Raw genomic sequence first — 55,552 nt, 5'->3', positions numbered from 1 at the left:
GGTGATGAGTTCGACGTAGCGCTCGAACACCGGCAGCCTGGGCACCACGCCGAAACCGATGGTCCAGCTCAGCGCCGTGCCCCACAGCACGTCGGCAGCGGTCATGCGGCTGCCCAACAGGAAGGGTCCGCTTTCCAGCTGCTCGGCGAGGGTGCGCATCACGCTGTCGTAGTCGCCGTAGGGGCTCATGGCCGGCGGCGGGGGGTCGCGTTTGAGCGCGCGATCGAGAATGGCCGGCTCGAAACTGGAGCCGTAGAACACCAGCCAGCGCAGGTAGGGGCCGCGCAGCGGGTCGTCCAGGGCGGGCGCCAAGCCCGCGCGGGGGAAGAGATCGGCGAGGTAGAGGAAGACCGCGCCCTGCTCGGTCACCAGCGCCTCGCCGTGGCGGATCGCCGGGACCTTGCCCATCGGGTTGATTGCCAGGTAGGCCGGCTTGCGCTGCTCGCCGGCCTTCATGTTGATCAGTTCGATGTCGTAGTCGGCGCCCAGCTCCTCCAGCAGCACCAGGGTGCCGCTGGAGCGTGTCTGGGGCGAGTGATAAAGCGTGATGCGGGACATGGCGGGATCTCCTGTGGCACGCCACTGCATGGAGCCCCCAGCATAGCCCCGCTCGGCCGTCACGCCTCCTCGAAGCTCATCTCCGGCGGCTGTTCGCGGAAGCCGCCGGTGATTACCGCGAGGTAGATCACACCCAGTACCAGCCAGGTGGCGCCGAGCCAGATCGCCAGGTGGTCGAGGCTGACCATCAGCCACAGGTCGGCGACCAGGCCGATCAGCGGGAACAGCAGGAACAGCACCAGCTCGCGCGGGCCACGGCGCTCGGCGTTCAGGTAGTAGTGGAAGATCACCGAGAGGTTCACCAGGCTGAAGGCCAGGAAGGCACCGAAGTTGATGAACGAGGTGGAGGTGGTGACGTCCATGCGCAGCGCCAGCAGGGCCACCACGCCGCACAGCACGATGCTGTTCACCGGGGTTTCGAAGCGCTTGCTGATGCGGCCGAAGAACGGGCGCGGCAGCACGCCGTCGCGGCCCATGGCGAACAGCAGGCGCGAGGCGCTGGCCTGGGCCGACAGGCCGGAGGTGAACTGGCCGACGATCAGACCGATCAGGAAGAAGCTGACGAACAGGTCGCCGCCGATGTTGCGGGCAATTTCGTAGGCTGCGGAATCGGCGTTCTGGAACTCCACCGACGGATGCGCCAGTTGTACGAAATAGCTGGCGGCAATGAATATGCCACCGCCGATCAGGGTGATCAGCAGGATGGCGCGCGGAATGGTCTTGCGCGGCTCGTGGGTTTCTTCCGTCAGGGTACTGACCGCATCGAAGCCCAGGAAGGAGTAACAGGCGATGGCCGCACCGCCCATGATCAGCGGCAGCTGGGTGCCCTCCTTGAGGAAGGGTTCCAGGGTCCACAGCGGACGACTGGCGTCGCCCATCACGTAGTGGATCGCCAGGCCGACGAAGGCGATCAGCACCAGGAACTGCACCAGCATCAGCACGCCGTTGACGTTCTTCGCCAGGCGCAGGCCGACGACGTTGATCGCCGTGGTCACGCCGATGAAGGCCAGCACCCAGAGCGCCTGGGGCACCGCCGGGAAGGCCGAGTGCAGGTAGGCCGCGCCGATCAGCCAGATGGCCATGGGCAGGAACAGGTAGTCCAGCAGCACCGCCCAGCCGGCGAGGAAGCCCAGTTTCGGGCTGATCGACTTGCGCACATAGGTGTAGGCGGACCCGGCCACCGGGAAGGCAGCGGCCATGCGCCCATAGCTGAGCGCGGTGAAGAGCATTGCAACGGAGGCGACGAGGTACGCCGAGGGCACTACGCCACGGGTGACGTCGGCGAGGATGCCGAAGGTGCCCAGGACGATGATCGGGGTCATGTAGGCGATGCCGAACAGCACCACCGAACCCAGCGACAGGGTTCGTTTCAGTTGAGCCATTACTGCTTACTCCACATTGTGTTTGTTATGGGCAGTGCAAAGATTCCGGCTTCCGCTCACCCGAAAGCCGTGCGGGTGCTCGGGGCCCCCGTCGGTGTTGGAGAATCGCTGTGGTGGCGCGGCCCTGCGCCCCGGCCCGGAAAACACTCCGGGCCGGAAAGAAACGTCAGGCCGGAATGATCAGCTCGCGCAGGCCACCTTCGTGCTCGCGCATTTCGCCCGGCAGCACGAAGCGGCGCTCGGCCAGGTAGCTGTAGTCACGGCGCGCCTGTGCCAGGCGCTCGAAGTCCAGTTCGACGATCTGCCGACACTCTTCGCGGCCGGCTTCGCAGAGCAGTTGGCCGAAGGGATCGACCACCGCGCTGCCACCGGCGAACACCAGGCCGTCGTCACCCTCGCCGACGCGGTTGACCATCACTGCGTAGGCCTGGTTTTCCATGGCGCGGCCCATGATCGCGGTGCGGTGGGTCGGGCCGTAGGGGTCCATGTTGCCGTTGGTCACGATGATCAGTTCCGCGCCCAACTGACCAAGGGCGCGGACGCTTTCCGGAAACTCGATGTCGAAGCAGATCGCGATGCCCACGCGGATGCCATTCCACAGGCAGGTGGCGTAGCGATCGCCCGGGGTGAAGATGCCGCGATCCGACGCCCACAGGTGCGTCTTGCGGTACTGCATGGCGATGCCTTCGGGGGCGATCAGCAGCGTGGTGTTGTAGAAGCGGCCGTCGGCGGCGGCCTCGGCGAAGCCCACGGCAACGCTGATGTTCTTCTCCCGTGCGGCGCGCTGCACGGCCTGCACGCTGGGACCGTCGACCGGCTCGGCGATGGCAGCGATGTTCTGCTCGGTGGGGAAGCCGGTCAGCTGAGTCTCGGGGAACACCACCAGCTGGGTGTCCGCTGCGCAGGCGTGGATGGCCTCCAGGGTGCGGGCCAGGTTCCAGGCCACATCGCCATCACGGCCGGCCAGTTGCACGAGTTCGACTTTCATGGGCTTCCTCAGATTCTTGTCTTCCGGTGACCGCGCGCTGCAAAAGGGTCAAACTGCACCCCGCGCCGGCTCAAGGTATCGGTCGAGTATGCCGGCGGCGCCCTCACCGGGTAATTACGCCCGCGTGGTAACCCAACGGGGGTAGAGTCATGGGTCTTTCCCTTCAGGACATCGCCTGGCACCGCTCGGTCGGGCAGCTGATCGAGGCGTTGGACAAGCCGAACTTCTGGACCCTGCTGGTGCGTCTGCTGGGCCAGTATGTGCCCTTTGACAGCTGGGTCGTGCTGCTTTTCAGCAATGGCAGGCCACAGGTGTTCGCTGAATGCCCGGGCGAGGACGGCGGGCCGGACCCGCTGTTCCAGGACTACCTCAAGGGCCTCTACCTGCTCGACCCTTTCTACATCGCCAGCCGTGAAGCGCCCGGCAGCGGGCTGTTCCGCCTGGACGACGTGGCGCCGGAGATGTTCGAGCAGACCGACTACTACCAGCGCTACTTCAGCCTCAACGTGGTGGCTGACGAAGTGCAGATCAACGTGCAACTCGATGGCGAACGCACGCTGTGTTGCTCGATGGGCAGCAAGGGCCGCTTCAGCCCCGAGCAGATCGCCCTGCTGGGCCTGGTGCAGCCCTGGGTGGCCGGGCTGATGCGCCAGCGCATGACCTTCGAGTGCGAAGTCCAGGAAGCGCCCCCGCCGCCGCGCTGGCAGACCCGTCTGGAAGCCACCGCCCAGCAGGTGGAAACCCCGCTCACCGCCCGCGAGCTGGAAGTGGGCCGGCTGATGCTCAGCGGTTGCTCCAGCAAGGAAATCGCCCGCAAGCTGGCGATCTCCGCCGAAACCGTGAAGGTTCACCGCAAGCACATGTACGCGAAGCTGGGGATCAAGTCGCAGTCGGAGTTGTTTTCGCTGTTTCTGCAGGCGCAGGGGTAAGGCGTGGCAACGCCCCCGTAGGAGCGGACTCTGTCCGCGATTTTTTGGGGATTGGTGTTCTGCGCCGCTTCGGCGCGCGCTGAGAGATTTTGTTTCGCCCCCTCGGGCGACCTACTTTGCCAAACGACGGATGGCCGCCCCACGCAAAGTAGGCAAAAGTCTCTGCCCCATCATCCGGGTCCCGCTTCGCGGGACTGATTCGCTTCGCTCACCCTTCGGCTGTTACTTCGCTGCGCTTCGTTTCCCTCGTTCCATCGAAGTTTCAGGGGCACGCGTCGACGGGCCATCCATGGCCCAACGACGCTCTCGCGGCATCCATGCCGCTCAACCCCTGAAACTCCGATTCCACTCGGCCTCCTGAAGGGGCGGTCGGAGTGTGCGGATAGTTCTCTGGAAGTCCACAAGAGCAAAAGCAAACTGCCGTGCTCCGAGCTGCTTCTGCTCCCGTAGGAGAGGAGCTTCTCCGCGATCACCGCGATAGCGGTGCAATCCCCGACCACCAGCCTTCCGGCCGGATCGCGGACAAGGTCCGCTCCTACGAGAGCCGAGCCCTCACTGTAGGAGCGAGCTTGCTCGCGAACAGAATTTACCGGCACCTCCCCTGCCATGCGTTTCGCGAGCAGGCTCGCTCCTGCAAGAACGGCCAGCCGTCGAGCGGTCGGTGAGCATCGGCGCCATTGCGGGTCCATGCTTGAGGACAGGAGGAATTCCCCATGAGCCTCAGCGTTTTCGACATGTTCAAGCCCGGCGTCGGGCCCTCCAGCTCCCACACCGTGGGGCCGATGCGCGCCATCCGCGAGTTCGTCGACCGCCTGCGGGCGGACGGCCTGCTGGACCGGGTAGCGTCGGTCGAGGTGCATCTCTACGGTTCCCTCAGTGCCACAGGCAAGGGCCACGCCACTGACCGCGCCTGCCTGATCGGCCTGCTCGGCATCGACCCGGCGGAAGCCGACCCGGCCGCGCTGGCGCCACAGGTGGACGACATCCTGTTGCGCCATCGCCTGCGCCTGGGCGGCCTTCAGGAAATCGACTTCGACCCGGCGCAACATCTGGTCTTCCACGACGACAGCCTGCCCGCCCACCCCAACGGTCTGCACCTGCGGGCGCTGGCGGCCAATGGCGAGCTGCTGGCCGAGCGCATCTGCTATTCGGTGGGCGGTGGTTTCGTGGTCGACCAGGCCGACTTCAACACCGACCGCGCCCTGCCCGACAGCCCCATGCCCTACCCCTTCCACAGCGCCGAGGAACTGCTGCGCCTGTGCCACCAACAAGGCTTCACGCGCATCAGCGACCTGATGTGGGCCAATGAGCTCGCCGTGCGCAGCGCGGCGGAAATCCACGCCGGCCTTGCGCATATCTGGGAGGAAATGCAGGCCTGCGTGCGCCGCGGGCTGGAAACCGAAGGCACCCTGCCCGGCGGACTCAAGGTGCGCCGCCGTGCGCCCATGCTCTTCCGCCGGCTGAACGAAGCCGACAGCGGCAATCTGATCGCCAGCACTCTCGGTGCCATGGACTGGGTGGACCTCTGGGCGTTGGCAGTGAACGAGGAGAATGCCGCCGGTGGACGGGTGGTGACCGCCCCCACCAATGGCGCCGCCGGCATCGTCCCGGCGGTGCTGCACTACTACGCCCGCTACGACGGCCAGGCCAACGCGGACGCCATCGAACGCTACCTGCTCACCGCCGCTGCCATCGGCATCCTGTGCAAACTCAACGCCTCGATCTCCGGCGCTGAAGTGGGCTGCCAGGGCGAAGTGGGCTCGGCCTGCGCCATGGCCGCCGGCGGCCTGGCGGAAGTCCTCGGCGGCAGCCTGGAACAGGTGGAGAACGCCGCCGAGATCGGCCTGGAGCACAACCTCGGGCTGACCTGCGACCCGGTGGCCGGGCTGGTGCAGGTGCCCTGTATCGAGCGCAACGCCATGGCCTCGCTCAAGGCCATCAACGCCGCCCAACTGGCGCTGCGTGGCGACGGCCAGCACCTGGTCAGCCTGGACAAGGCCATCGACACCCTGCGCGACACGGGGCGCGACATGATGGACAAGTACAAGGAGACCTCGAAAGGCGGGCTGGCAGTGAATGTGATCGCCTGTTAGTTGGGTAGGGCGCGGTTCGCGAGCAAGCTCGCTCCTACGAAGAGCACGCACCCTGCCCCCATTTATTGCACCGCCCGAGACAACCTTTCTCACCCCCAGAGAAAATCGTTAGCTAGCTTTCTTTTTTCCCGCCTTCGGACTAACGTCGCTCCGCCAACACTAGAAATCTTCCGAAAGTACGCCGCATTGACCTTCGGCCAGGCGCATTCCTGCAACGAATGCCATGCTCTAGCGGTCCTTTCGACTCACCCTTACCGTGTTCAGCCCGACGACTGGAGATTCCATGAACCTGTCGCTCCTAAGCCGTTATGCCTTCTTTGCCGCGTGTGTCCTGTTCACCCTGTTCAGCCTGCCGTTTCTCGGCGATGTCTGGCCGCTGACCCTGCTCACCTTCGCCCTGAGCCTCCTTGGGGTACTCGACCTCACTCAGGAGCGCCACGCCGTGCGGCGCAACTACCCGATCCTGGGCAACATCCGCTACCTGGTGGAAGGCATCCGCCCGGAAATCCGCCAGTACCTGCTCGAAGGCGACAACGACGCCCTGCCCTTCTCCCGCGCCCAGCGTGCGCTGGTGTACTCGCGGGCGAAGAACGAGAGCGCCGACAAACCCTTCGGCACCCTGATCGACGTCTACCAGTCGGGCTTCGAATTCATCGCCCACTCCATCCGCCCGCTGCCGGTGTCCGACCCCCGCACCTTCCGCGTCGACGTCGGCGGGCCGGAGTGCAAGCAGCCCTACTCCATCTCGGTGTTCAACATCTCGGCGATGAGCTTCGGCTCCCTCAGCGCCAACGCCATCCGCGCGCTGAACAAGGGCGCGAAGATGGGCAACTTCATCCACGACACCGGCGAAGGCAGCATCAGCCCCTACCACCGCGAATACGGCGGCGACCTGACCTGGGAACTGGGCAGCGGCTACTTCGGCTGCCGCACCCCGGACGGCCATTTCGACCCGGAGCGCTTCGCCAGGCAGGCGGTCGACCCGCAGGTGAAGATGATCGAAATCAAGCTAAGCCAGGGCGCCAAGCCCGGCCACGGTGGCATCCTGCCCAAGCACAAGGTGACCCCGGAAATCGCCTCCACCCGTGGCGTGCCCATGGGCCAGGACTGCATTTCGCCCTCCTCCCACAGCGCCTTCAGCACACCCAAGGAACTGCTCGACTTCATCGTCAAACTGCGTGAGCTCTCCGGCGGAAAACCGGTGGGCTTCAAGCTGTGCATCGGCCATCCATGGGAGTTCATGGGCATCGCCAAGGCCATGCACGAGACCGGCATCCTCCCCGACTTCATCGTGGTCGACGGCAAGGAAGGCGGCACCGGCGCGGCACCGCTGGAGTTCACCGACCACATGGGCCTGCCGATGCGCGAAGGCCTGCTGTTCGTGCACAACACCCTGGTCGGCCTGGGCCTGCGCGACAAGATCCGCATCGGCGCCAGCGGCAAGATCGTCAGCGCCTTCGACATCGCCAGTGTACTGGCCATGGGCGCCGACTGGGCCAACTCGGCGCGCGGCTTCATGTTCGCCATCGGCTGCATCCAGTCGCAGAGCTGCCACACCAACAAGTGCCCGACTGGCGTGGCCACCCAAGACCCGCTGCGCCAGCGCGCCCTGGTGGTGCCGGACAAGGCCGAGCGAGTGCTCAACTTCCACCACAACACCCTCAAGGGCCTGGCCGAAATGATCGCCGCCGCCGGCCTGCAGCATCCCTCGCAGCTGGAAGCCAAGCACCTGGTGCGCCGCGTCTCGGCCACCGAGATCCGCCTGTTCTCGCACCTGCACTACTTCCTGAAACCCGGCGAACTGCTCTCGGGCAATATCGAGGGCGAGTTCTACGAGCGCATCTGGCGCATGGCGCGCAGCGACAGCTTCGAAGCGGCCGCCGGCTGACGCCACCCTGAAAAAAGCCCCGGCAACCTGTACCGGTTGCCGGGGCCCGTCCCGCTTCAGATGGTGCGCGAAAAGCGCTCCTGCTGCCCACCGCCCAGGTAGGCATCGAAGGCCATCGCCACGCTGCGCATCATCAGTTGCCCCTGGGGCAGCAGCACCAGCGCATCGTCATGCAACGCCACCAGCCCGTCGCCGACCTGCTCCTGCAACTGGCGCAGCGAATCGCCGAAGTACTCCTTGAATCGAATGCCGTGACGCGCCTCCAGCGGTGCGTAATCCACGCGACCATGGCACATCAGCGCACCGATCACCTCGCGACGCAGGCGGTCGTCGTCGGTCAGCCGGTAGCCCTTGTGCACCGGCAGCAGGCCCTCGTTGATGCGCGCGTAGTACTGGGACAGCTCCTTCACGTTCTGCCCGTAGGTATCGCCGACCTTGCTGATCGAGGACACGCCCAGCGCGATCAGGTCGCAATCGGCGTGGGTCGAGTAGCCCTGGAAGTTGCGTTGCAGCGTGCCATTGGCGCGGGCCACGGTCAGTTCGTCGTCGGGCAGCGCGAAGTGGTCCATGCCGATGTAGGCGTAGCCCGCCTCCGTCAGCCGGCGGATGGTCAGTTCCAGCAGTTCCAGCTTGCGCTCGGGCGGCGGCATGTCCTCGCGGCGGATCAGCCGTTGCGCGCGTACCCGCTCGGGCAGGTGGGCGTAGCTGTAGGCGGCGATGCGGTCGGGGCGCAGGGCAATGATCTTGGCCAGTGTGGTGTCGAAGCTCTCCACCGTCTGCAACGGCAGGCCGTAGATCAGGTCCACCGAAACCGACTTGAAGTTCGCCTCGCGGGCGGCCTGGACGAGGTCGAAGACCTGCTGCTCGCTCTGCACGCGGTTGACCGCGGCCTGGACCTTTTCGTCGAAGTCCTGCACGCCGAAGCTCAGGCGGTTGAAGCCCTGGGCGCGCAGTTCGGCGATGCGTTCGCGGCTGATGGTGCGCGGGTCGACTTCAATGGAGAACTCGTGGGCATCGCTTTCGTCCAGGTTGAAGTGCTCGCGCAGGCTGTCCATCAGCTCGCCCAGTTGCTCGCTGGTCAGGTAGGTCGGCGTGCCGCCGCCCAGGTGCAACTGGGTCAGCTTGCGCGACGTATCGAACAGTGCCGCCTGCAGGGCGATCTCGCGCTTGAGGTAATCGAGGTATTCGACGGCGCGGTGGGTCTTCCGGGTGATGATCTTGTTGCAGGCGCAGTAGTAGCAGAGGCTCTGGCAGAACGGGATGTGGATGTACACCGAGAGCGGCTTGGACGGCGCCTCGTTGCTGCGCCGGGCGGCGGCGCGATAGTCGTCGGCGGCGAAGGCGCCATGGAACTGCGGCGCGGTGGGATAGGACGTATAGCGCGGGCCGGGGCGGTCGTACTTTTCCACCAGCGCGCGGTTGAAACTCATCGATTCGGGCATGACACGGCTCCTCTGGCGCTGGCAGTCTGTCGCTGCGAGTCGCCCGACGCACGATACACCGGTCACGCTACGCCGCTCCTGTGCAGGATCAAGAACCTCCCAGACGGCAGCCCGATCGGCGGCTGCACGAATCTTCCAGACAGGGCATTTGGGCGCGCTATGCTGGCCAACCGGGCAAGCGAGGCGAGAATGGCCCATGCACAAGGACAACTGGATCGACCTGCTGCAGGATGCCGACACCGGCATCCAGAGCCTGCGCGCGCACTTCAAGGGCCACGCCTACGACCCGCACTGGCACGAAAGCTACCTGATCGGCTTCACCGAGTCCGGCGTGCAGCAGTTCCGCAGCCGCAACCAGCGCCATATCAGCACCACCGGCAAGGTGTTCTTCCTCGAACCCGGCGACATCCATGACGGCGATGCGCCCACCGAGGGTGGCTTCACCTACCGCACCCTGTATCTCGACGCGCCCTGGCTGGAGCGGGAGATCGCCACGCTGTTCGAAGAAGCGCCGGGCAATTGCCAGTTGGCCGTACCCGAGCTGCTGATCGACGACCCGCAGCTCGCGCGGCGCATCGACAACGCCTTCCAGGCGGTGCACAGCCATGATTTGAAGATCGTCCGGCAGAGCGCCATCGACGACCTGCTCGACGGCATGACCCGCCACCTGCACTGGCGCCAGCGCGGCACCACACAGGCGCACCTGCCGCTGGTGGCGCAGCGCGCGCGGGACTTCCTGCACGCCAACCTGACCACCGACATCGGCCTCGACGACCTGGCCCGCGCCAGCGGCTGCGACCGCTTCCGCCTGACCCGCGCCTTCAAGCAGGCCTTCGGCCTGCCGCCGCATGCCTACCTGATCCAGCTGCGTCTCGCCCGCGCACGCCAGTTGCTCGGGCGCGGCATAGCACCGGCGGAAGTCGCCGCCGATCTCGGCTTCGCCGACCAGAGCCACCTGGGCCGCTGGTTCCGCCGTGCCTACGGAGTGACGCCGGCCTACTACCGCAAGCGCTGCTCAAAGCTTCCAGACTGAGCCCAGCCCCCTGGCGAAGATGAGGCTCCCACCGACTCAGCGGAGCCCTCGCCATGACCCTCGCGCAGATCAGCCAATGGCTGCCCTTCCTGCTTTTCGCCTTCGTCTCCTCCATCACCCCCGGCCCGACCAATCTGCTGGTGTTCAGCAACAGCGCGCGCTTCGGCTGGGGCGCGGCGCTGCCGATCATCCTCGGCGGTTGCGGTGCCGCCGCTGCACTGGTGCTGGCGGTGGGCAGCGGCCTGGGCGAGGCGCTGGGGCGGCTGCCCGGCGTGCAGCAGGCCATGAGCGCGGTCGGGGTGCTCTGGCTGAGCTGGCTGGCCTGGCAGATCTTCCGCAGCCCGCCGGTCCGCCTGGAACAGGGCGCCGATGCCGCGCGGCTGGGCCTGGTCGGCGCCGCCGCGTTGCAACTGGTCAATCCCAAGACCTGGATGATGGCGCTGGCGGTGGTCAGCGTGTACGCCGGCCACGGCACCGATCGCCTGGATCGCGTGCAATTGCTGTCGCTGCTGTTCTTCCTCGTGTCGCTGCCCTGCATGACGGTCTGGGCCAGCCTCGGCATCGGCAGCCAGCGCCTGCTCACGCCCCGGCAGATGCAGCGGCTGAACCAGCTGATGGCGATCCTGCTGCTGGTCTCGGCCTGGGCCGGCGCGCTGCTCTGAGCGGCTCAGAGGATGCCGTTGAGCTTCAGCGCCTCGCGCAGGTGCTCGATGAAGGCGTGGATCTTGCGCGTGGCCCGGCGGTTGCTCGGGTACACCGCGAGAATCTGTGCGCCGAAGGTGTCCGGCTCGAAGTAGAACTCATCCAGCACCGTGACCAGCCGCCCGGAGCGCAGGTGCTCCAGTACGCTCCAGCGCGGGCACGGCAGCAGGCCGTGGCCTGTCAGGCAAGCCGCCAGCAGCACCGCCTGGTTGTCGCTGCTCAGGCGTCCGTGGCGCGGCGTCGAATAGCGCTCCTCGCCCAGGTCGAACCACCAGCGCTCTTCCAGCGCCGGATGGCGGTAGATCAGGCAGTCGTGCTCGATCACCTCGCGCGGGTGCCGCGGCGTGCCGCGCTGCGCCAGGTAGGCGGGACTCGCGCAGACCACCAGGCGGCTGCCGGCCAGGGGCTGGGCGATCAGCCCCGGCAGGTCGCTGTTGCCCATGCGCAGCGCCAGGTCGTAGCGGCCGTCGAGCAGGTCGAGGTAGCTGTCGGAGAGGTCCACCTGCAGGCGCACATCCGGATGCAGGGCGAGGAAGTCCGCGCAGGCCTGGTCGAGGAAGGCCGGGCCGAACACCAGCGGCGCGGTGATACGCAGCACACCGCGCAGGCTGTGATGCAACTGGGCGATCTCCTCGGTGGTCTCGCGCATGCGTTCCAGCACTTCGCGGGCGCCGTCCAGGTAGAGCTGGCCGGCTTCGGTCAGCGACATGCTGCGCGTGGTGCGCTCGAACAGCCGCGCGCCCAGCTCGCTTTCGAGCAGGCCGATGGTCTTGGTCACCGCCGACGGGGTCTTGCCCAGGCGCTCGGCGGCGCGGCTGAAACTACCGGTTTCGGCACTGGCGACGAACATCTCGAGGCTGCTGAACTTGTCCATATTCGTTCCAAACATTCACAAGTGTTATGAGCGATGACGCCTTTCGAGCCGTCGGCCGCCTCGATAGCCTCTTGCGCAGACCAATAAAAATCAACCGGCACACAAGGTAACCTCATGCACACGTGGCTCAAAGGCGCACTGGCAGTAGCGATCGCGCTCAGTACTTTGGAAGCACAGGCACAGAACGCAGACCTGATCCTGCTCAACGGCAAGGTCTTCACCGCCGAACCCGGCCAGGCGCTGCAGCAGGCCGTCGCGGTAGCAGACGGCAAGGTGCTGAAAGTGGGCTCCAACGATGAAATCCGCGCCCTGGGCGATGCCGGGAGCAAGGTCGTCGACCTGGGCGGCAAGGTTCTGATGCCGGGCTTCGTCGACAGCCACTCGCACTCCGTCTTCGGCGGCCTGGAGCTGATCTCCGCCAGCCTGGTGGACGAGCAGATGGACCTCGACGCCTTCATGAAGCGCCTGGAGCAGGACCGCGACAGCGGCAAGGCGCGGGTCGGCGACATCGTGGTGATGAACGGCATGCACTCCAGCTACTGGTCCCAGGCCGACGGCCTGGCCAAGCGCCTGAACCACGGCGAGTGGGCCAAGGTGCCGGTGGTGCTGGCCGGCAGCGACCACCACACCGCCTGGGCCAACGCCGCGATGCTCAAGCGCGCCGGCCTCGACGCCAAGCGCCTGCGCGGCCTGAGCAAGCTGGAACAGCAGAACATCGCCCACGACAAGAACTTCAACCCCACCGGTTTCGTCGTCGACTCTGGCTTCGACCTGGTCGCCGCCGCCATGCCGGCCGCCGACGCCAAGACCATGGACCGCGCGGGCCTGGCCGCGGTGAAGTACAACAACAGCTTCGGCATCACCGCCTGGATGGACCCGGCCGCCAACGGCAGCCCGGGCGAGGCGGTGTTCAATATCAAGCCCACCGAGAAGAGCGTTGGCGTACTGCCGGTGTACCGCAACCTGTCTCGCAACGGCCAGCTCACTGCCCACGTCGCCGCGCTGCAGGTGGTCAATCCGAAGAGCAGCCCGGCCGATCTGGACGTGATCGAAAAGGTCCGCGAGCAATTCCAGGGCGTGCCCAACCTGACGCTGCCGGGCATCAAGGTGTTCGCCGATGGCGTGATCGAATTCCCGGCACAGTCCGCCGCACTGCTGGAGGACTACAAGAACAGCCACAAGCCCGGCGAGCTGCTGATCGATCCGAAGCATTTCGGCGAGCTGGTCAGCGCCGCCGATGCCCGTGGCTGGCTGGTGCACATCCACGCCATCGGCGACCGCGCGGTGCGCGAATCGCTCAACGGCATCGAGCAGGCGCGCAAGGACCGCCAGAGCGGCATCGCCCACTCGATCACCCACCTGCAACTGGTCACCCCGCAGGACTACCCGCGCTTCAAGCAACTGGGCGTGATCGCCTCGATGCAACTGGACTGGGCCGCCGCCGAACCCTACACCGTCGACCTGGTGAAGCCTTACATCGCCGATGACGCCTACCGCGGCATGTATCCGGCCAAGTCCCTGCTGGACAACGGCGCCGAAATCGCCGGCGCCAGCGACTGGCCGGTGTCCACCCCGGACCCGATGAAGGCCATCTACCAGGCCGTCACCCGCAAGGGCGAGCTGGGCGTGCTCATCCCCGAGCAGCGCGTCGACCGCGAAACCATGTTCTACGCCTATACCCGCAATGCCGCGCAGACCATCGGTCTGGACAAGCAGATCGGCACCCTCGCCCCCGGCAAGCAGGCCGACATGGTCGTGCTCGACCGTGACGTGTTCACCGTGCCCGACGAGCAACTGGCCGAAGCCCGCGTGCTGCACACCCTGTTCGAAGGTCGCGAAGTCTACCGCGCCGACGACGCTCCGGCTCTCTGACCGAGTCGGGCTCCTGCGCTGGGGCCTGAACACCCCCGGCGCCCTGCCCGCCAGCCCAGCCTTCTCTTCAAGTCCCTCGGCGACGTCGAGAGCGCTGGTGCTGCGCGGGCCTTTTCGCACTGCCCTACACACAATCACAAAAAAAGGGACATCCGCATGAACCGCCCGCAATGGCTCATCGGTGCGCTGCTCACCTGCGCGCCGCTCACCTCCACCCTGGCCGTGGAACTCAACCAGGACTTCCTCCTGCAGATCGACGCCGCCCTGGTCAGCGACTATCGCACCCGCGGCCTCTCGCAGACCCAGGGCGACCCGGCCGCCCAGTTCGGCCTCACCCTGCAGCACATCAGCGGCCTGTACGTGGGTGCCTGGACCTCCAACGTCGATTACGGCTACGGCTACGACACCCGCCAGGAAGTGGACTACTACGCAGGCTACTACTGGCAGGCCAACGACGACGTCGCCCTGGACCTGGGTTACATCAAGTACACCTATCCCAAGTCGAGCGAGTTCAACCAGAGCGACGTGTACGCCATCCTCCACGCCTATGGCTTCGAGGCGGGGGTCTACTACGGCAACGACTACCCCAACTACTTCGGCGACAGAAACAGCAACCTCTACAGCTACCTGGCCTACAACGCCGAGCTGCCGGCCGAGTTCAAGCTGCGCACGCGCTTCGGCCACAACGACGCCAAGGACCCGCTCTACCTCTCCGGCAGCGGCGACACCCGCGACGGCTACAACGAGTGGGAAGTCAAGCTGAGCCATGAACTGGTGGGGCTGGACTGGTCGCTGAGCTACATCGACACCGACCTTTCGCAGAACGAGTGCTTCAACAACCAGGGTTACAAGGACGTCTGCACCGCCACCGTGGTGGCTGGTGTCTCGAAGACCTTCTAACGCAGGGCGTTCGAGCGGGGCGGCCGCGCGCCCCGTTCGCCCTGCAGGGCGATCAGGCACAGCGCCAGGGCGGCGATATTGGTGGTGACAGGGTTGAAGGCGCCGAGCAGCAGCTCCGGCACGAACAGCGCCACGTCCAGCAGCAGCGCCACCAGCGCCATGCTGGCAATCCACAAGGGCCAGCGGCTGCGACGCAGCAGGAGGATGGCGAGCCCCAGGACCACCTCCGCGGCGCCGGCGGCCTGGGCGATGCGCAGGGTCGAGAGCGGCCAGTCGTGGGCCTCGATCATGCGCACCTCATCGGGACTGAGGAACAACAGCTTGGGCACCAGACCGTGGTAGAGGAACACCACGCCCAGCGCCAGACGCGCTAAGGCGGCGCTAGCCATTACCCAGGAAACGACCGCGGAATTCCGGCGAAGGCACCAGGCAGCGGTCTTCGCGGCCGAACAGGCGGTAGCGGTTGAGGGCGATACGGTCGTAGAGCGCGTCGCGCCACTCCATGGGCACCAGCCACAGCACGCGCAGCCAGTTCCACGGCGCCGGCAGCTGGCCGATCACGCGCAGGAAGGCTTCGCTGCGGTCGTAGCCGCAGTGACCGTCGATGTACAGCATGGTGTCGAAATAGTCGGTCGGCAGCCCGAACCAGTCGAGGATTGCCTGGCCCTCCGCCGACTGCACGCTGCACAGCTTCACGCGCTGCTGCCGGTCATGACGCAGGAGGAAGCGGCTCCAGCCATTGCACAGGCGGCATGCGCCGTCGAACAGCACAACCTTGTCACCGGGAAGCATGTTGGGGGGCAGCGGCATGGCGTCGTCTCCGGAAGCCTGGTCCGCACACTCTGCCCGCCGTATGTGACAACTACGGGTTCTCATCGCTCACCCATTGGCCAATGAATACAACCGGTACTCCACCCAGCCCGGCCCCAGCCGTCCCTCGCCCACCGCAAGCAGATGGTTCAGCCAGCGGTACCGCTCGTCCCCGACCTCGAAGCGCGGCTGGATCATGAAGTAGGTGTCACCGTACTCGGAGCTCTCACCCCGGGATACCGCCGTGATGGTCTTCGGATTGGCCACCAGCAGCCCGTTATGCTGCATCAGTATCCGCGCGCCGTCGTCGGTACGCAGCACCAGGCGCACCTCCAGGTGCCAGCCGCCGTCGTTGTCCACCAGAATCCAGTCGCCCCCACCGGGCAGGACTTCGCCGTTCAAGCGCTGCCCCTGGAAGGTTCCGCCGCCGGCCGCCGAGATCAGGCGTTGCCCGTGGGGCACCCGGCCAATTTCCAGCGGCACGCTCGCCTTCACGTGCATGTTCATCAGCGGCTCGAGTTTCATCCACAGCTCCTGCAAGGCGTGCTCATAACCCCTTGAGTAAAGCAGCCGCATCCCTCACCGGCCATGTTCCCCAAGCGCCCCTCTTCAGCCAAACCGATAACGCAGCAGCCGCCCCATGCGCCGCAAGGGCGGGATCGCCAGGGTAATCCGGTACAGCAGGCGCACGCCCAGGGACATCCGGGCGATCTGCGTCTCGTCGTAGGGCTCGACCGTATCGACGAAGCGCAGGCCGGGCACCTGCGCCTCCAGCTCGGCGGAATCATCGATCCCCCAGCGCAGGATCGCGCCGGTCTTGCGGATCATCGGGTGGTACTGCATCCAGCGGATGCCTTGCCGGGTGTAGCCGTCGAAGATCAGCTCGCCGCTGCCACAATGCGCGATCAGGGCGCGCAGCAGCCAGGGCACCGCCTCGCTTTCCACGTAGGGCAGCACACCTTCGGCGACGATCAGCACCGGCCGCCCCACCGGTACTACACGCCACCAATCCGGCGTGGTCAGCGCGCTGGCCACCAGGTGACAGTTCTCCCGCGCCGGATACAGGCGCTCGCGCAGGGCGATCACTTCGGGGAAGTCCACCTCGAACCACTGCACGGTGGACGGCGGATCGATACGCCAGACCCGGCTGTCGAGCCCGCAGCCCAGCTGCAGCACCACCGCCTGCGGGTGGCGCGCGAGGAAGTCGCGCACCCAGTCGTCGAACAGCTTGGCCCGCAACGCCACGCCGATCCACCCGGAGCGGCCGAGGTGCAGGCGGGCGAAATCATAGTCGAGCCGATCCAGCACCCGCCGGGAGAAATGGTCGTGCAGCAGGCTGTCGGGCAGCTCGCTCTCCTTCGCCTTGGCGTAGAAGGTGATCAGCAGGGTTTCCGGCGTACCGCGCAGACCGATGCGCTCCACGGTCACTCGTGCAGGTAGTAGAGCTTGTTGATGATCGACCACTGCGAACCGATGCGCAGCAACGACAGGTAATCGGTGAAATGCATGCCGAGAAAATCATCCGTCACCTTCGCCACCGCACTGTCGCCGGTGATGTCCAGCGACTTCAGCTCCCATACCGGCGGTGCGCCGGATGACGGCGGCGATTCGGCCTTGATCGCGCCGATGAAGTCATCCAGCGAAGCCCATTCCAGCTCGCCGTGGTAGTTACCGATGATCTTGCAGGACGGATGGAACGCCTGGCGCAACCTCGCCTCGTCGGCAAAGGTCATGCCCTCCACGTAATCCGTGAGAACCCGGTTGATGGCGGCACTTTCCGCCGTGTAGTTGCTCATTTGTGCAGCCCTCCCTGCCGGTGCGTCCGGTATCGGGGAAGGCTAGCACCCTGCCCCGGCCACGCCGTTTGCGGCGACGACCGGGGCCGACCCTTGGGTAGGACTCAGACCACCGCCAGATGCCGCTTGCGGGTTGGCGGCGGGAATGCGGCGTCGAGCAGTTCGAAGTCTTCGGTACTCAGACGCAGTTGCAGCGCGGCGGCGTTGTCGCGCACGTGCAGCGACTCCACTGCCTTGGGAATCGCGATCACCCCCGGTTGATGGATCAGCCAGGCCAGCGCCACGCGGGCCGGAGTGGCGTCATGCCGCGCGGCGATCTCCGCCAGGGCGCGGTGGCGCAGCAAGCTGCCGCCCTGCCCCACTGGGCAGTAGGCCATCAGCGGCATGCGCTGCTCCTGGCACCAGGGCAGCAGGTCCCATTCGATGCCGCGCTCTTCCAGGCTGTACTGCACCTGGTTGGTGGCGCAGGCCGGCTCGTTCAGTTCCTGCATGTCGTCCAGGTCGAAGTTGGACACGCCCCAGCGGCGGATCTTGCCGGCCTCGCGCAGGCGCTCGAAGGCCTCGACGGTTTCCTCCAGCGGATACTGGCCGCGCCAGTGCAGCAGGTAGAGGTCCAGGCAGTCGGTGCGCAGGCGCTTGAGACTGCGCTCGCAGGCTTCGGGAATACCACGCCGGCTGGCGTTGTGCGGATAGACCTTGCTGACCAGGAAGACCTGCTCGCGCAGCCCGGCGATGGCCTCGCCGACCACCTCTTCCGAGCCGCCTTCGCCGTACATTTCGGCGGTGTCGATGAGGGTCAGGCCGCGCTCGATGCCTTCGCGCAGCGCCGCCACTTCGCGCGAGCGCTCGGAACGGTTCTCGCCCAGGCGCCAGGTGCCCTGGCCGATGGCGGGAACGGCGGTGCCGTCGGCGAATACCACTGTGTTCATCACGTGCTCCTTGTCGTTGGGTTGGGGATCACGGGGCCGACCGCCCGTCGGGGCAGCGGGCTGGACAGGGTAGCGCAGCCGACAGGATTTCGCGTGGGGTCTCAGTGCCAGGGGTCGTAGGTGCCGAAGCTCCAGATATGCCCCTCCAGGTCGCGGCAGGTGAAGCCCTGGCCGCCGTAGTCCTCGTCCTTGATGTCGATGACGATCTGCGCGCCACCGTCCACCGCCGCTCGGTACAGCACCTCGGCGTCCCTCACCACGACGTAGATGCTCTGGGTGCAGCCGCCGGCCTCGTCGGGCTGGCGCATCAGCCGGCCGTATTCGTTGTCGTGCAGCGAACCGAGCATCAGCAGTCCGCTGCCATCACCGAGCACCAATTGCGCATGGGCGATGCCACCGTGGTCATCGGCCACCACCAACTGGCGCTGGAAGCCGAAGGTGGCGCACAGCCAATCGATGGCGCGGGGCGCATCGCGGTAGCGCAGGCACGGGATGACGCTGGGACGGACGGCGGGAACGGGCGTGGACATGGCGATCTCCGGCGGGGAACGGGCGCAATGTTTCCAGCATAGCCGCCGGCCTTTCCACGCTCAGCGCTGTGCGGCGACCAGCAACAGCATCGGCCGCTCACGCTCCTCCGCCAGCGCCGGCTGGGCTTGCACCTGTTCGGCGCTCGGCCCCCAATCCTCGACGTGCCGTAGTCTCAGTCCGGCGCCGATCACCGCGTTGAGAACGCTGCCGAGGGTGCGGTGGTGCTTGAGCACGCCCTTGGCCAGCCAGTCGGTGTGGCGCTCGCCTTCGTCCTGGTAGTGGTCCACAGGCCAGTAGCGGCGACCGTCGGCGTCGACGATCCAGCCGGGTTTGAGCGAGGCCATGTAGATCGGATGCTCGATGGAGAACACCAGGTTGCCGCCGGGGCGCAGTGCGTCGTGCACGTTGCGGAAGAAATGCGGCAGGTCCGCAAGGTAATGCAGGGTCAGCGAGCTGTAGGCCAGATCGAAGGCCGCGGTGGGCAATTCGAGCTGGTCGAGGTCAGCGTGGAAGTAGCTCACCTGTGGCGCGTCGGTCGTCTCCCGCGCCCGCTCGAGCATCTTCTGCGACACATCCAGGCCGCTCACCGTGCGCGCGCCCTGTTGCGCCGCGTAGCGACAGAACCACCCGTAACCGCAGCCAAGGTCGACCACGTCCAGTCCCGCCAGCGGCGGCAGCAGCGAGCGCAGCGTCGGCCATTCCGGCGCGCCATCCAGGCCATGCTGCGAGCGCGGCAACTGGGCGTAGCCGGCGAAGAATTCAGGGTTGTCGTAAATGTTCTGCGCCATGGGTCGGACCCTCCTTCTGAGCTACCGATTGTCGGCATCGAGGACCGCTCCGACAACCGGTTGCGGTCAATGCAGGGGCGATCGAAGCGCAATTTCCTGCAAGACCGATTGCCGCCACGGCCGTACTGTCGGAGCACTGATTCCAAGGAGCACAGCATGACCCAGCGCCAACCGATCAACCTGCGGGACAAGCTCTCGCGCCTCCACGAAACCTGGCAGCCCCGGGTGATCGCGGAAATGAACGACTACCAGTTCAAGGTGGTGAAGCTGCACGGCGATTTCGTCTGGCACAGCCACGCCGATACCGATGAGACCTTCATCGTGCTGGACGGCGAGCTGCGCATCGATTTCCGCGACGGTCCGCTCACCCTGCGCGCCGGCGAGCTGTACGTGGTGCCCCGTGGCGTAGAGCACAAGCCATACGCCGAGCATGAGGTACAGGTGATGCTGATCGAACCGCGCGGAGTGCTGAACACCGGCGACGCCGGCGGCGAGCGCACGGCGCAGAACGATCGCTGGATCTGACCGTCGATCGACTGCCCTGCGCATCGCCGATCAGCGGCCATGGCCGGCGCCGGCCCGGCTGCTATGCCTGTGAGGAGGAAACCGCTCCCAGCCAGAGGCTGTAACGCCTGGGATACACGGGCGCGACCCTGGCAGCGGTGCCGATTCGGGTCCGCGAATCTTGCCTGCCCGGACCCGGGCCTGAGGTGCGACATGCTCTATCTGGTGCACTGGACCATTCCCATGGAAAACCGCGACAAGGTCATCCAGCGGTTCCTGCAGACCGGCGGCCAGCCGCCGGCCAACGTCAAGCTGGTCGGGCGCTGGCACGCCATGGGCCACATGATGGGTTTTGGCCTGGCCGAAGCCGAGAATCCCCTCGACGTGCAGCGCTGGATGCTGCAATGGACCGACCTGATGAACCTGCAGGTGCATCCCGCCATGACCGACGCCGAATACGCACCCTTGCTGGTGCAGCAGATGGAAGCGGCGAGCTCGGTCAGTCCCTGACGGCAACCTCGGCCTGCTTGGCGCCGAAGCGCTTGCGGTAGTCGCTGGGCGACATCCCGGTGATCTTGCGGAAGGTGCTGCGGAACGAGCCCGGGTCGAGATAGCCGACCGTAAAGGCGATGTGATCCACCGTGCCGTTGGTGAACTCCAGCATCTCCCGCGCCTTGCCCACCCGCAGGTGCTGGCAGTATTCGGTGGGTTTGAGCCCCGTGGCCGCCCGGAAGCGGCGGAGGAAGGTACGCTCCTCCAGCCCGGCCCGGGCGGCCATCGCGGGCAGGCTCACGTCTACCGCGCCGTTGCCCTGCAGCCAGTGCTGGACCTTGAGGATCGCCGCGTCGCCATGCCCCAGCAGCGGTGCGAAGTTGCTGCCGCACTGCTGCGCGCTGTCGCTGTGCTCCACCACCAGGAAGCGCGCGGTGCGCGAGGCGATGCTGGGCCCGAGCAGGCGGTCGACCACGCGCAGCCCCACTTCCGACCAGGCCATCAGGCCAGCGGAGGTGATCAGGTCACCATCGTCGACGATCGGCTTGTGCGCCTCCAGTCGCACCTTGGGGAAGCGCCGGGCGAACGCCTCGGCCCCGCTCCAGTGGGCGGTGGCGGAGCGCCCGTCGAGCAGGCCGGCCTCGGCCACCAGCAAACCGCCGATGCACACCGAGCCGACAATGGCGCCGTCCGCGTGGCGCGCGGCCAGCCATTGGGTGAGATGGCGCACCGGCGTGGCGTCCGGCAGGCCAAACAGCGACGGCGGTACCAGCACGGCGACCAGGGGGCTGTCCGCGTCAGACGGCAGGTCCGGATGGGTATCGAAGATGCGCCTGGGCGCGGCGCCTTCCTCGCCGGACCAGTGGCTGACCCGCAGCGCCGGTAACTGGTCGCCGGCCTCTTCGCTGGAGATGCGCTCGGCCACCGCGAACAGGTCGGTCAGCCCGTGCAGCGCCGCCGCCTGCACACCGGGATAGATCAGCAGGCCGATCTCGACGACGCGCCTTTGCCCAACCATTGTCACTTTACCCCCTGTTATTGTCGTTCCGACTGATCCCGCACCGGCGCGCAATGGCCAATACTGGCTCCACTTCCCACTCACCGAGGATTCGGAAATGGCAAAGCAAGCGCTCATCCTAGTGGATATCCAGAACGACTACTTCCCCGCCGGCAAATGGCCGCTGGTCGGCATCGAGCCCGCCGCCAACCAGGCCGCCAAGGTGCTCGCCGCCTTCCGGGAGCGCGGTAACCTGGTGGTGCATGTCCGCCACGAATTCGCAAGCGATGACGCCCCCTTCTTCGCCCCCGGCAGCGAAGGCGCGCAGATTCACCCGAAGGTCGCCAATCTGCCCGGGGAAGCCGTCGTGCTCAAGCACTTCGTCAACTCGTTCCGCGGCACCGACCTCAAGGCGATCCTCGACCAGCACGGCATCGAGTCCGTCGTCGTGGTCGGTCACATGAGCCACATGTGCGTGGACGGCGCGGTGCGGGCCGCCGCCGACTTCGGCTACGAGGTGACCGTGCTGCACGACGCCTGCGCCACCCTCGACCTGGAATTCAATGGCGTGAAGGTGCCGGCGGCCCAGGTCCATGCGGCCTACATGGCAGCCTTCGCCTTCGCCTATGCGCAGGTGATCTCCACCGCCGAGTACCTCGATCGCTGATCCTCGCGCCACGCTGCAGGGGCCTCTTCGGAGGCCCTTCGTCGTTCAGAAAAGCGCCGCAGCAGCGCCAGCGAATCAACGCAGCGAGACGTGAGAAGTTACCTAACGCCCTGCCGGCTTTCCGCTATCATCGAGGCTCAATCGCCTGCCGATAAGGACATCCCATGAGCGTTTCGTCGATCGTCACCCTGGCTATCATCGCCGGCGTGGTCTTCCTGCTGATCAGCGTGTTCAACCGCCTGGTGGCGCTGCGCAACCGCTATCAGAACGCCTTTGCCCAGATCGAAGTGCAGCTCAAGCGCCGCTACGACCTGATCCCCAACCTGGTGGAAACCGCCAAGGCCTATCTCAAGCATGAGCGCGAGACCCTGGAGGCAGTGATCGCCGCCCGCAACGCCGCGGTCGCAGGTCTGAAGGCCGCCTCTGAACAGCCCGGCGACTCCGGCCGCATGGCGCAACTGGCCGCCGCCGAGAACGCCCTGGGCGGCGCCATGGGCCGCCTCAACGTGACCCTGGAAGCCTACCCGGACCTCAAGGCCTCGCAGAACCTGCAACAGGTCAGCGAGGAGCTTTCCAGCACCGAGAACAAGGTCGCCTTCGCCCGCCAGGCCTACAACGACTCGGTGATGGCGTACAACACCTACCGCCAGTCCTTCCCCGCCAACGTCCTGGCCACCACCTACGGCCACAGCAAGGACGCCAGCCTGCTGGAGTTCGAGGACAGCAAGGAAATCCAGGCTGCGCCGAAAGTCGCCTTCTGATCTGAAGCGCGATGAACTTCTTCGAACACCAGGATCGCGCCCGGCGGCAGACCGGGCGCCTGGTCCTGCTGCTGGCCGTCGCGGTGGTCTGCCTGGTCACCATCACCAGCTTTGCCCTGGGCTGGCTCTGGCGGCATTTGGGTGAGCCGGCGCTGCACCTGACCTCGCGCGCCTCCCTGCCCGACCCCGAGCTGTACCTGGCGGTGGCCGCCGTGATCATCGGCGTGGTCGTCCTCGGGGCGCTGTACAAGCAGGTGCAGTTGAGTGCCGGCGGCAAGGTGGTGGCCGAGAGCCTGGGCGGCCGATTGCTCAACCTCAGCGCCAGCAATGCCGACGAGCGCCGGCTGCTCAACGTCGTCGAGGAAATGGCCCTGGCTTCCGGCTCGCCGGTACCGCCGGTCTACGTACTGGAAGACGCCTCGATCAACGCCTTCGCCGCCGGCCTGAGTCCGCGCGACGCGGTGATCGGGATCACCCGCGGTGCCATCGAGCAGCTCGAACGCAATGAACTGCAGGGCGTGATCGCCCACGAATTCAGCCATATCCACCACGGCGACATGCTGCTCAACACGCGCCTTACCGCGCTGTTGCACGGCATCCTCCTGCTAGGCCTGATCGGCGGCATGCTGCTGCGTGGCTGGAACGAGACCAGCACCGGCATCCGCGTCGGTAGCCGCAGTAGCAGCAACGACAAGGACGGTGGTGGCAGCGCGGTGCTGCTGGTCATCGGCTGCGGCGTGGTGCTCTACGTACTGGGCTACGTCGGCACCTTCTTCGGCCAGTTGATCAAGGCCTCGGTCAGCCGTCAGCGCGAGTTCCTGGCCGATGCCTCGGCGGTGCAGTTCACCCGCGATCCCTCCACCATCGCTGGCGCGCTCAAGAAGATCGGCAGCAATCCCTTTGGCGCACTGCTCAGCGCCCCGCGCGCCGCGGAGTTCAGCCATATGTACTTCGGCGACGGCGTCGGCAGCAGCTGGTTCGACACCCACCCGCCGCTGAAGGAGCGCATCCGCCGCGTCGAGCCGGGCTGGGACGGGATCTACCCGAAATTCGAGCCGCGCCTGGACGTGGCACTGATGAACAAGGACGCCTGGACCGCCGCCGTCACCGGCCAGGCCTATCAGCCCAGCGCCGTCGACGTGGCGGTCGCCGCCGTCGGCGCCCCTACGGTCGCTCATCTGCAGGAAGCCCGAGGCACCCTGCAGCGCCTGGACGAACGCCTGCAACGCGCCGCCCATGACACCGAAGGCGCCCAGGCGCTGATCTACGGCCTGCTGCTGGACAGCGAGCCCGGCCTGCGCGCCCGCCAGCTGGAGCAGCTCAAGACGCGCCTGGACCTGAGCCTGGCGCTGCAGCTCGACCTGCTGGAAGAGTCGCTGCTGCACCTCGACCCCGGCCAGCGCCTGCCGCTGCTGGACCTGGCCATGCCGGCGCTGAAGCAGCTCGACACCCAGGGCTTTACCGGCCTGCGCGAAAACATGGCCCTGCTGATCAAGTTCGACGGCAAGGTGAAGTTGCTGGAATGGACCCTGCTGCGGATCGTCGAACGCAACCTGCGCCCCGGCAGCGCGAAGATCGGCAACGTGGCGCTGGCGGAACTGGAGGAGCCGGCCGCCGTGCTGCTGGCCTTCCTCGCCCGCGCCGGCGAAACCGGCGATGCGCAGACCGAGCAGGCCTTCACCGATGCCTGGAGCGGATTGCCCTTCGCGCCCCGCCCATTGCCGGCTGGAGGCCAGCTGCGGGAGCTGGAAGCCGCGCTGAAGAAACTGGAACAGTTGCGCCCGCTGCAGAAGCCGCAACTGCTCAAGGCCATGGCCCGTTGCGTCGAGCAGGATGGTCACATCAACGTCAGCGAGGCGGAGCTGATGCGCGCGGTGGCGGATATCCTCGATTGCCCGATGCCGCCGTTGTTGACGGTATAAACGAAGGAATATCCGCGTGCGTAGGGCGTACAACCGTTCGCGGTTGTACGCCGATACACCGTGCATTCAGTCGGCTCGGTGGTCAGGTTCGGAGCGCTCTGAAACGGCGACTCCGAGTTGAATCCGAGTGTCCTGAAGCCAAGGTCAAACGGCGTATAACGTTGAACGTTATACGCCCTACGAATCCTGATCCTTTGGTAGTCGGCGCGCAAAAGAAAAGGGCCTCCGAAGAGGCCCTTTTCATTCACTCAACCGTCACTCACGCACGGCTGGCGGCACCGCCCTGCTCGGTCTTGGGAGCAAGGTTCAGCGCGTAGTACAGCACCGTCAGCAGCACCAGGAAGGCCGGGCCGATGTACAGCGCGATGCGGGTGTCCTCGAAGAAGGCCATCAGCACCACCACCAGCACCAGGAAGGCCATGGCGAGGTAGGAGCTGACCGGGTACAGCCACATCTTGAACTGCAGCTTGCCAGCTTCGGCGGCGGAGAGGCCGCGGCGGAACTTCAGCTGGGCCAGCAGGATCATCGCCCAGGTCCAGATCGCACCGAAGGTGGCGATGGAGGTCACCCAGGTGAATACCTTTTCCGGCACCAGGTAGTTCAGCAGCACGCCCAGCAGCAGCGCAGCGATGGACAGCAGCAGCGCGTTACGCGGTACGCCGCCCTTGGAGGTCTTGGCGAACACGGCCGGGGCCTGGCCATGCTGGGCGAGGCTGTAGAGCATGCGGCCGGTGCTGAAGATGCCGCCGTTGCAGGACGACAGCGCGGCGGTGATCACCACGAAGTTGATGATGCCGGCGGCGGTCTTGATGCCCATGCGCTCGAAGGTCATCACGAAGGGGCTGCCCTGGGTGCCGATCTCGTTCCACGGGTAGATCGACATGATCACGAACAGCGCGCCCACGTAGAACAGCAGGATGCGCCAGAACACCGAATTGATCGCACCGGGGATGGTCTTCTGCGGATTCTTCGCTTCACCGGCGGTCAGGCCGATCATCTCCACGCCCAGGTAGGCGAACATCACCATCTGCAAGGACATCAGCACGCCGGTGATGCCGTGGGGCATGAAGCCGCCATTGCTCCAGAGATTCGAGATGCCGGTGGCGATGCCGTCGTTGCCCAGGCCGAACATGATCATGCCGCCGCCGACCAGGATCATGGCGACGATGGTGACGATCTTGATCAGGGCGAACCAGAACTCGAACTCACCGAAGGCACGCACCGCCACCAGGTTGATGGTGCCCATGCTCGCCAGCGCGGCCAGCGCCCAGATCCAGCGCGGCACGTCAGGGAACCAGATGCCCATGTAGATGGCCACCGCGGTGATTTCCGCGACACAGGTCACCAGCCAGAGGAACCAGTAGTTCCAGCCGGTCAGGTAGCCGGCCAGTGGGCCGAGGTAGTCCTGGGCGTAACGGGCGAAGGAGCCGGCCACGGGGTTGTGCACGGCCATCTCGCCGAGGGCGCGCATGATCACGAGGATGGCGAGACCGCCGATGATGTAGGAGAGCATGATGGCCGGGCCGGCCATCTGGATGGCCTTGGCGGAGCCGAGGAACAGGCCGACGCCGATGCAGGCGCCCAGGGCCATGAGACGGATGTGCCGCTCATTGAGATCCCGCTGGAGATCGTGGGACGACATGGTGATGCAACCTCATTTTGTTCTTGGGGAATATCAGCTGCGGACTCGAAGTACAGTCGGGATGCGGAAACGCCGGAAAAAAGCTTCGCCACCGCGCCGTTCGGCACAGGGGGCGGAAGATTCTGGTGATTCCAGGACGGCACACCGCAAGAGGCTGCCCGCTCTTGTGGAGTGGACGTGGGCATTGCGGGAGTGGACCACGGCTGAGGTCGCTGCCGAATTTACACAAGTCCGCCGGAGACGTCTGCCCCAAAAGGGTGCCTTTTGACCAAAGGCGTAGGGACGATTCGTCGCGCCAGGTGCAACCCGGCGCTACTCAGCCGGCCAGCGGTTGCAAGTCCAGCAGCAACGAGCAAGGCTTGCCGCTCTCGGGATGGCGCGGCTCGCGCAGCTGCCGCACGCGCCAGCCACTGGTGGCGAGCAGCGCCAGCCAGGACTCCAGGGTGCGGTAGTACCAGGGCATCGGCGCGCTGAAGGCCTCGCCGAAGGCGGCGAAGGTCTCCAGCCGCCAGCCATCGGCGTAGGGCTCGTCGCCGCAGGCGGACCAGGGATGCACGGTTTGGATCAGCAGGCGGCCGGCGGGTTCGAGGCGCTCGCGCAGGGCCAGGAGGAGCGGCGCGATGGATTCGTCGAGCAGGGCGAAGTTGCAGACCAGCGTATCGAAGCGCCCCAGGGATTCCCCCTCGGTGATCAGTCCGGCGTAGTCCATCACCTCGAAGCGGCCGCCACCCGCCTGGCGCGCGGCCTCGATCAGCGGCGCGGAAGCATCCACCCCCACACACTCGCTGCCCCGCTCCGCCAGGGCCCGGCACAGCCAGCCTTCGCCGCAGCCGATGTCCAGCACGCGGCGCGCGGGCCCGGCGGCGACAGCGTCGAGGATCGCCGCGTCGGTCACCAGGCGCCGGCTCTCGATGCGCTGCTCGCGCACCGCGCGGGTCCAGGCATCGGCGTTGGCCTGCCAACTGTGGCGAATGCGGGCGCTCTGGTCGGTCATGGAATCCTCCTATTGAGCATCCGGTGATGCCATGCCTTACGAATCTCGACTGCGAACCGCCCAGAGATCGAAGCAAGAAAAGTATCCCCTACCGCGCCCCGTCACTGAGTCTTCCACCCCTTGGGCACCGCCAATCCCTTGGGCGGCGGGGTCTGCGGCAGCATCTCGCGGCAACCGGCGTCGCGGAACGGCCCGCCGATCTTCTGCCAGCCGTCCCCCGGCGAGGTCTGCTGGCAGGCATAGCGGCCGTCCAGCTTGCTCTGCCACTTGTAGAACGGCACGGGCGCGGCGATGGCGCTGAGCGAGATCAGCAGCAGGGACGCGACGGGCAGAAAAAACGAACGCATGGCCGGAAAGTCCTGTCGAAGAAATCAGGGGCTGCCAAGGCCGGGGTACAGTACGGCAAAAACCTGGCAGACCCGCCTATTGCACCTGCTGGCCGTCGGCAAATCAATCCGACGGGCGCGGAAGGGTGCAGCGCGGCGCGCAGAATTTTCGCCGCCTACTACGCTGGAAATTAGGAAAGCCGCTATCTCAGGGCTTTCGCGGCGTCGGGAGGGGCGCCGGTCGTCACGTGGGCGGAGTCCGCTTACCTAGGCTGTGGTTTGAGCATGGGCAGGTCGTGAAATGGATAGCTCGAAGCATTCCGGTACGCATAATGATGCAGCTCAACCGGGTCGCTCGGAGCCCGGTATTTCCCCGACAAAAGTTCACCATCACCGTTTCCTGCTGCTATTTCTCTTCCTCTTGCCGCTGCTCGCCACCATCGGTGCCGCGCTGCTTTATGAGGCGCACACCTCCAAGCTGCAGGCGCGCGAGCTGGCGCGCTACGCCGGCGAGCTGACCTGGCAATTGTCGCAAGGCCCCAGCAGCGCGGTGGTGTACCCACAGAGCGGGCCGTTCGACCGCAGGCTCGGCTACCTGCAATTGCCGACCTTCCTCGACCGCTTGCACCAGCGCAACTTCATCACCCTGAGCCAGGCGCGCTTCTCCGAACCGCTGATGCAATACGCCGGCCACGGCCTGTTCCCGCCGTATCCGGAGAAGATCCAGGCCGGCGTGGACATCGCCGACTGCCGCGGCCTGCCGATCTACGCCTTCCGCTACCCGCAGCGGTTGTACGCCAACTTCGACAGCATTTCCCCGCTGATCGTGCAGAGCCTGCTGTTCATCGAGAACCGCGACCTGCTGGACACCCAGCGCCCCTATCTGAACCCGGCCATCGACTGGAGCCGCTTCACCCAGGCCTCGCTGGCGCAGGTGGGCAAGCTGGTCGGCATGGGCAACCACGCCCCTGGCGGCAGCACCCTGGCCACGCAGATCGAGAAGTACCGGCACTCCGAGGACGGCCGCACCAACTCCATCACCGACAAGCTGCGGCAGATGGCGTCGGCCAGCGTGCGCACCTACCTGGGCGGCGCGGAAAACCTGGCGGCGCGGCGCAACGTGGTGCTCACCTACCTCAACTCGGTGCCGCTCTCGGCACAGCCGGGCTATGGCGAAGTCAGCGGCCTGCCGGACGGCCTGTGGATCTGGTACGGCGCCGACTACCAGCAGGTCAACCAACTCCTCAGCGCACCGCCAGCCAGCGGCGTTTCGCTGGTCGAACAGGGCAAGGCGCTGCGCCAGGTCATCTCGCTGATGATTGCCCACCGCCGCCCCTCCTGGTACCTGGCCCGTGGCCGCGACCAGTTGTCCGGGCTGACCGACAGCTACCTGCGCCTGCTCGCCCAGTCCGGGGTCGTCTCCGCCTCGCTGAGCGATGCGGCGCTGAAACAGAAACTGGTCTTCCGCGACCCGCGCAACCAGCCCACCGTCACCCCACTGGAGAACAACAAGGGCGTGACCCTGGCGCGTACCCGCCTGGCCGGGATGCTCGACGTGCCGCTGTACGACCTGGACCGCTTCGACCTGTCCTTCACCACCACCTTGCAGCACGAGCTGCAGGAACAGGTCACCGCCTACCTGCGGCACCTCTCCGATCCGGAGTTCGCCGCGCAGATCGGGCTGTTCGGCGAGCACCTGCTCTCCGAGGACAAGACCAAGGACGTGCGCTACAGCTTCACCCTGTTCGAGCGCACCGCCAGCGGCAATCGCGTGCGCGTGCAGACCGACAACACCGAGCAGCCGTTCGACATCAACGAAGGCAGCAAGCTGGAGCTGGGTTCCACCGCCAAGCTGCGGGTGCTGTCCACCTACCTGGAAACCATCGCCGACCTGCACGACCAGTACGCGCCGATGAGCACCGCCGACCTGAAGAAGGTGCAGGTGGAGCCCATCGACTTCCTCAGCCGCTGGGCCATCGACTACCTGATCGCCGCCAAGGACCGCAACCTGCCGGACATGCTCAGTGCGGCCATGCAACGCAAGTACTCCGCCAGCCCTTACGAGGCATTCTTCACCGGCGGCGGCATCCACACCTTCAGCAACTTCCGCAAGGAGGACAACGGCCGCATCCCGACCATCCAGGATGCCCTGCGCGAGTCGATCAACCTGCCCTTCGTGCGCCTGCTGCGCGACCTGGTGCGTCACGACATGTACTCCAACGAAGGCAGCAAGGTCGCCGTACTGGCCAACGACAAGGACCCGCGGCGCGAGGACTACCTCAACCGCTTCGTCGACAAGGAAAGCCAGGTCTACCTGCTGCGCTTCTGGCAGAAATACAAGGGCAAGACCACCGATGACCGCCTCGACACCTTCCTCGACGGCCTGCGCGCCTGGCCGGTGCGGCTGGCGGCGATCCACCGCTACCTGCAACCGCAGGCAGACCTGCCGACCTTCACCACCTTCCTCCAGGACCGCCTGAAGAAAGGCAAGTACGTGGGCGAGAAGCTGACCGACAAGCGCATCGCCGACCTCTACACGCACTATGGTCCGGGCGCCTTCGACCTCAACGACCAGGGCTACGTCGCCCGCGTGCACCCGCTGGAACTCTGGCTGCTCGGCTACCTGCAGCGGCAGCCGGCGGCCACCTTCAACGACGCGGTGGCGGCCAGCGTGGCAGAACGCAAACAGGTCTATGGCTGGCTGTTCAAGTCGCGGCACAAGTACGCACGGGACAAGCGCATCCGCATCATGCTGGAGGTGGAAGCCTTCCTCGACCTGCATGAGCAGTGGAAGCGCCTGGGCTATCCCTTCGACCACCTGGTGCCGTCGCTGGCCACCGCGCTGGGCAGCTCCGGCGACCGCCCCGCGGCGCTGGCCGAGCTGATGGGGATCATCCTCAACGATGGCGTGCGCCTACCGACCCTGCGCATCGACAGCCTGCGCTTCGCCGCCAACACGCCGTACGAAGCCAGCCTCGGCCCGCAGTCGAACACCGGTCGCCAGGTGATGCGCTCGGAAGTGGCCCAGGCCCTGCGCACCGCACTGTCCCAGGTGGTGGACGCCGGTACCGCGCGGCGCCTGTCCGGCAGCTTCAAGCTGGCCGACGGCAGCGCGCTGGTGATGGGCGGCAAGACCGGCACCGGCGACAATCGCATCGAGAGCGTGACCCGCAGCGGTTGGGTGAAGAGTTCGAAGGCGATGAACCGCACCGCGACCTTCGTGTTCTACCTCGGCCCGCGCCACTTCGGCACCCTCACCGCCTACGTGGCCGGCAGCGAGTCGGACAACTTCAAGTTCACCTCGGCCCTGCCGGTGCAGGTGCTCAAGGGCATGGCGCCGATGCTGCAGAGTTACCTGGAGCCGGGGATCAGCACCGGGTGCCAGACGCCGATCGACAATCTGCGGGTGAGTTGGCGGTAAACACCGATGCCAGCCCTGTAGGAGCGAGCTTGCTCGCGAACAGCCGGACGCCATGAGTGTCCAGCCGGGTTCGCGAGCCAGCTCGCTCCTACGAAAAGCTCTGAGTTCGCTGGCCGACGCCATCCACGTCAAACACCCCGGCGCCGATACATCCCTGAACCCTACGAAAAGCCGCGCCGTTATTTGCCCTGGACGGTCTTCACGTACAACCCCTCCACCTGCTCCCGCGCCCAAGGCGTGCGGCGCAGGAAGGTCAGGCTGGACTTGATGCTCGGGTCGTTCTTGAAGCAGCGGATATCGATGCGCTTGGCCAGCCCCTCCCAACCGTACTGCTCGACCAGGCGGTTGAGGATGGCTTCCAGGGTCACGCCGTGCAGCGGGTTCTTCGGTTTTTCAGTCATGGTCCGGCTTCGACAGGTGAGAATCCGCCGCACCTTAACACCAAGCCGTCAGACCCGCAGCCCGGCCACCCCGGCAATGATCAGCGCTACCGACAGCAACTTGGTCAGGGTCAGCGCCTCGCCCAGCAGCAGGAAGCCGAACATCACCGTGCCCAGGGTGCCGATCGCCGTCCAGATCGGGTAGGCGATACTGACTGGCAACTGGCGCATCGCCAGGGTGAGGAAGAAGATCCCGCCGATCACCGCCAGCACCGTCACGACGGTGGGCAACGGCCGGGTGAAGCCCTCGGCGTACTTCATCGACACGGCGAACATCACCTCGAACACCGCCGCCACCATCAGCATCGCCCAGGCCATCACGCCCTCACCCACTCGCTCTCGGCGAGATCGGCCAGTTCCCGCTCGGCCTGCTGGTAGGACGCCTGGAAGGCATCGGGATTGCCCTCCTCGCCTTCGGCGGCGATCACCCGTACATCCTCGATCCCGAGGAAGCCGAGCGCCACGCGCAGCCAGGCGTCGGCATGGTTCATCCACTCCAGCTCGCCGCCCGGGCCCATGCCGGCGCCGCCACGGCTGGTGACGATCAGCGCCTTGCGCCCCTTGAGCAGCGGTTCGTACTCGGCCCCGTCATCATTCACGTGCAGGTCGAAGGTGCGGCCGAGACGGATGATCTGATCGACCCAGGCCTTGAGGCCGCTGGGCACGCTGAAGTTGTACATGGGCGTGGAGATCACCAGAAGGTCGTGGGTGAACAACTCGTCCACCAGTTCATCACTGAGCGCCAGGTCGGCCTGCATGGTCAGCGGGCGATGGTTCGGCTCGGGATGAAAGGCCGCCGCGATGAAGGCTTCGTTGACGTGCGGCAGGCTGGCGCGGCCGACCTCGCGGCGCGTGACCTCGGCCTGCGGTAGTGCGGCGAGAAAACTCTCGGCCAGGCGCCGGGAATGAGAGCGCTCGGCGCGCGGGCTGGCGTGAATGGCAAGAATCCTGTTCATCTATAGCTCCTCGAGTGGGTATACACTGCAGAGGTCTCGAATCCACCTCCGTCTTGCCGCCAAAGCTATTTTCCGGGCGCCCTGCGGACAACTGAGGGAAACTCCACCGAGATGAATCCAGCTCATCCATGGAGAGCATCATGTTCGCCAACCTGCCCCTTCCCGCCCTGCGCACCTTCGAATCCGCGGCGCGTCAGCTGAGCTTCAAGGCCGCCGCCCAGGAGCTGTCGGTGACACCCACGGCGGTGTCCCATCAGGTCCGCGCGCTGGAGGACTGGCTGGGCCTGCCGCTGTTCGAGCGCCTGCCGCGCCAGGTGCGCCTGACCGAAGCCGGCGAACGACTTTTCCGCAGCCTGCACGGCGCGCTGCTGGAGGTTTCGCAGTCGGTGGACAGCCTGCGCCCACAGCGCAGCGCCAGCAGCCTGACGATATCCACCACACCAGCCTTCGCCGCCCTCTGGCTGGTGCCGCGCCTGGGGCGCTTCTACGCCCGTTACCCGCACATCCGCCTGCGCCTGGACAGCCAGTGCGAACTGCTCGACCTGCAGCAGGACGCCAGTGTCGACCTGGCGATCCGCTACGGCTTCGGCGACTACCCGCGCATGCACAGCCAGTTCCTGCTCGGCGAGCGCTTCGCGGTGTACGGCGCGCCGGCGCTGGTGGCCACCGCCGACGTGGAAGTGCCGGAGATGATCAGCGTGCGCTGGTACAACTCCGAGCTCTACGAACGCGGCTGGAAGGCCTGGTGCGCGGCGGCCGGCGAGGAGTGCCTGCTGACCCAGGCGATCCAGCGCGAATACGAGGAAGAGTTCTACGCCCTGCAGGCGGCCATCGCCGGCCAGGGGCTGGTGCTGGCCAGTTCGCTGCTGGTCTCGGAATCCGTGGAGAAAGGACTTCTCGTACCCTACCGCCCGGAAATCAACGTGCCCGGCGCCCGCTATACCGCGCTCTGCGTGCCGGGCCGCGAGCGCCATCCGCCGGTGCGCGCTTTCCTCGACTGGCTGGCCGAGGAAGCGGCCCAGGCAGCCGATCCGCTGATCGACAACGCCGCCTGAGGCTAGTCGAGGCGTTTGCCGCTGTGCCCGCACAGGTGGGCGTTCGCCGTGCACGGCGCGGCGGCCGTGGGTAGAATCACATCCGCCGCATCCCCCATACCTATAACGATTCCTCTTTGCCCGCCCGCACTCCGCCCCATCGGCTCCGGAGCGCACCGCGCATGGCCGGGGGACTCGGCCTGAGCCCCATCTCACCTCAGGATTCCCATGAGCAGCACGCAACCCACCCACACCGGCAGTTGGCTGAGCGTCATCGCCCTGGCCCTCGCCGCCTTCATCTTCAACACCACCGAGTTCGTTCCGGTGGGGCTGCTCAGCGATATCGGTCGCAGCTTCGACATGCGCCCGGAACAGACCGGGCTGATGCTCACCCTCTACGCCTGGGTGGTTTCCCTCACCTCGCTGCCGCTGATGCTGCTGACCCGCAACATGGAGCGCCGCCGCCTGCTGGTGGTGATCTTCTGCCTGTTCATCGGCAGCCACCTGCTCTCGGGCGTCGCCTGGAACTTCAGCGTGCTGATGCTCAGCCGCTTCGGCATCGCCTTTGCCCACGCGGTGTTCTGGTCGATCACCGCCTCGCTCGCCGTGCGCGTGGCGCCGCCGGGCCAGCAGGCGAAAGCCCTCGGCCTGCTCGCCACCGGCACCATCCTGGCAATGGTGCTGGGCATTCCGCTGGGCCGCGTACTGGGCGAGGCGCTGGGCTGGCGCGCGACCTTCCTCGCCATCGCCGGTGTCTCGGTGGTGGTGGTGCTCTGGCTGGCACGCTCGCTGCCGCTGCTGCCGAGCCAGAACTCTGGCTCCCTGCGCAGCCTGCCGCTGCTGCTGCGCCGCCCAGCGCTGGTGTCGATGTACGTGCTCACCGTGCTGGTGATCACCGCGCAGTTCACCGCCTACAGCTACATCGAGCCCTTCGCCCGGGAAGTCGCGGCGCTGGACAGCCAGCGCACCACCCTGCTGCTCCTGCTGTTCGGCGGCGCCGGACTGTTCGGTTCGATCCTCTTCAGCCGCTACAGCGAACGCTTCCCGCGCGTTTTCCCCTGCATTGCCATCGCCGTGCTCGGCGCCAGCCTGTTGCTGCTCCTGCCGCTGGCGCATTCGCCGGTGGCGCTGCTGGTCTTGAGCCTGTTCTGGGGCGCGGCGATCCTCTGCTTCGGCCTGGCGCTGCAAGCCAAGGTGCTGCAGCTGGCCCACGACGCCACCGATGTGGCCATGGCGATGTTCTCCGGCCTGTACAACGTCGGCATCGGCGGCGGCGCGCTGCTGGGCAGCCGCGTGGCGGCGGGCGTGGGTCTGGAATGGATCGGCTACGTCGGCGGCGCGCTGGCGGTGGTCGGGTTGTTGCTCTGCCTGTTCGCCTGCTGGCGCTATGCGGCGGCGCTGAGCAGCGGGCACACTTCACATTGAAAAAAGCCGCTCCAAGGAGCGGCTTTTTTGTCTGCGTGAGATCATGGCGCGCTCCTACAAGAGACTCGGAGCCGAGGCTGAGCCTGTAGCGAGCTTGCTCGCGACCCCACCGGACACCCAAGGCAGCAAGCGGTTCGCGAGCAAGCTCGCTCCTACGAAAAGCAAAAAGGCCGCGCCCCTTTCGGGAGCGCGGCCTTTTTTCATTCAGCGACGACTCAGCGGCTGGTCACCGGAGTGCCGGCCGACTGAGTGGCTTCCGCGTACTCGGCCTCGGCGGCCTCGAAACGCTGGATCATCGCCTTGGACGGGGCGGTGCCGATCAGGCTGAACACCACGATCGAGACGCTGGAGAGGATGAAGCCCGGGATGATCTCGTACAGGCCGAGCCAGCCGAACTGCTTCCAGACGATCACGGTGAGCGCACCGACGATGATGCCGGCCAGCGCGCCGTTGCGGGTCATGCCCTTCCACAGCACGGAGAACAGCACCAGCGGACCGAAGGCGGCGCCGAAGCCGGCCCAGGCATAGGAGACCAGGCCCAGGACACGGTTTTCCGGATTGGCGGCCAGGGCGATGGCGATCAGCGCCACCAGCAGCACCATGGCGCGGCCGACCCACACCAGCTCAAGCTGGCTGGCGTTCTTGCGCAGGAAGGCCTTGTAGAAGTCTTCGGTCAGCGCCGAGGAGCACACCAGCAGCTGGCAGCTCAGGGTGCTCATCACCGCGGCGAGAATGGCGGACAGCAGCACGCCGGCGATCCACGGGTTGAAGAGGATCTTCGCCAGTTCGATGAACACGCGCTCGTGGTTCTCACCAACCGCGCCAGCCTGCTCCGGATGCGCCTGGAAGTAGGCGATGCCGAAGAAGCCCACGGCAACCGCGCCGCCCAGGCAGAGGATCATCCAGGTCATGGAGATGCGGCGGGCAGCCGGGATCGACTTGACCGAATCGGCGGCCATGAAGCGCGCCAGGATGTGCGGCTGGCCGAAATAGCCCAGGCCCCAGGCCATCAGCGAGATCACGCCGACGAAGGAAGCGCCTTTGAGCATGTCGAAGTTGGCCGCGTCCTTCAGCTCGATGGCGGCGAAGGTCGGCTCCACGCCACCGGTGGCGAACAGCACGATGATCGGGGTGAGGATCAGCGCGAAGATCATCAGCGAGGCCTGCACGGTGTCGGTCCAGCTCACCGCCAGGAAGCCACCGACGAAGGTGTAGGCGATGGTCGCGGCGGCACCGGCCCACAGGGCGGTCTCGTAGGACATGCCGAAGGTGCTTTCGAACAGGCGGGCGCCGGCGACGATGCCGGAAGCGCAGTAGATGGTGAAGAACACCAGGATCACCAGCGCGGAAATCACCCGCAGGATACGGCTGTTGTCCTCGAAGCGGGTGCTGAAGTAGTCCGGCAGGGTCAGGGCGTTGCCGTTGTGCTCGGTGTGCACGCGCAGGCGGCCGGCGACGAACAGCCAGTTCAGGTAGGCGCCGCAGATCAGGCCGATGGCGATCCAGCTTTCGGAGATGCCCGACAGGAAGATGGCGCCCGGCAGGCCCATCAGCAGCCAGCCGCTCATGTCCGAGGCGCCGGCCGAGAGCGCGGTGACGAAGCTGCCGAGGCTGCGGCCACCGAGGATGTAGTCGGAGAAGTTGTTGGTGGAACGATAGGCGGCCAAGCCGATCAGAACCATGGCAGCGATGTAGATCACGAAGGTGATCAGTGTTGGCGTGTTGACGCTCATGGGGACTCCCCTGCAGCTTGTTTTTATCCAGGCACGCTGGGTAACGCGTGCCCTTGACTGGCAGCCGGCGTGGTTGACGCCGACCGGTTAGCGCTTGCTCACAGGCAAACCGGGTTGCGCGTGGCGCCAACGGGCACCGAACCGCTACGCATCCCGACGCAGGCCCGCCCTCGTCCATGCTGGCGATGTCCTGCGGCCGCCGTCTCACCACGGCGACCTTCGTCCCGACCTCGCGGATAAGCGAGATGCGGGCCGTTTACCGGGCGACGCCCGGTGATCCTTCAGGCGCCGGAAATGACGCCTGCACTCCGATGAAGCCCTGCGCGCCACACGATACGGGGCAGGCGGTGGCATTCACCGGAGTCGTTCAGAACTGTGCTCACGCGCGCATTGAGAAGCGGCAGGGGGTGGCCGGCGCACGAGGGCGCGGATTGTACAGAAAGCTGGGGAGTCGATTGCGCCACTGGTCCGAGGGCGGACAGCGCGAGACCACGGGCGGGCACTGCGGGCCGGGCCGTGGAGAGAGTGGCGCAGCCAGGTGCAGGCGCGCTACAGGCGAAGACAAAACCGGTGATGGGCATGCTGCCCTCCCGCGTATCGAGCTGGATGTTGTTCTTGGTCTGACCGGGTTGCACCTTGGACTACCAGCAACGCGGTTGGCGGACTCTATGGGTTGCACCCATGGATTTCTTGCTGAAAACTCCGGATTTCTTGCAAAAGACTCCGACACCGGCAGAGCGCCAGCTGACCATTTGGTCAGCATTGGAATCGACCGGAAACGAGGAATTCAGCTGCGTCGCAGGTTGCCCGGCGTCAGTCCCAGGTAACGGCGCATGGTGGTGGTCAGCGCACTCTGACTGGAGAAGCCGCACTCCCCCGCCACCCGCACCAGCGGCAGATCACTCTCGCGCAGCAGACGGGCGGCCCGGTCCAGGCGCTGGCGCAGCAGGTACTGATGGGGCGTAAGACCGACCCGATCCTTGAACTGCGCATGGAACTGGCTGGGGCTCAGGCAGGCGACCTGCGCCAGCTCGGCCACCGTGATGCGCCGGGCGAGGTGCTCGCCGATATAGGCATCCAGTCGCTCCAGGTCCAGGGGGCCACCGCGCGGCGCCGCCACCTCGCCGAACAGGCGCAGGTGCAGGGCGCGCAGCAGCACGCCGCCCAGGGCACGAGCCAGCAGCGGGTCGTTGCCGTAGCGGGCGATCTCGGCGCCGGCATAACTGAGCAGGTTCTGGAAATCGGCATCCAGGGTCGGATAGCGCGGCGCCTCGAACAGACGCGCCAGCAGGTCACGGTCCTGCTCGCCGATGCTGGCCTCGTCGAGGTCGACGATCAGCATATGGTTGTCGCCCACGCCGGCGAATTCGTGCCCCACATCCCCCGGCACCAGGCAGGCGCGCATCCGGCAGACCTCGCCGCTCCGGCCGTCGATCTCGAACTCCGCGCGACCACTGAGCGACATCACTAATTGGTGATGGTCATGGGCATGCTGATGGGTCTGGTCGGACAGACGGGCGAGGCGGGTTTCGAACATGGCGCGAACTGATCAAATTTTGCGCATGTTACGCGAGTTGCACCTACCTGCCCAGTTTCAGCTCGTCGGGTTGCACCTCTGCGCCGCATGGCCTTCCGCCGTATCTACGGCCGGCGCCCGGCGTAATCCCGGGCGAACTGCGCAGCGATCCGCCCGGACCTCGAACCGCGGTGGGTCGCCCAGCGGATCGCCGCCTGCTCCCACTCGAGCTGCTCCACACCACCCAGGCCGTGGGACTCCAGCCAGCGCGCGACCGCCTCCAGGTACTGCTCCTGGTTGAACGCATAGAAGGATATCCACAGGCCGAAGCGCTCGGACAGCGACACCTTCTCTTCCACCGCCTCGCCGGGATGCAGCTCGCCGCTTTCGCTGCGCTGGAAGGCCAGGTTGTCCTCGGCGCGCTCGGCCAGCAGGTGGCGACGGTTGGAGGTGGCGTAGATCAGAACGTTGCCGGACTGCCCGGCCACGGAGCCATCGAGCACCGTCTTCAGGCCCTTGTAGCCGGTCTCGCCGTCCTCGAAGGAGAGGTCGTCGCAGAACAGAATGAAGCGCTCCGGGCGATGACGCAGCAGGTCGATGATCTGCGGCAGGTCGGCCAGGTGCTCCTTGTCCACCTCGATCAGGCGCAGTCCTTCGGCCTGGAAAGCGTGCAGGCAGGCCTTCACCAGCGAGCTCTTGCCGGTGCCGCGTGCGCCGGTGAGCAGCACGTTGTTGGCCGGGCGGCCGGCAACGAACTGGCGGGTATTCTGCTCGATCAGCGCCTTCTGCCGGTCGACGTTGCGCAGGTCGTCGAAGGCGATCAACGCCGGCTCCCTTACCGGCATCAGGCGCGGCTGGCCCTGGCGGTATTCCCACAAGTGGGCAATGGCACCCTCCTCCAGCGCCAGCTCGGAGCGCTGCGGCAGGGATTGTTCGAGCAGGCGGGCGATGCGCGCCAGTTGTTCGGCGATGGCAGACATATCGGTCATGGCGAAGATCATCGAGGCAGGAATAGGGACTGGCCAGCAGCCTAGCGATGGGTGAAAGTGGCCGTCTAACGATAAACAGGCAGCCAGATGCGTAAAAAGGACATCCCAGACGGCTCAGTGCTGGATCATGGCGACGAGCGGGCCGCCAGCCCGGTCGCAGCCGTCGCCCTGGACTTCCCCGACGGCCATGAAGTACCGGCCCACAGCCATCACCGCGCGCAGTTGCTCTATGCGGTGCGCGGCGTATTGGTGGTGGGCAGCGCCAGCGGCCAGTGGGTGGTGCCGGACAATCGTGGCCTGTGGATACCCGCCGGCGTCGAGCACTGGACGCGGATGGTCGGCGACGTGCAGGTGCGCACCCTCTACGTGGAGCCGGACAGCGCCCCGCACCTGCCGCAGAGCTGCTGCGTGCTGGCGGTGTCGCCGCTGTTGCGCGAGCTGATCCTGGTCGCACTGTCGATCAGCGGCGAAGTGACGCCGGACTCCCGCGACGGCCGCGTCCTCGGCCTGCTGCTGGATGAATTGCGCGAAGAACCCGTGCTGCCGCTGCACCTGCCGCTGCCGGCGCACCCGCGCCTGCGCGCGCTCTGCCAGGCCATCCAGCGCCACCCCGGCGAGCACGCCGGCCTGGCCGACTGGGCGCGGCAGGCGAACGTGGACGCCAAGACGGTGCAGCGCTGGTTCCTCCGCGAAACCGGGCTGACCTTCGGCCAATGGCGCCAGCAGGCGCGCCTGCTGGCGGCCCTGGAGCGCCTGGCGCTGGGAGAGAGCGTGCTGAGCGTGGCGCTGGAAGTCGGCTACAGCACGCCCAGCGCCTTCAGTGCCATGTTCAGCCGCCAGTTCGGCCGGCCGCCCAGCGACTTCCTGCGGCCGCGCCCGCTAATCCGGCCGTAAGCAATCTCCTGCAACATCGACTCGAAACATCCACTCAAAACATGGGATTGAAACCCCGCTCCGGCTTCCCCATCTAGACTGTCATGTCCAATCAGTCAGGTGCCTCATGAGCGACCACGACGAGATTCACGATATCAATAGCGCCGAAGAGGTCAGCAACACCGGGCTCGTGCTGCCCGGCCAGAGCCTGCCGACCACGGTCTATGTCATTCCGATCCACAACCGCCCGTTCTTCCCGGCGCAGGTGCTGCCGGTGATCGTCAACGAGGAGCCGTGGGCGGAAACCCTTGAGCTGGTGGCCAAGACCGAGCACCACAGCCTGGCGCTGTTCTTCATGGACAACCCGCCGGAAGACCCGCGCCACTTCGATCCCAACAGCTTGCCCGAGCACGGCACCCTGGTGCGCGTGCACCATGCCAGCCGCGAGGGCGGCAAGCTGCAATTCGTCGCCCAGGGCCTGTCGCGGGTACGCATCCGCGGCTGGATCAAGCGCCACCGCCCGCCCTTCCTGGTGGAAGTGGAGTACCCGCATACCCCCAGCGACCCGAGCGACGAGGTGAAGGCCTACGGCATGGCCCTGATCAACGCGATCAAGGAACTGCTGCCGCTCAACCCGCTGTACAGCGAAGAGCTGAAGAACTACCTGAACCGTTTCAACCCGAACGATCCGTCGCCGCTGACCGACTTCGCCGCTGCACTGACCACCGCGCCGGGCGCCGAGCTGCAGGAAGTGCTGGATACCGTGCCGATCCTCAAGCGCATGGAGAAGGTGCTGCCGCTGCTGCGCAAGGAAGTGGAGGTCGCGCGCCTGCAGAAGGAGCTGTCCGCCGAGGTGAACCGCAAGATCGGCGAACGCCAGCGCGAGTTCTTCCTCAAGGAACAACTGAAGATCATCCAGCAGGAGCTGGGCATTACCAAGGACGACAAGAGCGCCGATTCCGACGAATTCCGCGCCCGCCTGGAGGGCAAGGTCCTTCCCGAGCAGGCGCAGAAGCGCATCGAAGAGGAGCTCAACAAGCTGTCGATCCTGGAGACCGGCTCGCCCGAGTACGCTGTCACCCGCAATTACCTGGACTGGGCCACCTCGGTGCCCTGGGGCTTGCTGGGCACCGACAAGCTCAACCTGAAACACGCGCGCAAGGTGCTCGACAAGTACCACGCAGGCCTCGACGACGTGAAGGAGCGCATCCTCGAGTTCCTCGCCGTGGGTGCCTTCAAGGGTGAGATCGCCGGCTCCATCGTGCTGCTGGTCGGCCCGCCCGGCGTGGGCAAGACCAGCATCGGCAAATCCATCGCCGAAAGCCTGGGGCGGCCGTTCTACCGCTTCAGCGTCGGCGGCATGCGCGACGAGGCGGAGATCAAGGGCCACCGCCGCACCTACATCGGCGCCCTGCCCGGCAAGCTGGTGCAGGCGCTCAAGGACGTTCAGGTGATGAACCCGGTGATCATGCTCGACGAGATCGACAAGCTCGGCAGCAGCTACCAGGGCGACCCCGCCTCGGCGCTGCTGGAGACGCTCGATCCGGAACAGAACGTCGAATTCCTCGACCATTACCTGGATCTGCGCCTGGACCTGTCCAAGGTGCTGTTCGTCTGCACCGCCAACACCCTGGACTCGATCCCCGGCCCGCTGCTCGACCGCATGGAGGTGATCCGCCTGTCCGGCTACATCGCCGAGGAAAAACTGGCCATCGCCAAGCGCCACCTGTGGCCCAAGCAACTGGAAAAGGCTGGCGTGCCGAAGAACCGCCTGTCGATCAACGACGCGGCCCTGCGCGCGGTGATCGAGGGCTACGCCCGCGAGGCAGGCGTGCGCCAGTTGGAAAAACAGCTCGGCAAATTGGTGCGCAAGTCGGTGGTGAAGCTGCTGGAAGACCCGGAATCGGTGGTGAAGATCGGCGCCAAGGACCTGGAGGACTACCTCGGCATGCCGGTGTTCCGCACCGAACAGCTGCTCTCCGGCATCGGCGTGATCACCGGCCTGGCCTGGACCAGCATGGGCGGCGCCACCCTGCCGATCGAAGCCACACGCATCCACACGCTCAATCGCGGTTTCAAGCTCACCGGCCAGTTGGGTGACGTGATGAAGGAGTCGGCGGAAATCGCCTACAGCTATATCAGCTCGCACCTGAACAAGTACGGTGGCGACACCAGCTTCTTCGACCAGGCCTTCGTCCACCTGCACGTGCCCGAGGGCGCCACGCCCAAGGACGGCCCCAGCGCGGGTGTCACCATGGCCAGCGCCCTGCTGTCCCTGGCGCGCAACCAGGCGCCGAAGAAAGGCGTGGCCATGACCGGCGAGCTGACCCTCACCGGCCAGGTGCTGCCAATCGGCGGCGTGCGCGAGAAGGTGATCGCCGCACGCCGGCAGAAGATCTACGAGCTGATCCTGCCGGAAGCCAACCGTGGTGACTTCGAGGAACTTCCGGAGTACCTCAAGGAAGGCCTGACGGTGCATTTCGCCCGTCGTTATGGCGATGTGGCGAAGGTGTTGTTTCCCGGCTGATTGATTGGCGCTGGGCAAATCTCGGACGGAGTCCGCTCCTGCACAAGCGCGCACCGCAAAGGCTCTGGCTCCAGCGCTTGAAGACTTCCAGAGAAATCTCAGCGAACTCCGGAGCGCCCCTTTCAGGAGGCCTCGTTGAATCGGAGTTTCAGGGGTTGAGCGACATGGATGTCGCGAGAGCCGCGATGGGCCAAGGATGGCCCTTCGCGGCGTGCCCCTGAAACTTCGGTTCAACGAGGGCATTTTTCGCCCCAAGCGAAAAACCGGATGGAGGGGCAAGACCTTTTGGTTCCTTTTGTGGCGTTTGACAAAAGGGACTCGCCGAGAGGCGAAACAAAATCTCTCAGCCCACACCGAAGCGACGCAGAAATACCGACACAAAACAAAGAGCATCGCGGACAAAGTCCGCTCCTACAGGAGGACAGCCATCGCGTAGTCTTCTTCCCTCCTCCCCCGATTGCGATATCCTGCGGCCAGTCTGGTCCCCACCCCAGGAGTCGTCATGCCGTCGTACCGCCTGTTGCTCCCCCTCTCCCTGGCCCTGCTCGCCGGCTGCGCCGGGCAGTCCAAACCCGTGGTCACCCTGGAAGACGCCAGTGACTGCAAGCCCCTGAAGCTGCACGAAGGTCAGGAACTGGTATTGATCCTGCCGAGCAACCCCACCACCGGTTTCCGCTGGGAAATGCGCAACGCCGCCAATGGCCTGCTGCGCAGCCTCGGCCCCGAGGTCTACAGCAACCCGGAAGACGCAGGCCTGGTCGGCAGCGCCGGCGAGTCCACCTGGCGCTTCCGCGTGACCGGCGCCGGCGAGGACAAACTGGAACTGGCCTATCGCCGCCCCTGGGAGCCGGAAGTCGCGCCTGCGCAGACCTTCGTCTGCCCCATTGCCGTACGCTGACCCCGGCGCCATAAGCCGCTCGCGCTGACGCCTGCGGCCTGTGGAGGTAGCGCGTACTGCGGCACAGTGGACGCTCATTTCCAAGGGAGGGAACCCCATGCGCTGGGCATTTCTGGCACTCATCAGCGGCATCGCCTACCTGCTTGCTGTCACCTTCGACCTGCCGCCCTTGCGCATGCTGTGCAAGCCGCTGCCAGTGCTCACGCTGCTGTTCTGGGTGCTGAGCACGCCGGCCGACGCCTATCGACGCTGGGTCGCGCTGGGCCTGGTGCTGTCGATGCTCGGCGACATCCTGCTGGAATGGCCGGTCAATGCCTTCGTCCCGGGGCTCGCTGCCTTCCTGCTGGCGCACCTGGCCTATCTGACCGCCTACCTCGGTGATACTCGCCGCCTGGCTCCAGCGGGCCTGCTGTTCGCTGCGCTATTGGGGGGCGGTCTGTTCGCCCTGCTCTACAGCCGGGGCCTCGGCCCGCTGCTGCTGCCGATCGCCCTCTACAGCCTGACCATCAGTTGCATGCTCTGGCGCGCCATCGCCCGCCTCGGCTGCGCCGACCTGCCGGCCGCCAGCCGCAACCTCGCCGCCGTGGGCGCCCTGCTGTTCGTCAGCTCCGACGCGATGATCGGCATCAGCCGCTTCGTCGGCGCCTTCGACGGCTCTTCCTACGCCATCATGCTCACCTACTGGCTGGGCCAGTTCGGCATCGCGGCATCCGTCACAAGTCGTCATCAGGCTCTGCCATACTCCTTGGGACAGTCCACTACCCGAGTCTGACATGCTGCGTTTCGCTGTGCCGGCTCTGCTCCTGTGCAACGCACTGATCGCCAATGCCGACGAGCCGCTGCGCCTGGCCGGCGACGATTGGTGCCCCTACATCTGCCCGGATAATCCGGACAAGCCCGGCTACCTGCTCGAAGCTCTGACCCGCATCCTGAACCAGCCCCCGGCCTTCGAACCCCTGCCCTGGCCACGCGCCCTGCAGATGGCCCGTGAAGGGCTGGTGGACGGCGTGGTCGGCGCCTACCCGGAAGAATCGGAAAGCCTGGCGATCGGCCAGGAGCCCATCGGCTGGGTGACCATGCGCTTCTACACCCGCGCCGACAGCCAGTGGCACTACCAGGGCCCGGCGTCGCTGGACGACCAGTCCATCGGCCTTGCCCAGGGCTACTCCTACGGCGCGCAACTGGACGCCTGGCGTGACAGCCACCTGGACGATCACGAGCAGGTACAAGTGCTCAGCGGCGAGCGGGTGCTGGAGCGCAACATCCAGAAGCTGCTGCTCGGCCGCATCAGCGTGCTGCTCGAGGACAGCCAGATCGTCGAGCACTACCTGCATCGTCACCGCTTGTCCGGGCAGGTTCGTGCCGCCGGGCAACTGGCCGATAAACGTCCTATGTACGTCGCTCTCAACCCGCGCCTGGAGTCGGTCAGGGAGCGTCTTGCCGAGCTCGATGACGGCCTGCGCGAGTTTCGTCAGAACGAACAGTGGAAACCACTGATGCAAGGATACGGAGTAGCTGTGGAATAGGCTTTCCAGTGCGTGAGAAAAGTCCGGCACAGCGCTTGGGCATCGGCTATAGATCAATTACAAGAGACCGCGATTAAGGGGAGCTCCATGCGTGCAGTAGTTCGCTCGATGATGTTGCTGGGGGCGTGCGTGATGCTCTCGGCTTGTGGCAGCCTGCTGCCCAGCGAACGTGCGGAAGTGCAGTCACCTTTCCTGGATTACCAGGATGCACAGAGCCGCTTCAACCAGGTCGAGACGGGCAAGACCACCAAGTCGCAGCTCTACGCGCTGGGCTTCGATCCGCTATCCCAGGGCAACGCCAAGATGCTTTCGTTCATCGACGTGCGGTTGATGTTCGTGCAACCCAACATTCCCATCGACTACCTGCCTGACGGCCTGATCACCTGCCTGCAGGCCAAGGATCGCTGCGTCGGCTATGCCTTCGACTTCAGCAAGACCGACAGCCAGCGGGTAGGCAGCTTCTGGGCGGACATCTTCAACTTCCGCAAGCGTCGGGAGGTCCAGGGCTGGTCGTTCCGCCCGGTGTTCGTGCTGATCGACGACGTTGTCGTGCACAAGACCAGCAACGGCGAACCGAACATCCGCCGCCGGGAAGACAAGAAGAATCCGCTCGGCCCATTGCAGGGCGCCGGCGAATACTTCTCCGACCAGCTCAAGTGACCCTTATCGGCTGAAGCTTGGGCGCACTGGGCGCCTCGGCTACAATGCGCGCCCCGGCAAACCGGGCGCGCCGCGCCCTGTTGCCTGTTCAGCGTAACGAGGCCCCATCCAGCGTGAGCGAATCCGACCGCATCTTCGCCCAGCCGCAAACCCAGGTTCCCGACTTCACCTTCAATGAGGACGTGGTGCGCGTCTTCCCGGACATGATCAAGCGATCGGTGCCGGGCTACCCCACCATCGTCGAGAACATCGGCGTGCTCGGCGCGCGCTTCGCCGCACCCAATAGCGTGCTGTACGACCTCGGCTGCTCCCTCGGCGCGGTGACCCAGGCGCTGCGCCGCCACGTGAGGACCGAAGGCTGCCGAGTGATCGGCGTGGACAACTCCGCCCCGATGATCGAGCGCTGCGGCGAATACCTGCGCGCCCAGGACGCCATGTACCAGGAACTGCTGCCGGTCGAGCTGATCGAGGCGGACATCCTGAGCATGGAGCTCAAACCCTGCTCGCTGATCGCGATGAACTTCACCCTGCAGTTCATCGCCCCCGAACAACGCCTGGCACTGCTCACCCGCCTGCACGACAGCCTGTTGCCGGGCGGTGCGCTGATCCTCTCGGAAAAGCTGCGCTTCGCCGACGAGCAGGAGCACGAGCTGCTCACCGACCTGCACATCGACTTCAAGCGCGCCAATGGCTACAGCGAACTGGAAATCGCCCAGAAGCGTACCGCCATCGAGAACGTCATGCGCCCCGACACCCTGGAGACCCACCGCGAACGCCTGTTGGCCGCGGGATTCTCCAAGGTCGTGCCCTGGTTCCAATGCCTCAACTTCGCTTCCCTGATTGCCCTACCATGATTGACCGTTTCGACCTCGACCGCCTCAGCCTCGAACTGGCTGGCACACCGCTGGAATCCTGGGCCGCCTCGCTGCCCGCACAATTGGCGACCAAGGTCGACGACGGCCATGGCGACCTCGAGCGTTGGCTGGCGGCGGTGGATCGTCTGCCCGAGCTGAAAGCCGCGGCCGTCGAGCTGCGCGAACGTTTCAACCTGGAAGGCGCCTGCGACGAGGACACCCGCGAGCAGCTCAAGCTCGCCCTGCAAGGGCTGATCCCCTGGCGCAAGGGCCCCTTCCACCTGTTCGGCGTGCACATCGATACCGAATGGCGCTCGGACTGGAAGTGGCAGCGCGTCTCGCCGCACATCGACCTGAAGGGTAAACGCATCCTCGACGTTGGCTGCGGCAACGGCTACTACCAGTGGCGCATGCTCGGCGCCGGGGCGCGCAGCGTGGTGGGTGTCGACCCGAACTGGCTGTTCTTCTGCCAGTTCCTCGCCATGAAGCGCTACCTGCCGGACCTGCCGGCCTGGCACCTGCCCTTCGCCCTGGAAGACCTGCCGGAAAAGCTGGAAGGCTTCGACACCGTGTTCTCCATGGGCGTGCTCTACCACCGCCGCTCGCCCATCGACCACCTGCTGGCGCTCAAGGACTGCCTGCGCCGGGGTGGCGAACTGGTGCTGGAAACCCTGGTGGTGGAAGGCGACGTGAACACCGTGCTGGTGCCCGAAGACCGCTACGCGCAGATGCGCAACGTGTGGTTCCTGCCGTCGGTGCCGGCGCTGGAGCTGTGGCTGCGCCGCGCGGGCTTCACCGACGTACGCAGCGTGGACATCAGCCGCACCTCGGTGGAAGAGCAGCGTGCGACGGAATGGATGCGCTACCAGTCGCTGCCGGACTTCCTCGATCCGAACGACCATAGCCGCACCCTCGAAGGCCTGCCGGCGCCGCTGCGTGCCACCTTGGTCGCGCGCAAGCCCTGACGCCCCCAGGTCGAATCCGAGGTTAACGGATGCGACGGCTAAACGGCGGATAACGTCGAAATTTATCCGCCCTACGCCGAACCACCCCCTGGCGTAGGGCGTACAACCGTTCGCGGTTGTACGCCGTTACACCCTACCTCGACGCCTGCGCCGTCATTGGCTCGAAGTGCCGATCAACGATTCGCCGCCGCCACGATCAGCGCCTTCATCTCCGCCACCGCCTGCTTGAAGCCCACGAACAACGCATGGGCGACGATGGCGTGGCCGATGTTCAGCTCGTTGATCCCGGCAATCGCCGCCACCGGCTCGGCATTGTGGTAATGCAGGCCATGGCCGGCGTTGACGATCAGCCCGTGGGACAGGCCGAACTCCACGCCGTCGCGGATGCGCGCCAGCTCATGGGCAGCTTCGGCGGGGGTGTGGGCATCGGCGTAACGGCCGGTATGCAGCTCGACGGCCGGCGCGCCGATACGCGCAGAGGCCTCGATCTGCCGCTGGTCCGGGTCGATGAACAGCGACACCTCGCAACCGGCGGCGGACAGCCGCTGCACCGCATCGCGGATGCGCGCTTCCTGGCCGGCAACGTCCAGGCCGCCCTCGGTGGTCAGCTCCTGGCGAGTCTCCGGAACCAGGCAGACGTGGGCCGGACGGATGATCTCGGCGAACTTCATCATCTCTTCGGTGACGCCCATTTCGAAGTTCATGCGGGTCTGCAGCACTTCGGCCAGCACGCGCACATCGCGGTCCTGGATGTGCCGGCGATCTTCGCGCAGGTGCACGGTGATGCCGTCGGCGCCGGCTTCCTCGGCGTCCAGCGCAGCTTTCACCGGGTCGGGATAGCGGGTGCCACGGGCCTGGCGCAGGGTAGCGACGTGATCGATGTTCACGCCCAGCAGGATACGATTGGCTTCAGTCACGGGAGTTGTCCTTGCGATTCATGAATAACTCGCGGCTGACCAGTGGCCGGCCGCCCAGATGGGGCGCCAGGGCCTGGCGCATCAGACGTTTGGCTGCCGTCAGCGCGCCCGGAGCGCTCCAGTCGGCCTCGGCCATCGCCAGCAGATCGGCGCCATGGAAAAGCCCCGGCTGCAGGCTGCCGACCGGCTCCAGGCCGGAATCCGGCAGCAGGCGGTAAAGACCGTCGGGGGCCACCGGCTGGCCGACGATATCGCTGTCCAGAGAGAAACCATAACCCAGTTCGTCCAGCAGCCGCCATTCGAAGGCGCGCAGCAGCGGCTCCAGCGGGCTGCCGGCGGCCAGCAACGGCAAGGTCGCGCGGTAGTGCTCGAACAGCGCGGGATGCGGGTCTTCCGCCGGCAGCAGGCGGATCATCAGCTCGTTCAGGTACAGGCCGCTGAACAGCGCCTCGCCGCTGAGCAGATTGGGAATGCCGTTGGCTTCCAGGCGAACGACATTCTTCAGGTCACTGCGCCCGCGGAACTCGGCTTCCAGCGGTACGAACGGCCGCGCCAGCGCGCCGGCCTTGCCCCGCGCACCGCGCAACACGGCCCGCAGCCGGCCTTGCGGCGTGAGGAAGTCCACCAGCGCACTGGTTTCCTTGTACGCGCGGCTGTGCAGGACAAAGGCGGCTTGGGCGGGAGAAGCGAGGCTCATGGCGCTGCGCCTGGAGTGGGAGTCGGGAAGCGGGCGCACTCAGGCGCCGGAAGGTTCGCCCCGCGAGCGGCTCGCGGGGCTTGGTCGATCAGAGGTCGCCGTAGCCCAGCGAACGCAGCGCGCGCTCGTCGTCGGACCAGCCGCCCTTCACTTTCACCCAGAGGTTGAGCATGACCTTGGAGTCGAACAGCACCTCCATGTCCTTGCGGGCGTTCTGGCCGATGCTTTTGATGCGCTCGCCCTTCTCGCCGATGATGATCTTCTTCTGGCCATCACGTTCGACCAGGATCAACGCGTGGATGTGGAGGATCGGGCCATCCTGCTTGAACTCTTCGATCTCTACCGTGACCTGGTACGGCAGCTCGGCGCCCAACTGGCGCATGATCTTCTCGCGCACCAGTTCGGCGGCGAGGAAGCGGCTGCTGCGATCGGTGATCTGGTCTTCGGGGAAGAAATGCTCGCTTTCGGGCAGCCGCTCGGCGACCAGCCCCTCGAGAACATCCAGGTTCTGCCCGTGCTGGGCAGAAATCGGCACGACTTCGGCGTTGGGCAGTTGCTCGGCCAGCCACTGCAGGTGCGGCAGCAGCTCGCCCTTGTCTTCCATGCGGTCGACCTTGTTCACTGCCAGCAGCACCGGGCAGCTCACGTACTTGACCTTGTCGTAGACCATCTGGTCTTCGTCGGTCCAGCGATTGCGGTCTACGACGAAGATCACCACATCGACATCCTTCAGCGCGGCACTGGCCGAACGGTTCATGTAGCGGTTGAGCGCCTTGTCGTTGTCCTTGTGCAAACCGGGGGTGTCGACGTACACCGCCTGCACGTCACCTTCGGTCTTGATGCCCAGCAGGGTGTGGCGGGTGGTCTGCGGCTTGCGCGAGGTGATGGCCAGCTTCTGGCCGAGGATGTGGTTGAGCAGGGTCGACTTGCCCACGTTGGGGCGGCCGACGATCGCGACATAGCCGCAACGAACGACTCCCGCTTCATCGTGCTCGGATGGGTCGTGCTGGTCTTGCTCGTGATCACTCATGGCCATTCTCCACGCCCAGGGCTGCCAGCGCGGCGGCAGCGGCCACCTGCTCGGCAATGCGGCGGCTACCGCCGTGGCCATGGGTCTTGTCATTCAACAGGGCAACCTCGCACTCGACGAAGAAGGTGCGGCAATGCGGTTCGCCCTGGATATCCACCACGTCATAGCGCGGCAACTCGCACCCGCGCGATTGCAGGAACTCCTGCAGGCGGGTCTTGGGGTCCTTGTTGGTATCCACCGGGGTCAGCTCGCGCAGCTGCGGGCCGAGCCAGGCCATGATCCGCTCGCGGGCGGAGTCCATGCCGGTATCCAGGTAGATTGCGCCGATCAGTGCCTCCATGGCATCGGCCAGGATCGACTCACGGCGGAACCCGCCGCTCTTCAGCTCGCCCGAGCCCAGGCGCAGGTAATCCCCGATTTCGAAACCGCGGGCCAGCAGGGCCAGGGTCTCGCCCTTCACCAGTCGCGCGCGCAGGCGCGACAGCTGGCCTTCACGGGCCTGGGGGAAATGGGTGAAGAGGGCTTCGCCGATGACGAAGTTGAGGATGGCGTCACCCAGGAACTCCAGACGCTCGTTGTTGCGCCCGGCGAAACTGCGATGGGTCAGCGCCAGGACCATCAGGTCCTGGTCGCGAAAGGTATAGCCAAGCTTGCGCTCGAGTCGATCCAGACTGTTACTCACGGCATTCGTACACGGAATTCTTTGTCAAATTTCACCACCAGGTCGATGTTCTGTACCAGCGGCTCACGTTTTTCGTATTTCAGGTGGGCGCGGAACTCGTTGTTCTCGAGCTTCACATCCAGCGCGTCGTCCAGCTTGAGGTCGCGGATGTTGTTGAGCATCAGCGCCTTGTCCACGTAAGAGTAGAACTCAGGGACAGTGCGCACTTCGGCGGCCTTGTCGGTTTCCACCGAGGTGATGGCCTTCTCGATGGCGTAGTAATCCATGTAGTGCGGAAATACCTTGAACGCTGCGCTGGCCAGGAACGCCACCACGGCGAGGACCACCAGCCAGCTCAGCAACGACATGCCCTTCTGCGAACGTGCGTACTTCATATCGACCTCATGTCGGTATCGTTCTTATTGTCCGCCAACCGCGGCGGGTCCAAGTGCAAGCGGGGCTGCCTCGCTCCCCGCGTGCAGCCCCGCCCGGGTTTCTAGCACTGTTCGCCGCCCGAAGGCTTCGAACATCTCACAACTTTAGTGGATCACGCCCACTCGCGAGAAATTCGGCAGATTGCGCTGCTTGGGCTCCGGCCAGCTCATCCACACCGCGAACGCCTTGCCGACGATATTGCGGTCCGGAACCATGCCCAGCAGGTCCTTCGGAATCTTCGGGTCGTTCCAGTAGCGGCTGTCGTTGGAGTTGTCGCGGTTGTCGCCCATCATGAAGTAGTGATCGGCCGGCACCTTCCACTGCCTGCCCGGCTCGACACGGTAACGGGTCATTTCCTTGCGGATCAGGTGTTCGACGTCGCCCAGTTTTTCCTTGTACAACGTCACGCTGCCCAGGCTGCCCGGCTCCTCACCCATCAGTTTCTCGGCGACCAGTTGATCGTTGACGTAGAGGCGCTTGTCGCTGGTATAGCGGATGGTGTCGCCGGGTACGCCGATCACACGCTTGATGTAGTTGATGTTCGGGTCGCTGGGGTAGCGGAACACCATGACGTCGCCACGCTGCGGATCACCCACCGGGATCACCTTGGTGTCCAGCACCGGCAGGCGGATGCCATAGGCGAACTTGTTCACCAGGATGAAATCACCCACTTCCAGAGTCGGCTTCATCGAGCCGGACGGAATCTGGAACGGCTCGACCAGGAAGGAGCGCAGCACCAGCACGATGAACAGTACCGGGAAGAACGACTTGCCGTACTCGACCAGCACCGGTTCCTTGTTCAGTTTTTCCAGCACTTCCGGGTCAGGCTCGCCGACCGTGCCTTCGTAGGCGGAAATGGCTGCCCGGCGGCGCGGTGCGAACAGCACCAGGTCCACCAGGGCGAGAACGCCGCACACAGCAACGGCAATCACCAGCAACAGCGGGAAATTCAGCGTCATAGGGTTCAACTGTCCACTTTGAGCACAGCGAGGAAGGCTTCCTGCGGAATCTCCACGCTACCGACCTGCTTCATCCTTTTCTTACCGGCCTTCTGCTTCTCCAGCAGCTTGCGCTTACGGCTCACGTCACCACCGTAGCACTTAGCCAGCACGTTCTTCCTGAGCGCCTTGACCGTCGAACGGGCGATGATCTGCCCACCGATGGCCGCTTGAATCGCGACGTCGAACATCTGCCGCGGAATCAGTTCTTTCATCTTCTCCACCAGTTGACGGCCCTTGTAGGGCGCGTTGTCGCGGTGGACGATCAGGGCGAGGGCGTCGACCTTCTCGCCATTGATCAGTACGTCGAGACGGACCAGGTTGGCCGGCTCGAAACGATCGAAGCTGTAGTCCAGCGAAGCATAGCCTCGGCTGGTGGACTTCAGGCGATCGAAGAAGTCCAGCACCACTTCGTTCATCGGCAGATCGTAGATCACCTGGACCTGGCCGCTGAGGAAGTGCATGTCGCGCTGTACGCCGCGCTTTTCGATGCACAGGGTAATGACGTTGCCCAGGTGCTCCTGAGGCACAAGGATGGTGGCGCGGCAGATCGGCTCACGCATCTCGTCGATGGACGAGAGGTCGGGCAGCTTGGACGGGTTGTCGACATAGAGGATGTCGCCGTTCTTCTGCACGATCTCGAAGATCACGGTCGGCGCGGTGGTGATCAGGTCCAGGTCGTATTCGCGCTCCAAGCGCTCCTGGATGATCTCCATGTGCAGCATGCCGAGGAAGCCGATGCGGAAGCCGAAGCCCAGGGCCTCGGAGCTTTCCGGCTCGTACTGCAGTGCGGCGTCGTTCAGGGTCAGCTTCTGCAGCGCTTCGCGGAAGTCCTCGAAGTCGTCGGAACTGACCGGGAACAGACCGGCGTAGACCTGCGGCTTGATGCGCTTGAAGCCCGGCAGCACTTCCACGTCCGGGGTGTTGGACAGGGTCAGGGTATCGCCCACCGGCGCGCCCAGGATGTCCTTGATACCGGCGATGATGAAGCCCACTTCGCCGGCCTTGAGGTCCGGAGTCTCGGTGTGCTTCGGGGTGAAGACGCCGACGCTGTCCACCTGGTGGATCTTGCCGGTGGACTTCACCAGGATCTTGTCGCCTTTCTTGACGCGGCCATGCTTGACCCGCACCAGGGAGACCACGCCCAGGTAGTTGTCGAACCAGGAGTCGATGATCAACGCCTGCAGCGGTGCCTCGATCTCGCCCTCGGGCGCGGGAATGGCGCTGACCAGACGCTCGAGCACGTCTTCCACACCCATGCCGCTCTTGGCCGAGCAGGCCACGGCGTCAGTGGCGTCGATGCCGATGATGCTCTCGATCTCGTCCTTCACGCGGTCCGGATCGGCCTGCGGCAGGTCCATCTTGTTCAGCACGGGCATGACTTCCAGGCCCTGCTCGATGGCGGTGTAGCAGTTGGCGACCGATTGCGCTTCCACGCCCTGGCCGGCATCCACCACCAGCAGCGCGCCTTCGCAGGCGGCCAGCGAGCGGCTGACTTCGTAGGTGAAGTCGACGTGGCCGGGGGTGTCGATGAAGTTCAGCTGGTAGGTCTTGCCGTCCTTCGCGTTGTAGTGAAGGGTGACGCTGTGCGCCTTGATGGTGATGCCGCGCTCACGCTCCAGGTCCATGGAGTCGAGGACCTGCGCCTCCATCTCGCGGTCGGACAGGCCGCCGCAGATCTGGATGAAGCGGTCGGCCAGCGTCGACTTGCCATGGTCGATATGGGCGATGATGGAGAAATTGCGGATATGACTCAGGTCACTCACGGCTGAACACACTCGAAAGGCTGAAGGCGGCAATCCGCCGAAAAATAGCCGGGGAGTTTACTTGAATCCCGCACCATCCGCCACGCCTGCGCCGGACGGACAGGCATGAAAAAGGGCGGTGAAGACCGCCCTTTTTCGGTGCCGAGCTTACTCGGCGAGTTTGAAGGTGATGAAGCTCGCACGGCCCTGGCGCAATACGCGCATGGAGATGGAGCGATCCTTCGGCAGAGACTTGGCGATCTCGGAGAAGGTCTTGGACGAATCCACCGCACGGTTGTTCAGATGGGTGATCACATCACCCGGACGCAGGCCGATCATCGCCGCCGGACCGCCCTGAACTTCCTTGATCACCACGCCGCCCTTGATGTCCAGCGACTTGCGCTGCTCGGCAGTCAGTTCCGCCACGGTCACGCCCATGCGGTTGCTGCTGCGCTCGGCGCCCTTGCCCTCGACGGCGGCGACTTCCTCATCCTCGTCCGGCAGGTTGCCGATGGTCATGTTCAGCGTCTTGCGGCTGCCATCGCGGATGACTTCCAGGGCCGCCTTGTCGCCCGGCTTCATGTTGCCCACCAGGTGCGGCAGATCGGCCGATTCATTGATGGTCTGGCCATTCAGGCTGAGGATCACGTCGCCCACCTGCAGGCCGCCCTTGGCTGCCGGACCGTCTTCGACCAGTTGCGCGACCAGGGCGCCGGACGGCTTGTCGAGCCCGAAGGACTCGGCCAGATCCTTGTTCACCTCCTGGATCACCACGCCCAGCCAGCCGCGGCTGACCTTGCCAGCCTTTTTCAGCTGATCGGCGACGTTCATCGCCACATCGATCGGGATCGCGAAGGAAAGCCCCATGAAGCCGCCGGAACGGGTGAAGATCTGCGAGTTGATACCCACGACCTCGCCTTGCAGGTTCAGCAGCGGGCCACCGGAGTTGCCCGGGTTGATCGCCACGTCGGTCTGGATGAACGGCACGTAGTTCTCGTTCGGCAGGCTGCGGCCCTTGGCGCTGACGATACCGGCGGTCACCGAATGGTCGAAGCCGAACGGCGAACCGATGGCCAGCACCCACTCACCCACCTTCAGCTTGTCGGAGTCGCCCAGCTTGAGGGTCGGCAGGTTCTTGGCCTCGATCTTCAGCACGGCGACGTCGCTGCGCGGATCGGCGCCCACCAGCTTGGCCTTGTGCTCGCTGCGGTCAGACAGACGCACCAGGATCTCGTCGGCGTCGGCCACCACATGGTTGTTGGTAAGGATGTAGCCATCATCGGAAATGATGAAACCCGAACCCAGGGACTGCGCCTCGCGCTGCTGGCCACGGGGCGCCTGGCCCTGACCGCGGGGAATGCTGCGCTCGAAGAACTCTCGCAGGCCCGGCGGCAAGCCGTCCAGGTCCGGAATGCCCATCTGGGCATTGGAG

54 protein-coding genes (2 of these 54 cut by a window edge) are annotated in these 55,552 nt (G+C 65.7%); 23 read left to right on the top strand and 31 right to left on the bottom strand.

Annotated elements, in window-relative coordinates; all coding sequences use genetic code 11:
• From O6P39_RS06565 to O6P39_RS06555, 3 genes are all read right to left on the bottom strand, one after another.
• Positions 1-558 carry the 5' portion of a glutathione S-transferase family protein gene (locus O6P39_RS06565; protein ID WP_275610591.1) on the bottom strand. The gene continues 87 nt to the left of window position 1, outside the view, so the window shows 558 of its 645 coding nt (coding positions 1-558); it begins with the start codon at positions 556-558; its stop codon lies beyond the left edge, outside the window.
• A 59-nt stretch (positions 559-617) separates the two neighbouring features.
• Complete coding sequence (locus O6P39_RS06560; protein ID WP_275610590.1) at positions 618-1,940, bottom strand: APC family permease; 1,323 nt, start codon at positions 1,938-1,940, stop codon at positions 618-620.
• Between the two features lie 166 nt (positions 1,941-2,106).
• Positions 2,107-2,928, bottom strand: a complete 822-nt coding sequence (locus tag O6P39_RS06555; RefSeq protein ID WP_275610589.1) for a carbon-nitrogen hydrolase family protein — start codon at positions 2,926-2,928, stop codon at positions 2,107-2,109.
• A 149-nt stretch (positions 2,929-3,077) separates the two neighbouring features.
• Here O6P39_RS06555 and O6P39_RS06550 point away from each other — a divergent pair, with 149 nt between their 5' ends.
• The 3 genes from O6P39_RS06550 to O6P39_RS06540 all read left to right on the top strand — a co-directional run bounded on the left by O6P39_RS06550 (position 3,078) and on the right by O6P39_RS06540 (position 7,838).
• A complete protein-coding gene (locus O6P39_RS06550; RefSeq protein WP_275610588.1) occupies positions 3,078-3,857 on the top strand; it encodes a helix-turn-helix transcriptional regulator in 780 nt (259 codons plus the stop codon).
• 713 nt (positions 3,858-4,570) lie between these two features.
• On the top strand, positions 4,571-5,950 hold the full coding sequence (locus O6P39_RS06545) for an L-serine ammonia-lyase (RefSeq protein WP_275610587.1): 1,380 nt from the start codon (positions 4,571-4,573) through the stop codon (positions 5,948-5,950).
• 283 nt (positions 5,951-6,233) lie between these two features.
• Positions 6,234-7,838 (top strand): FMN-binding glutamate synthase family protein, encoded by a 1,605-nt coding sequence (locus O6P39_RS06540; protein WP_275610586.1) that lies wholly within the window; start codon positions 6,234-6,236, stop codon positions 7,836-7,838.
• Between the two features lie 56 nt (positions 7,839-7,894).
• Here O6P39_RS06540 and hemN read toward each other — a convergent pair whose 3' ends face one another.
• Positions 7,895-9,280 (bottom strand): oxygen-independent coproporphyrinogen III oxidase, encoded by a 1,386-nt coding sequence (gene hemN, locus O6P39_RS06535; protein WP_275610585.1) that lies wholly within the window; start codon positions 9,278-9,280, stop codon positions 7,895-7,897.
• A gap of 196 nt (positions 9,281-9,476) precedes the next feature.
• Here hemN and O6P39_RS06530 point away from each other — a divergent pair, with 196 nt between their 5' ends.
• Positions 9,477-10,313, top strand: a complete 837-nt coding sequence (locus O6P39_RS06530) for an AraC family transcriptional regulator (protein ID WP_275610584.1) — start codon at positions 9,477-9,479, stop codon at positions 10,311-10,313.
• A gap of 53 nt (positions 10,314-10,366) precedes the next feature.
• Entirely contained in the window at positions 10,367-10,975 is a 609-nt protein-coding gene (locus O6P39_RS06525; RefSeq protein WP_275610583.1) for a LysE family translocator, read from the top strand.
• Between the two features lie 5 nt (positions 10,976-10,980).
• Here O6P39_RS06525 and O6P39_RS06520 read toward each other — a convergent pair whose 3' ends face one another.
• Positions 10,981-11,889, bottom strand: coding sequence for a LysR substrate-binding domain-containing protein (locus O6P39_RS06520; RefSeq protein WP_275610582.1), 909 nt, complete (start codon positions 11,887-11,889; stop codon positions 10,981-10,983).
• 114 nt (positions 11,890-12,003) lie between these two features.
• Here O6P39_RS06520 and O6P39_RS06515 point away from each other — a divergent pair, with 114 nt between their 5' ends.
• A complete protein-coding gene (locus tag O6P39_RS06515) occupies positions 12,004-13,761 on the top strand; it encodes an amidohydrolase (RefSeq protein WP_275610581.1) in 1,758 nt (585 codons plus the stop codon).
• A 156-nt stretch (positions 13,762-13,917) separates the two neighbouring features.
• The gene (locus O6P39_RS06510; RefSeq protein WP_275610580.1) at positions 13,918-14,661 is read left to right on the top strand and encodes a TorF family putative porin; all 744 of its coding nucleotides are present in this window, start codon (positions 13,918-13,920) and stop codon (positions 14,659-14,661) included.
• Here O6P39_RS06510 and O6P39_RS06505 read toward each other — a convergent pair.
• From O6P39_RS06505 to O6P39_RS06470, 8 genes are all read right to left on the bottom strand, one after another.
• Entirely contained in the window at positions 14,658-15,050 is a 393-nt protein-coding gene (locus O6P39_RS06505) for a DoxX-like family protein (protein WP_275610579.1), read from the bottom strand. The two genes, O6P39_RS06510 and O6P39_RS06505, sit on opposite strands and share 4 nt — an antisense overlap.
• Positions 15,043-15,471 (bottom strand): thiol-disulfide oxidoreductase DCC family protein, encoded by a 429-nt coding sequence (locus O6P39_RS06500; protein WP_275610578.1) that lies wholly within the window; start codon positions 15,469-15,471, stop codon positions 15,043-15,045. Before O6P39_RS06500 ends, O6P39_RS06505 begins: the two co-directional genes overlap by 8 nt.
• A gap of 69 nt (positions 15,472-15,540) precedes the next feature.
• Positions 15,541-15,996 carry a DUF3237 domain-containing protein gene (locus O6P39_RS06495; protein ID WP_275610577.1) on the bottom strand — a complete coding sequence of 152 codons (456 nt, stop codon included), beginning with the start codon at positions 15,994-15,996 and terminating at the stop codon, positions 15,541-15,543.
• 84 nt (positions 15,997-16,080) lie between these two features.
• Positions 16,081-16,893, bottom strand: coding sequence for a class I SAM-dependent methyltransferase (locus tag O6P39_RS06490; RefSeq protein WP_275610576.1), 813 nt, complete (start codon positions 16,891-16,893; stop codon positions 16,081-16,083).
• A gap of 2 nt (positions 16,894-16,895) precedes the next feature.
• Entirely contained in the window at positions 16,896-17,267 is a 372-nt protein-coding gene (locus O6P39_RS06485) for a nuclear transport factor 2 family protein (protein WP_275610575.1), read from the bottom strand.
• 104 nt (positions 17,268-17,371) lie between these two features.
• Positions 17,372-18,196 (bottom strand): aldo/keto reductase, encoded by an 825-nt coding sequence (locus tag O6P39_RS06480; RefSeq protein WP_275610574.1) that lies wholly within the window; start codon positions 18,194-18,196, stop codon positions 17,372-17,374.
• Between the two features lie 101 nt (positions 18,197-18,297).
• Positions 18,298-18,726 carry a VOC family protein gene (locus tag O6P39_RS06475; RefSeq protein WP_275610573.1) on the bottom strand — a complete coding sequence of 143 codons (429 nt, stop codon included), beginning with the start codon at positions 18,724-18,726 and terminating at the stop codon, positions 18,298-18,300.
• Positions 18,727-18,786: 60 nt separating this feature from the next.
• Positions 18,787-19,515: a class I SAM-dependent methyltransferase gene (locus O6P39_RS06470; protein WP_275610572.1), complete on the bottom strand. Its 729-nt coding sequence runs from the start codon at positions 19,513-19,515 to the stop codon at positions 18,787-18,789.
• A 156-nt stretch (positions 19,516-19,671) separates the two neighbouring features.
• Between O6P39_RS06470 and O6P39_RS06465 the strand changes: the two genes are divergently transcribed.
• Positions 19,672-20,040: a cupin domain-containing protein gene (locus O6P39_RS06465; RefSeq protein WP_275610571.1), complete on the top strand. Its 369-nt coding sequence runs from the start codon at positions 19,672-19,674 to the stop codon at positions 20,038-20,040.
• A 192-nt stretch (positions 20,041-20,232) separates the two neighbouring features.
• Positions 20,233-20,529, top strand: a complete 297-nt coding sequence (locus O6P39_RS06460; protein ID WP_275610570.1) for a DUF3303 family protein — start codon at positions 20,233-20,235, stop codon at positions 20,527-20,529.
• On the opposite strand, the gene O6P39_RS06455 is transcribed toward O6P39_RS06460, so the two are convergent.
• Positions 20,519-21,529, bottom strand: coding sequence for a GlxA family transcriptional regulator (locus O6P39_RS06455; protein WP_275610569.1), 1,011 nt, complete (start codon positions 21,527-21,529; stop codon positions 20,519-20,521). The two genes, O6P39_RS06460 and O6P39_RS06455, sit on opposite strands and share 11 nt — an antisense overlap.
• Before the next feature lie 97 nt (positions 21,530-21,626).
• Between O6P39_RS06455 and O6P39_RS06450 the strand changes: the two genes are divergently transcribed.
• From O6P39_RS06450 to O6P39_RS06440, 3 genes are all read left to right on the top strand, one after another.
• Positions 21,627-22,175 carry a cysteine hydrolase family protein gene (locus O6P39_RS06450; protein WP_275610568.1) on the top strand — a complete coding sequence of 183 codons (549 nt, stop codon included), beginning with the start codon at positions 21,627-21,629 and terminating at the stop codon, positions 22,173-22,175.
• 164 nt (positions 22,176-22,339) lie between these two features.
• Complete coding sequence (locus tag O6P39_RS06445; RefSeq protein ID WP_275610567.1) at positions 22,340-22,936, top strand: LemA family protein; 597 nt, start codon at positions 22,340-22,342, stop codon at positions 22,934-22,936.
• Between the two features lie 11 nt (positions 22,937-22,947).
• A complete protein-coding gene (locus tag O6P39_RS06440) occupies positions 22,948-24,858 on the top strand; it encodes a M48 family metallopeptidase (RefSeq protein WP_275610566.1) in 1,911 nt (636 codons plus the stop codon).
• A gap of 259 nt (positions 24,859-25,117) precedes the next feature.
• Here O6P39_RS06440 and O6P39_RS06435 read toward each other — a convergent pair whose 3' ends face one another.
• The 3 genes from O6P39_RS06435 to O6P39_RS06425 form a co-directional block, all read right to left on the bottom strand.
• On the bottom strand, positions 25,118-26,500 hold the full coding sequence (locus O6P39_RS06435; protein WP_275610565.1) for an amino acid permease: 1,383 nt from the start codon (positions 26,498-26,500) through the stop codon (positions 25,118-25,120).
• 316 nt (positions 26,501-26,816) lie between these two features.
• On the bottom strand, positions 26,817-27,494 hold the full coding sequence (locus O6P39_RS06430; RefSeq protein ID WP_275610564.1) for a class I SAM-dependent methyltransferase: 678 nt from the start codon (positions 27,492-27,494) through the stop codon (positions 26,817-26,819).
• 101 nt (positions 27,495-27,595) lie between these two features.
• Positions 27,596-27,841: a hypothetical protein gene (locus O6P39_RS06425; protein ID WP_275610563.1), complete on the bottom strand. Its 246-nt coding sequence runs from the start codon at positions 27,839-27,841 to the stop codon at positions 27,596-27,598.
• A gap of 382 nt (positions 27,842-28,223) precedes the next feature.
• Between O6P39_RS06425 and O6P39_RS06420 the strand changes: the two genes are divergently transcribed.
• On the top strand, positions 28,224-31,241 hold the full coding sequence (locus O6P39_RS06420) for a transglycosylase domain-containing protein (protein WP_275611899.1): 3,018 nt from the start codon (positions 28,224-28,226) through the stop codon (positions 31,239-31,241).
• Between the two features lie 179 nt (positions 31,242-31,420).
• Here the strand turns inward: O6P39_RS06420 and O6P39_RS06415 are convergent, their stop codons facing one another.
• From O6P39_RS06415 to O6P39_RS06405, 3 genes are read right to left on the bottom strand one after another with little or no spacing between them, the layout of a single operon-like run.
• Positions 31,421-31,642: a VF530 family protein gene (locus O6P39_RS06415; protein WP_275610562.1), complete on the bottom strand. Its 222-nt coding sequence runs from the start codon at positions 31,640-31,642 to the stop codon at positions 31,421-31,423.
• Between the two features lie 48 nt (positions 31,643-31,690).
• Positions 31,691-31,999, bottom strand: coding sequence for a multidrug efflux SMR transporter (locus O6P39_RS06410; protein WP_275610561.1), 309 nt, complete (start codon positions 31,997-31,999; stop codon positions 31,691-31,693).
• Positions 31,999-32,637 (bottom strand): NAD(P)H-dependent oxidoreductase, encoded by a 639-nt coding sequence (locus tag O6P39_RS06405; RefSeq protein WP_275610560.1) that lies wholly within the window; start codon positions 32,635-32,637, stop codon positions 31,999-32,001. Before O6P39_RS06405 ends, O6P39_RS06410 begins: the two co-directional genes overlap by 1 nt.
• A 140-nt stretch (positions 32,638-32,777) precedes the next feature.
• Here O6P39_RS06405 and O6P39_RS06400 point away from each other — a divergent pair, with 140 nt between their 5' ends.
• Together O6P39_RS06400 and O6P39_RS06395 are read left to right on the top strand one after the other, a co-directional pair.
• Complete coding sequence (locus tag O6P39_RS06400) at positions 32,778-33,692, top strand: LysR substrate-binding domain-containing protein (protein WP_275610559.1); 915 nt, start codon at positions 32,778-32,780, stop codon at positions 33,690-33,692.
• 207 nt (positions 33,693-33,899) lie between these two features.
• Positions 33,900-35,096 (top strand): sugar transporter, encoded by a 1,197-nt coding sequence (locus O6P39_RS06395; protein ID WP_275610558.1) that lies wholly within the window; start codon positions 33,900-33,902, stop codon positions 35,094-35,096.
• Between the two features lie 215 nt (positions 35,097-35,311).
• Here O6P39_RS06395 and putP read toward each other — a convergent pair whose 3' ends face one another.
• From putP to O6P39_RS06380, 3 genes are all read right to left on the bottom strand, one after another.
• On the bottom strand, positions 35,312-36,829 hold the full coding sequence (gene putP / locus O6P39_RS06390) for a sodium/proline symporter PutP (RefSeq protein WP_275610557.1): 1,518 nt from the start codon (positions 36,827-36,829) through the stop codon (positions 35,312-35,314).
• Positions 36,830-37,616: 787 nt separating this feature from the next.
• Positions 37,617-38,366, bottom strand: coding sequence for an AraC family transcriptional regulator (locus O6P39_RS06385; RefSeq protein WP_275610556.1), 750 nt, complete (start codon positions 38,364-38,366; stop codon positions 37,617-37,619).
• Between the two features lie 104 nt (positions 38,367-38,470).
• Positions 38,471-39,334, bottom strand: coding sequence for an ATP-binding protein (locus O6P39_RS06380; RefSeq protein WP_275610555.1), 864 nt, complete (start codon positions 39,332-39,334; stop codon positions 38,471-38,473).
• Between the two features lie 87 nt (positions 39,335-39,421).
• On the opposite strand from O6P39_RS06380, the gene O6P39_RS06375 reads away from it, so the two are divergent.
• The 8 genes from O6P39_RS06375 (at position 39,422) to cmoB (ending at position 47,637) form a co-directional block, all read left to right on the top strand.
• Positions 39,422-40,228: a helix-turn-helix transcriptional regulator gene (locus O6P39_RS06375; RefSeq protein ID WP_275610554.1), complete on the top strand. Its 807-nt coding sequence runs from the start codon at positions 39,422-39,424 to the stop codon at positions 40,226-40,228.
• Between the two features lie 106 nt (positions 40,229-40,334).
• Complete coding sequence (gene lon / locus O6P39_RS06370) at positions 40,335-42,734, top strand: endopeptidase La (RefSeq protein ID WP_275610553.1); 2,400 nt, start codon at positions 40,335-40,337, stop codon at positions 42,732-42,734.
• Positions 42,735-43,236: 502 nt separating this feature from the next.
• Positions 43,237-43,632 (top strand): protease inhibitor I42 family protein, encoded by a 396-nt coding sequence (locus tag O6P39_RS06365; protein WP_275610552.1) that lies wholly within the window; start codon positions 43,237-43,239, stop codon positions 43,630-43,632.
• 97 nt (positions 43,633-43,729) lie between these two features.
• A complete protein-coding gene (locus tag O6P39_RS06360) occupies positions 43,730-44,404 on the top strand; it encodes a lysoplasmalogenase (RefSeq protein ID WP_275610551.1) in 675 nt (224 codons plus the stop codon).
• A 1-nt stretch (position 44,405) separates the two neighbouring features.
• The gene (locus tag O6P39_RS06355; protein WP_275610550.1) at positions 44,406-45,158 is read left to right on the top strand and encodes a transporter substrate-binding domain-containing protein; all 753 of its coding nucleotides are present in this window, start codon (positions 44,406-44,408) and stop codon (positions 45,156-45,158) included.
• Positions 45,159-45,245: 87 nt separating this feature from the next.
• On the top strand, positions 45,246-45,818 hold the full coding sequence (locus O6P39_RS06350; RefSeq protein WP_275610549.1) for a hypothetical protein: 573 nt from the start codon (positions 45,246-45,248) through the stop codon (positions 45,816-45,818).
• Between the two features lie 113 nt (positions 45,819-45,931).
• On the top strand, positions 45,932-46,672 hold the full coding sequence (gene cmoA, locus O6P39_RS06345; protein ID WP_275610548.1) for a carboxy-S-adenosyl-L-methionine synthase CmoA: 741 nt from the start codon (positions 45,932-45,934) through the stop codon (positions 46,670-46,672).
• Entirely contained in the window at positions 46,669-47,637 is a 969-nt protein-coding gene (gene cmoB, locus O6P39_RS06340) for a tRNA 5-methoxyuridine(34)/uridine 5-oxyacetic acid(34) synthase CmoB (protein ID WP_275610547.1), read from the top strand. The genes cmoA and cmoB overlap by 4 nt, the downstream gene beginning before the upstream one ends.
• 173 nt (positions 47,638-47,810) lie before the next feature.
• On the opposite strand, the gene pdxJ is transcribed toward cmoB, so the two are convergent.
• The 8 genes from pdxJ to O6P39_RS06300 form a co-directional block, all read right to left on the bottom strand.
• A complete protein-coding gene (gene pdxJ, locus O6P39_RS06335) occupies positions 47,811-48,554 on the bottom strand; it encodes a pyridoxine 5'-phosphate synthase (protein ID WP_275610546.1) in 744 nt (247 codons plus the stop codon).
• Complete coding sequence (recO, locus tag O6P39_RS06330; RefSeq protein ID WP_275610545.1) at positions 48,547-49,251, bottom strand: DNA repair protein RecO; 705 nt, start codon at positions 49,249-49,251, stop codon at positions 48,547-48,549. The genes pdxJ and recO overlap by 8 nt, the downstream gene beginning before the upstream one ends.
• A gap of 88 nt (positions 49,252-49,339) precedes the next feature.
• Entirely contained in the window at positions 49,340-50,281 is a 942-nt protein-coding gene (gene era, locus O6P39_RS06325) for a GTPase Era (protein WP_275610544.1), read from the bottom strand.
• Positions 50,274-50,963, bottom strand: a complete 690-nt coding sequence (gene rnc, locus O6P39_RS06320) for a ribonuclease III (RefSeq protein ID WP_207887202.1) — start codon at positions 50,961-50,963, stop codon at positions 50,274-50,276. The genes era and rnc overlap by 8 nt, the downstream gene beginning before the upstream one ends.
• A complete protein-coding gene (locus O6P39_RS06315; RefSeq protein WP_275610543.1) occupies positions 50,960-51,337 on the bottom strand; it encodes a DUF4845 domain-containing protein in 378 nt (125 codons plus the stop codon). The genes rnc and O6P39_RS06315 overlap by 4 nt, the downstream gene beginning before the upstream one ends.
• Positions 51,338-51,481: 144 nt before the next feature.
• Positions 51,482-52,336: a signal peptidase I gene (lepB, locus tag O6P39_RS06310; protein WP_275610542.1), complete on the bottom strand. Its 855-nt coding sequence runs from the start codon at positions 52,334-52,336 to the stop codon at positions 51,482-51,484.
• A gap of 5 nt (positions 52,337-52,341) precedes the next feature.
• Positions 52,342-54,141, bottom strand: a complete 1,800-nt coding sequence (gene lepA, locus O6P39_RS06305) for a translation elongation factor 4 (RefSeq protein WP_275610541.1) — start codon at positions 54,139-54,141, stop codon at positions 52,342-52,344.
• A gap of 147 nt (positions 54,142-54,288) precedes the next feature.
• Positions 54,289-55,552, bottom strand: the 3' portion of a protein-coding gene (locus tag O6P39_RS06300; RefSeq protein WP_275610540.1) for a DegQ family serine endoprotease. 158 nt of this gene lie beyond the right edge of the window; 1,264 of the gene's 1,422 nt are visible here — the last part of the coding sequence; the start codon falls outside the window, past its right edge; it ends in the stop codon at positions 54,289-54,291.

The organism is Pseudomonas sp. PSE14, assembly GCF_029203285.1.
In the GTDB taxonomy this organism is placed as follows: domain Bacteria; phylum Pseudomonadota; class Gammaproteobacteria; order Pseudomonadales; family Pseudomonadaceae; genus Pseudomonas.
The sequence above is the reverse complement of the archived record's forward strand: the minus strand, read 5'-3'. Positions and strand labels throughout refer to the sequence as shown.

What these genes read in the sequence shown, in the direction of transcription:
- O6P39_RS06430 (WP_275610564.1), bottom strand. Translation starts at nt 27,494, where the DNA reads ATGACCGACCAGAGCGCCCGCATTCGCCACAGTTGGCAGGCCAACGCC.
- cmoB (WP_275610547.1), top strand. Translation starts at nt 46,669, where the DNA reads ATGATTGACCGTTTCGACCTCGACCGCCTCAGCCTCGAACTGGCTGGC.
- O6P39_RS06435 (WP_275610565.1), bottom strand. Translation starts at nt 26,500, where the DNA reads ATGTCGTCCCACGATCTCCAGCGGGATCTCAATGAGCGGCACATCCGT.
- O6P39_RS06520 (WP_275610582.1), bottom strand. Translation starts at nt 11,889, where the DNA reads ATGGACAAGTTCAGCAGCCTCGAGATGTTCGTCGCCAGTGCCGAAACC.
- O6P39_RS06510 (WP_275610580.1), top strand. Translation starts at nt 13,918, where the DNA reads ATGAACCGCCCGCAATGGCTCATCGGTGCGCTGCTCACCTGCGCGCCG.
- O6P39_RS06525 (WP_275610583.1), top strand. Translation starts at nt 10,367, where the DNA reads ATGACCCTCGCGCAGATCAGCCAATGGCTGCCCTTCCTGCTTTTCGCC.
- hemN (WP_275610585.1), bottom strand. Translation starts at nt 9,280, where the DNA reads ATGCCCGAATCGATGAGTTTCAACCGCGCGCTGGTGGAAAAGTACGAC.
- O6P39_RS06500 (WP_275610578.1), bottom strand. Translation starts at nt 15,471, where the DNA reads ATGCCGCTGCCCCCCAACATGCTTCCCGGTGACAAGGTTGTGCTGTTC.
- O6P39_RS06480 (WP_275610574.1), bottom strand. Translation starts at nt 18,196, where the DNA reads ATGAACACAGTGGTATTCGCCGACGGCACCGCCGTTCCCGCCATCGGC.
- O6P39_RS06315 (WP_275610543.1), bottom strand. Translation starts at nt 51,337, where the DNA reads ATGAAGTACGCACGTTCGCAGAAGGGCATGTCGTTGCTGAGCTGGCTG.
- O6P39_RS06405 (WP_275610560.1), bottom strand. Translation starts at nt 32,637, where the DNA reads ATGAACAGGATTCTTGCCATTCACGCCAGCCCGCGCGCCGAGCGCTCT.
- O6P39_RS06365 (WP_275610552.1), top strand. Translation starts at nt 43,237, where the DNA reads ATGCCGTCGTACCGCCTGTTGCTCCCCCTCTCCCTGGCCCTGCTCGCC.
- O6P39_RS06550 (WP_275610588.1), top strand. Translation starts at nt 3,078, where the DNA reads ATGGGTCTTTCCCTTCAGGACATCGCCTGGCACCGCTCGGTCGGGCAG.
- era (WP_275610544.1), bottom strand. Translation starts at nt 50,281, where the DNA reads ATGAGTGATCACGAGCAAGACCAGCACGACCCATCCGAGCACGATGAA.
- O6P39_RS06380 (WP_275610555.1), bottom strand. Translation starts at nt 39,334, where the DNA reads ATGACCGATATGTCTGCCATCGCCGAACAACTGGCGCGCATCGCCCGC.
- O6P39_RS06555 (WP_275610589.1), bottom strand. Translation starts at nt 2,928, where the DNA reads ATGAAAGTCGAACTCGTGCAACTGGCCGGCCGTGATGGCGATGTGGCC.
- O6P39_RS06350 (WP_275610549.1), top strand. Translation starts at nt 45,246, where the DNA reads ATGCGTGCAGTAGTTCGCTCGATGATGTTGCTGGGGGCGTGCGTGATG.
- O6P39_RS06495 (WP_275610577.1), bottom strand. Translation starts at nt 15,996, where the DNA reads ATGAAACTCGAGCCGCTGATGAACATGCACGTGAAGGCGAGCGTGCCG.
- O6P39_RS06360 (WP_275610551.1), top strand. Translation starts at nt 43,730, where the DNA reads ATGCGCTGGGCATTTCTGGCACTCATCAGCGGCATCGCCTACCTGCTT.
- O6P39_RS06545 (WP_275610587.1), top strand. Translation starts at nt 4,571, where the DNA reads ATGAGCCTCAGCGTTTTCGACATGTTCAAGCCCGGCGTCGGGCCCTCC.
- O6P39_RS06440 (WP_275610566.1), top strand. Translation starts at nt 22,948, where the DNA reads ATGAACTTCTTCGAACACCAGGATCGCGCCCGGCGGCAGACCGGGCGC.
- O6P39_RS06460 (WP_275610570.1), top strand. Translation starts at nt 20,233, where the DNA reads ATGCTCTATCTGGTGCACTGGACCATTCCCATGGAAAACCGCGACAAG.
- O6P39_RS06485 (WP_275610575.1), bottom strand. Translation starts at nt 17,267, where the DNA reads ATGAGCAACTACACGGCGGAAAGTGCCGCCATCAACCGGGTTCTCACG.
- recO (WP_275610545.1), bottom strand. Translation starts at nt 49,251, where the DNA reads ATGAGCCTCGCTTCTCCCGCCCAAGCCGCCTTTGTCCTGCACAGCCGC.
- O6P39_RS06425 (WP_275610563.1), bottom strand. Translation starts at nt 27,841, where the DNA reads ATGCGTTCGTTTTTTCTGCCCGTCGCGTCCCTGCTGCTGATCTCGCTC.
- O6P39_RS06450 (WP_275610568.1), top strand. Translation starts at nt 21,627, where the DNA reads ATGGCAAAGCAAGCGCTCATCCTAGTGGATATCCAGAACGACTACTTC.
- putP (WP_275610557.1), bottom strand. Translation starts at nt 36,829, where the DNA reads ATGAGCGTCAACACGCCAACACTGATCACCTTCGTGATCTACATCGCT.
- O6P39_RS06385 (WP_275610556.1), bottom strand. Translation starts at nt 38,366, where the DNA reads ATGTTCGAAACCCGCCTCGCCCGTCTGTCCGACCAGACCCATCAGCAT.
- O6P39_RS06455 (WP_275610569.1), bottom strand. Translation starts at nt 21,529, where the DNA reads ATGGTTGGGCAAAGGCGCGTCGTCGAGATCGGCCTGCTGATCTATCCC.
- O6P39_RS06445 (WP_275610567.1), top strand. Translation starts at nt 22,340, where the DNA reads ATGAGCGTTTCGTCGATCGTCACCCTGGCTATCATCGCCGGCGTGGTC.
- O6P39_RS06515 (WP_275610581.1), top strand. Translation starts at nt 12,004, where the DNA reads ATGCACACGTGGCTCAAAGGCGCACTGGCAGTAGCGATCGCGCTCAGT.
- lon (WP_275610553.1), top strand. Translation starts at nt 40,335, where the DNA reads ATGAGCGACCACGACGAGATTCACGATATCAATAGCGCCGAAGAGGTC.
- O6P39_RS06475 (WP_275610573.1), bottom strand. Translation starts at nt 18,726, where the DNA reads ATGTCCACGCCCGTTCCCGCCGTCCGTCCCAGCGTCATCCCGTGCCTG.
- O6P39_RS06415 (WP_275610562.1), bottom strand. Translation starts at nt 31,642, where the DNA reads ATGACTGAAAAACCGAAGAACCCGCTGCACGGCGTGACCCTGGAAGCC.
- O6P39_RS06560 (WP_275610590.1), bottom strand. Translation starts at nt 1,940, where the DNA reads ATGGCTCAACTGAAACGAACCCTGTCGCTGGGTTCGGTGGTGCTGTTC.
- O6P39_RS06470 (WP_275610572.1), bottom strand. Translation starts at nt 19,515, where the DNA reads ATGGCGCAGAACATTTACGACAACCCTGAATTCTTCGCCGGCTACGCC.
- O6P39_RS06400 (WP_275610559.1), top strand. Translation starts at nt 32,778, where the DNA reads ATGTTCGCCAACCTGCCCCTTCCCGCCCTGCGCACCTTCGAATCCGCG.
- O6P39_RS06355 (WP_275610550.1), top strand. Translation starts at nt 44,406, where the DNA reads ATGCTGCGTTTCGCTGTGCCGGCTCTGCTCCTGTGCAACGCACTGATC.
- O6P39_RS06410 (WP_275610561.1), bottom strand. Translation starts at nt 31,999, where the DNA reads ATGGCCTGGGCGATGCTGATGGTGGCGGCGGTGTTCGAGGTGATGTTC.
- O6P39_RS06540 (WP_275610586.1), top strand. Translation starts at nt 6,234, where the DNA reads ATGAACCTGTCGCTCCTAAGCCGTTATGCCTTCTTTGCCGCGTGTGTC.
- O6P39_RS06505 (WP_275610579.1), bottom strand. Translation starts at nt 15,050, where the DNA reads ATGGCTAGCGCCGCCTTAGCGCGTCTGGCGCTGGGCGTGGTGTTCCTC.
- O6P39_RS06530 (WP_275610584.1), top strand. Translation starts at nt 9,477, where the DNA reads ATGCACAAGGACAACTGGATCGACCTGCTGCAGGATGCCGACACCGGC.
- O6P39_RS06395 (WP_275610558.1), top strand. Translation starts at nt 33,900, where the DNA reads ATGAGCAGCACGCAACCCACCCACACCGGCAGTTGGCTGAGCGTCATC.
- O6P39_RS06465 (WP_275610571.1), top strand. Translation starts at nt 19,672, where the DNA reads ATGACCCAGCGCCAACCGATCAACCTGCGGGACAAGCTCTCGCGCCTC.
- lepB (WP_275610542.1), bottom strand. Translation starts at nt 52,336, where the DNA reads ATGACGCTGAATTTCCCGCTGTTGCTGGTGATTGCCGTTGCTGTGTGC.
- O6P39_RS06375 (WP_275610554.1), top strand. Translation starts at nt 39,422, where the DNA reads ATGCGTAAAAAGGACATCCCAGACGGCTCAGTGCTGGATCATGGCGAC.